The sequence below is a fragment of the Burkholderia sp. AU15512 genome (genome assembly GCF_002223325.1).
Lineage (GTDB): Bacteria > Pseudomonadota > Gammaproteobacteria > Burkholderiales > Burkholderiaceae > Burkholderia.
Window position 1 is genome coordinate 2747842 of the sequence record NZ_NKEX01000006.1, and the last position, 57037, is coordinate 2804878.

General features: G+C 67.5%; 49 protein-coding genes and 1 pseudogene (2 of these 50 running past the window's edge). 26 read left to right on the top strand and 24 right to left on the bottom strand.

What is annotated here, in order from left to right; genetic code table 11:
* The 3 genes from CFB43_RS31695 to CFB43_RS31705 all read left to right on the top strand — a co-directional run.
* A protein-coding gene (locus tag CFB43_RS31695) for an MFS transporter (RefSeq protein ID WP_089497993.1) crosses the window boundary here: on the top strand, window positions 1-541 show its 3' end. Its footprint begins 650 nt before the window's first position; only the last 541 of its 1191 coding nucleotides appear in the window; its start codon lies off the left edge, out of view; the stop codon is at window positions 539-541.
* A gap of 135 nt (window positions 542-676) precedes the next feature.
* The gene (locus CFB43_RS31700; protein WP_089497994.1) at window positions 677-1873 is read left to right on the top strand and encodes a porin; all 1197 of its coding nucleotides are present in this window, start codon (window positions 677-679) and stop codon (window positions 1871-1873) included.
* A 100-nt stretch (window positions 1874-1973) separates the two neighbouring features.
* Entirely contained in the window at window positions 1974-3011 is a 1038-nt protein-coding gene (locus tag CFB43_RS31705; protein ID WP_089497995.1) for an AraC family transcriptional regulator, read from the top strand.
* Here the strand turns inward: CFB43_RS31705 and CFB43_RS31710 are convergent.
* The 7 genes from CFB43_RS31710 to CFB43_RS31740 all read right to left on the bottom strand — a co-directional run bounded on the left by CFB43_RS31710 (window position 2987) and on the right by CFB43_RS31740 (window position 15381).
* Window positions 2987-8488, bottom strand: a complete 5502-nt coding sequence (locus tag CFB43_RS31710; RefSeq protein ID WP_089497996.1) for an AAA domain-containing protein — start codon at window positions 8486-8488, stop codon at window positions 2987-2989. The genes CFB43_RS31705 and CFB43_RS31710 overlap by 25 nt on opposite strands.
* Complete coding sequence (locus tag CFB43_RS31715) at window positions 8485-9681, bottom strand: hydrolase (RefSeq protein WP_089497997.1); 1197 nt, start codon at window positions 9679-9681, stop codon at window positions 8485-8487. The genes CFB43_RS31710 and CFB43_RS31715 overlap by 4 nt, the downstream gene beginning before the upstream one ends.
* Before the next feature lie 280 nt (window positions 9682-9961).
* The gene (locus CFB43_RS31720; protein ID WP_089497998.1) at window positions 9962-10321 is read right to left on the bottom strand and encodes a BON domain-containing protein; all 360 of its coding nucleotides are present in this window, start codon (window positions 10319-10321) and stop codon (window positions 9962-9964) included.
* Window positions 10322-10362: 41 nt separating this feature from the next.
* Window positions 10363-11421 carry a porin gene (locus CFB43_RS31725; RefSeq protein WP_089497999.1) on the bottom strand — a complete coding sequence of 353 codons (1059 nt, stop codon included), beginning with the start codon at window positions 11419-11421 and terminating at the stop codon, window positions 10363-10365.
* A 161-nt stretch (window positions 11422-11582) separates the two neighbouring features.
* Complete coding sequence (locus CFB43_RS31730) at window positions 11583-12929, bottom strand: PhoPQ-activated protein PqaA family protein (protein ID WP_089498000.1); 1347 nt, start codon at window positions 12927-12929, stop codon at window positions 11583-11585.
* Window positions 12926-14272 (bottom strand): MFS transporter, encoded by a 1347-nt coding sequence (locus tag CFB43_RS31735; protein ID WP_089498001.1) that lies wholly within the window; start codon window positions 14270-14272, stop codon window positions 12926-12928. Before CFB43_RS31735 ends, CFB43_RS31730 begins: the two co-directional genes overlap by 4 nt.
* On the bottom strand, window positions 14269-15381 hold the full coding sequence (locus CFB43_RS31740; RefSeq protein ID WP_089498002.1) for a CaiB/BaiF CoA transferase family protein: 1113 nt from the start codon (window positions 15379-15381) through the stop codon (window positions 14269-14271). Before CFB43_RS31740 ends, CFB43_RS31735 begins: the two co-directional genes overlap by 4 nt.
* 172 nt (window positions 15382-15553) lie before the next feature.
* Between CFB43_RS31740 and CFB43_RS31745 the strand changes: the two genes are divergently transcribed.
* Window positions 15554-16528, top strand: a complete 975-nt coding sequence (locus tag CFB43_RS31745) for a LysR substrate-binding domain-containing protein (RefSeq protein WP_089498003.1) — start codon at window positions 15554-15556, stop codon at window positions 16526-16528.
* A gap of 100 nt (window positions 16529-16628) precedes the next feature.
* On the opposite strand, the gene CFB43_RS31750 is transcribed toward CFB43_RS31745, so the two are convergent.
* From CFB43_RS31750 to CFB43_RS31775, 6 genes are all read right to left on the bottom strand, one after another.
* On the bottom strand, window positions 16629-17534 hold the full coding sequence (locus tag CFB43_RS31750; RefSeq protein ID WP_089498004.1) for a LysR family transcriptional regulator: 906 nt from the start codon (window positions 17532-17534) through the stop codon (window positions 16629-16631).
* Between the two features lie 76 nt (window positions 17535-17610).
* Window positions 17611-18855, bottom strand: coding sequence for an acyl-CoA dehydrogenase family protein (locus CFB43_RS31755; protein ID WP_089498005.1), 1245 nt, complete (start codon window positions 18853-18855; stop codon window positions 17611-17613).
* A gap of 33 nt (window positions 18856-18888) precedes the next feature.
* Window positions 18889-19647 (bottom strand): SDR family NAD(P)-dependent oxidoreductase, encoded by a 759-nt coding sequence (locus CFB43_RS31760; protein ID WP_089443622.1) that lies wholly within the window; start codon window positions 19645-19647, stop codon window positions 18889-18891.
* Between the two features lie 7 nt (window positions 19648-19654).
* Window positions 19655-20419, bottom strand: coding sequence for an SDR family oxidoreductase (locus CFB43_RS31765; RefSeq protein WP_089475586.1), 765 nt, complete (start codon window positions 20417-20419; stop codon window positions 19655-19657).
* Window positions 20420-20477: 58 nt separating this feature from the next.
* Window positions 20478-21509 (bottom strand): phosphotransferase, encoded by a 1032-nt coding sequence (locus CFB43_RS31770; RefSeq protein ID WP_089498006.1) that lies wholly within the window; start codon window positions 21507-21509, stop codon window positions 20478-20480.
* A 19-nt stretch (window positions 21510-21528) separates the two neighbouring features.
* The gene (locus tag CFB43_RS31775) at window positions 21529-22203 is read right to left on the bottom strand and encodes a histidine phosphatase family protein (RefSeq protein WP_089498007.1); all 675 of its coding nucleotides are present in this window, start codon (window positions 22201-22203) and stop codon (window positions 21529-21531) included.
* Window positions 22204-22411: 208 nt separating this feature from the next.
* Here CFB43_RS31775 and CFB43_RS31780 point away from each other — a divergent pair, with 208 nt between their 5' ends.
* Window positions 22412-22567, top strand: coding sequence for a DUF3309 family protein (locus CFB43_RS31780; protein WP_089428615.1), 156 nt, complete (start codon window positions 22412-22414; stop codon window positions 22565-22567).
* A gap of 174 nt (window positions 22568-22741) precedes the next feature.
* Here the strand turns inward: CFB43_RS31780 and CFB43_RS31785 are convergent, their stop codons facing one another.
* The gene (locus CFB43_RS31785) at window positions 22742-23755 is read right to left on the bottom strand and encodes an NAD(P)H-quinone oxidoreductase (protein ID WP_089498008.1); all 1014 of its coding nucleotides are present in this window, start codon (window positions 23753-23755) and stop codon (window positions 22742-22744) included.
* A gap of 173 nt (window positions 23756-23928) precedes the next feature.
* On the opposite strand from CFB43_RS31785, the gene CFB43_RS31790 reads away from it, so the two are divergent.
* On the top strand, window positions 23929-24822 hold the full coding sequence (locus CFB43_RS31790) for a LysR family transcriptional regulator (protein ID WP_226275493.1): 894 nt from the start codon (window positions 23929-23931) through the stop codon (window positions 24820-24822).
* Between the two features lie 43 nt (window positions 24823-24865).
* On the opposite strand, the gene CFB43_RS31795 is transcribed toward CFB43_RS31790, so the two are convergent.
* On the bottom strand, window positions 24866-27634 hold the full coding sequence (locus CFB43_RS31795; protein WP_089498010.1) for a LuxR C-terminal-related transcriptional regulator: 2769 nt from the start codon (window positions 27632-27634) through the stop codon (window positions 24866-24868).
* 330 nt (window positions 27635-27964) lie between these two features.
* Between CFB43_RS31795 and CFB43_RS31800 the strand changes: the two genes are divergently transcribed.
* Window positions 27965-28384 carry a nuclear transport factor 2 family protein gene (locus CFB43_RS31800; protein WP_089498011.1) on the top strand — a complete coding sequence of 140 codons (420 nt, stop codon included), beginning with the start codon at window positions 27965-27967 and terminating at the stop codon, window positions 28382-28384.
* 41 nt (window positions 28385-28425) lie between these two features.
* Here the strand turns inward: CFB43_RS31800 and CFB43_RS31805 are convergent, their stop codons facing one another.
* Complete coding sequence (locus CFB43_RS31805; RefSeq protein WP_089498012.1) at window positions 28426-30102, bottom strand: fatty acid--CoA ligase; 1677 nt, start codon at window positions 30100-30102, stop codon at window positions 28426-28428.
* 447 nt (window positions 30103-30549) lie between these two features.
* On the opposite strand from CFB43_RS31805, the gene hchA reads away from it, so the two are divergent.
* The 3 genes from hchA to CFB43_RS31820 all read left to right on the top strand — a co-directional run bounded on the left by hchA (window position 30550) and on the right by CFB43_RS31820 (window position 33512).
* Window positions 30550-31431, top strand: a complete 882-nt coding sequence (hchA, locus tag CFB43_RS31810; RefSeq protein WP_089498013.1) for a glyoxalase III HchA — start codon at window positions 30550-30552, stop codon at window positions 31429-31431.
* 256 nt (window positions 31432-31687) lie between these two features.
* A complete protein-coding gene (locus CFB43_RS31815) occupies window positions 31688-32425 on the top strand; it encodes a response regulator (RefSeq protein ID WP_089446841.1) in 738 nt (245 codons plus the stop codon).
* Window position 32426: 1 nt separating this feature from the next.
* The gene (locus tag CFB43_RS31820) at window positions 32427-33512 is read left to right on the top strand and encodes an ATP-binding protein (protein WP_089498014.1); all 1086 of its coding nucleotides are present in this window, start codon (window positions 32427-32429) and stop codon (window positions 33510-33512) included.
* A 39-nt stretch (window positions 33513-33551) separates the two neighbouring features.
* Here CFB43_RS31820 and CFB43_RS31825 read toward each other — a convergent pair whose 3' ends face one another.
* Window positions 33552-34238 (bottom strand): hypothetical protein, encoded by a 687-nt coding sequence (locus CFB43_RS31825; protein WP_089498015.1) that lies wholly within the window; start codon window positions 34236-34238, stop codon window positions 33552-33554.
* A gap of 202 nt (window positions 34239-34440) precedes the next feature.
* Between CFB43_RS31825 and CFB43_RS31830 the strand changes: the two are divergent.
* From CFB43_RS31830 to CFB43_RS31875, 9 genes and pseudogenes are all read left to right on the top strand, one after another.
* A pseudogene (locus tag CFB43_RS31830) lies at window positions 34441-34815 on the top strand (MFS transporter); the annotation flags it as partial.
* Window positions 34816-34979: 164 nt separating this feature from the next.
* The gene (locus CFB43_RS31835) at window positions 34980-36245 is read left to right on the top strand and encodes an ABC transporter substrate-binding protein (protein ID WP_264171021.1); all 1266 of its coding nucleotides are present in this window, start codon (window positions 34980-34982) and stop codon (window positions 36243-36245) included.
* Entirely contained in the window at window positions 36229-37197 is a 969-nt protein-coding gene (locus CFB43_RS31840) for a carbohydrate ABC transporter permease (protein WP_256990150.1), read from the top strand. Before CFB43_RS31835 ends, CFB43_RS31840 begins: the two co-directional genes overlap by 17 nt.
* The gene (locus CFB43_RS31845; protein ID WP_089428633.1) at window positions 37185-38024 is read left to right on the top strand and encodes a carbohydrate ABC transporter permease; all 840 of its coding nucleotides are present in this window, start codon (window positions 37185-37187) and stop codon (window positions 38022-38024) included. The genes CFB43_RS31840 and CFB43_RS31845 overlap by 13 nt, the downstream gene beginning before the upstream one ends.
* Before the next feature lie 10 nt (window positions 38025-38034).
* Window positions 38035-39069, top strand: coding sequence for an NAD(P)-dependent alcohol dehydrogenase (locus tag CFB43_RS31850; RefSeq protein ID WP_089498017.1), 1035 nt, complete (start codon window positions 38035-38037; stop codon window positions 39067-39069).
* A 291-nt stretch (window positions 39070-39360) separates the two neighbouring features.
* Window positions 39361-40554 (top strand): ABC transporter ATP-binding protein, encoded by a 1194-nt coding sequence (locus CFB43_RS31860; protein ID WP_089498019.1) that lies wholly within the window; start codon window positions 39361-39363, stop codon window positions 40552-40554.
* A 30-nt stretch (window positions 40555-40584) separates the two neighbouring features.
* A complete protein-coding gene (locus CFB43_RS31865) occupies window positions 40585-41520 on the top strand; it encodes an AraC family transcriptional regulator (protein ID WP_089498020.1) in 936 nt (311 codons plus the stop codon).
* On the top strand, window positions 41517-42983 hold the full coding sequence (xylB, locus tag CFB43_RS31870; RefSeq protein ID WP_089498021.1) for a xylulokinase: 1467 nt from the start codon (window positions 41517-41519) through the stop codon (window positions 42981-42983). The genes CFB43_RS31865 and xylB overlap by 4 nt, the downstream gene beginning before the upstream one ends.
* A 114-nt stretch (window positions 42984-43097) precedes the next feature.
* Window positions 43098-44123: a MerR family transcriptional regulator gene (locus tag CFB43_RS31875; protein ID WP_089498022.1), complete on the top strand. Its 1026-nt coding sequence runs from the start codon at window positions 43098-43100 to the stop codon at window positions 44121-44123.
* Between the two features lie 470 nt (window positions 44124-44593).
* Here the strand turns inward: CFB43_RS31875 and CFB43_RS31880 are convergent, their stop codons facing one another.
* Window positions 44594-45490 (bottom strand): DUF5677 domain-containing protein, encoded by an 897-nt coding sequence (locus CFB43_RS31880; protein ID WP_089498023.1) that lies wholly within the window; start codon window positions 45488-45490, stop codon window positions 44594-44596.
* Between the two features lie 128 nt (window positions 45491-45618).
* Between CFB43_RS31880 and CFB43_RS31885 the strand changes: the two genes are divergently transcribed.
* Both CFB43_RS31885 and CFB43_RS38105 read left to right on the top strand, forming a co-directional pair.
* Window positions 45619-45981, top strand: coding sequence for a hypothetical protein (locus CFB43_RS31885; RefSeq protein ID WP_089498024.1), 363 nt, complete (start codon window positions 45619-45621; stop codon window positions 45979-45981).
* A gap of 243 nt (window positions 45982-46224) precedes the next feature.
* The gene (locus CFB43_RS38105; RefSeq protein WP_144023140.1) at window positions 46225-46914 is read left to right on the top strand and encodes a hypothetical protein; all 690 of its coding nucleotides are present in this window, start codon (window positions 46225-46227) and stop codon (window positions 46912-46914) included.
* Between the two features lie 440 nt (window positions 46915-47354).
* Here the strand turns inward: CFB43_RS38105 and pdxR are convergent, their stop codons facing one another.
* Window positions 47355-48767, bottom strand: coding sequence for a MocR-like pyridoxine biosynthesis transcription factor PdxR (gene pdxR / locus CFB43_RS31890; RefSeq protein ID WP_089498025.1), 1413 nt, complete (start codon window positions 48765-48767; stop codon window positions 47355-47357).
* Between the two features lie 84 nt (window positions 48768-48851).
* Here pdxR and CFB43_RS31895 point away from each other — a divergent pair, with 84 nt between their 5' ends.
* Together CFB43_RS31895 and CFB43_RS31900 are read left to right on the top strand one after the other, a co-directional pair.
* Window positions 48852-49301, top strand: coding sequence for a GNAT family N-acetyltransferase (locus tag CFB43_RS31895; protein ID WP_089498026.1), 450 nt, complete (start codon window positions 48852-48854; stop codon window positions 49299-49301).
* The gene (locus CFB43_RS31900) at window positions 49301-49921 is read left to right on the top strand and encodes an FMN-dependent NADH-azoreductase (protein ID WP_089498027.1); all 621 of its coding nucleotides are present in this window, start codon (window positions 49301-49303) and stop codon (window positions 49919-49921) included. The genes CFB43_RS31895 and CFB43_RS31900 overlap by 1 nt, the downstream gene beginning before the upstream one ends.
* Before the next feature lie 85 nt (window positions 49922-50006).
* Here the strand turns inward: CFB43_RS31900 and CFB43_RS31905 are convergent, their stop codons facing one another.
* Together CFB43_RS31905 and CFB43_RS31910 are read right to left on the bottom strand one after the other, a co-directional pair.
* Window positions 50007-50822, bottom strand: coding sequence for an alpha/beta hydrolase (locus tag CFB43_RS31905; RefSeq protein ID WP_089498028.1), 816 nt, complete (start codon window positions 50820-50822; stop codon window positions 50007-50009).
* A gap of 13 nt (window positions 50823-50835) precedes the next feature.
* Window positions 50836-52131, bottom strand: a complete 1296-nt coding sequence (locus tag CFB43_RS31910) for an MASE1 domain-containing protein (protein WP_089498029.1) — start codon at window positions 52129-52131, stop codon at window positions 50836-50838.
* A gap of 308 nt (window positions 52132-52439) precedes the next feature.
* On the opposite strand from CFB43_RS31910, the gene CFB43_RS31915 reads away from it, so the two are divergent.
* Window positions 52440-53396: a hypothetical protein gene (locus CFB43_RS31915; protein WP_089498030.1), complete on the top strand. Its 957-nt coding sequence runs from the start codon at window positions 52440-52442 to the stop codon at window positions 53394-53396.
* A 12-nt stretch (window positions 53397-53408) separates the two neighbouring features.
* On the opposite strand, the gene CFB43_RS31920 is transcribed toward CFB43_RS31915, so the two are convergent.
* Entirely contained in the window at window positions 53409-53909 is a 501-nt protein-coding gene (locus CFB43_RS31920) for a lipocalin-like domain-containing protein (protein ID WP_089473844.1), read from the bottom strand.
* Between the two features lie 162 nt (window positions 53910-54071).
* Here CFB43_RS31920 and CFB43_RS31925 point away from each other — a divergent pair, with 162 nt between their 5' ends.
* The gene (locus CFB43_RS31925; RefSeq protein WP_089498031.1) at window positions 54072-54977 is read left to right on the top strand and encodes a LysR substrate-binding domain-containing protein; all 906 of its coding nucleotides are present in this window, start codon (window positions 54072-54074) and stop codon (window positions 54975-54977) included.
* 129 nt (window positions 54978-55106) lie between these two features.
* Window positions 55107-55544, top strand: coding sequence for a GNAT family N-acetyltransferase (locus CFB43_RS31930; protein ID WP_089498032.1), 438 nt, complete (start codon window positions 55107-55109; stop codon window positions 55542-55544).
* An 81-nt stretch (window positions 55545-55625) separates the two neighbouring features.
* Here CFB43_RS31930 and CFB43_RS31935 read toward each other — a convergent pair whose 3' ends face one another.
* The gene (locus CFB43_RS31935) at window positions 55626-56465 is read right to left on the bottom strand and encodes a peptidylprolyl isomerase (protein ID WP_089498033.1); all 840 of its coding nucleotides are present in this window, start codon (window positions 56463-56465) and stop codon (window positions 55626-55628) included.
* Between the two features lie 353 nt (window positions 56466-56818).
* Window positions 56819-57037, bottom strand: partial view of an SMP-30/gluconolactonase/LRE family protein gene (locus CFB43_RS31940; protein WP_089498034.1) — the end only. It continues 1716 nt past the right edge of the window; only the last 219 of its 1935 coding nucleotides appear in the window; its start codon lies beyond the right edge, outside the window — the gene reads right to left on this strand; the stop codon is at window positions 56819-56821.

Here is a 57037-nt window from a genome sequence, read left to right on the forward strand (position 1 = left end):
GACCGCGCTCGTGTACGGCGTGCAGGCATCGCAATGGGCGATCGCCGGCTTCGTCGGCGAGCGTGCCGGGCTGTCGCCAACGACGATCGGCGTGCTGCTGTCGGTGTCGTCGCTGCTCGGCTTCGTCGGCGCGGCGATTCCGTCGCATCCGGCCAGCCACAAGCACCGCCTCGCGCTGATCTGGGCCGCGCAGCTCGCGATGATCGCGTCGATCGAATGGTTCTTCAGCGCGCGCGGCGGCAGCGCGTACTTCCTGAGCCAGTTCGTGCTGAACAGCGCGTTCTTCGTGATCGTGCCGTTCCTCACCGGGATGCTGTCCGACGTCGACCCGGACGGCTCGCTGGTCGCACGCACGCTCGTCGTCACGTTCTTCGCGGCCGGCATCGGCACCGCGCTGTCGGGCGCGCTGCTCGGCCGCTTCGGCGGCGCGCGCGTCGCCCACGTGCTGTGCGTGGCGGTGCTGGCCGCCGCCCCGTTCGTGCGGCTCGCGCTGCGCCGCGCGGCGCCCGGCGCGGTGGCGCACGCGGCGCCGTCGCCCTGACCGCAGTGCGCCATGGCGTGGCCGCGACGCACCGCGCGAATGGCCGCCGCGGCCGCGGCCCGTGCAAATTTGGCTTTCACCATTCGTTTCCGGCGGGTCGAGCCGCCACCCCTTTTCGATGCGGAGTCCAGAACAATGAATCGTCACGATAGCGTTCGCGCCGCGTGCTGCGCGATGTGGATCCTGGCCGTTACCGGCGCGCATGCGCAAAGCAACGTGACGCTGTACGGCGTGATCGATGCGGGCATCCGCTACGAAACTCACGGCGTGTCCTACGGCGCCGACGGCGCGCCGGTGTCGACGGGCCGCAAGATCTCGATGGCGGACGGCGGCGGCCTGACGGAGAGCTACTGGGGCCTCAAGGGGCAGGAGGATCTCGGCGGCGGGCTGTCCGCGCAGTTCAACGTGGAAAGCCACTTCGGCCCGAACAGCGGCGCGATCGTGCCGGCCGGCGCGCCGAACTTCTTCGAAGTCGCGTACGTGGGGCTGACGTCGACGTCACTCGGCCAGCTCGCGCTCGGCCGCCAGTACAACGTGCCGTTCGAGATGGTGTCGCTGACCTACGGCTCGAACCTGTGGGCCGGCCCGCAGGATCCGTACTTCAACCTGTTCAAGCCCGAGCAGACGATGCTCGCGGGCTCGCGCACCAGCAACATGATCCAGTACGGCGCGCAGCTCGGCAGCCTGTACCTGCTCGCGCAGTACGCGCCGGGCGGCCATGCGGGCGGCGGCGTGCTGGGCGGCCAGGCCGGTGCGGCGATCGCGTATGCGCCGGACAAGGGGCCGTTCACGGTCGGCGCGTCGTTCATGCGCAGCTGGGACGACGTCACGCACGCGAAATTCGACATCTACGGCGGCGGCGGCTCGGTGACGCTCGGCAACGCGACCGTCAACGCCGGCTATATCGAGAACGCGCGCGACAACGACTTCACGTCGTTCGGGAACGGCCCGTTCAGCCCGACCGATCTCGCCGCGCTCGGCATCATCTCGCCGGCGCAGGTGGTCGATCCGTCGACGCCCGGCGGGTTCCGGCGCCGCAAGATGGCGCTCGCGGGGCTGACCTACCGGTTCACGCCAGCGTTCACGGCCGCCGTCAACGCGTGGTGGACCACGCAGTCGGGCTACACGCCGGACTTCGACGGCCGCGCGCGCCAGTTCCAGGTGATCGCCGGCTACAGCCTGTCGAAGCGCAGCATGCTCTATGCGGAAGTCGACTACGCGATCTATCGCGGCGGCCTGGTCGGCGCGCAGCTGGTCGGCATCAACGGACAGTCGCCGAGCACGAGCACCACGCAGCTCGGCGCGACGGTCGGCCTGCGCCACTACTTCTGACGCGGGGCCGCGCGGAATGTGGGCCATCGCGGCCGGGGCGGCACCGGGTTTCCGGCCGGGCGGGACGAGTACAATCCATGGAAAAAAATACGGAGCATCCATGGACGAACCCGACCGTTATACGACGGCGAATCTGCCGGTCCATCTGTTGCGGTGCCTCGCGGAGACAAGCAAGGAACTGGGCATCGACCCCACGCGGCTGTGCCTCGGGCTCGGCTTCGACGTCGCGGACCTGTCGAATCCGTCATGCAGGATTTCCTTGCGCCAGGCGAGCACGATGATCCGCCGCGCGCTCGAGATGGCGCCGGGGCGGGCGCTCGGCCTCGAACTCGGCACGAGCGAGACGATCGCGTCGATCGGCCTGGTCGGCTACGCGATGCTGACGAGCCCGACGCTGAAGGACGCGATCGCGGTCGGGATGGAACTGCAGCGCCACACGGGGCCGCTGTTGCGCTTCGACGTGACGTCGGATGCACGCACGCTGTCGATCCGCGCAACCAACGTCTTCCTCGAACCCGATATCGAGGCGTTCCTCGTCGAGGAGGCGTTCGGCAGCTTCATGAAGATCGGGCGCTCGCTCGTCGGCCCCGCGTTCCAGCCGAAGGGCGTCGACCTCAGCTACCCGCCGCCGGCCTATGCGGAACAATACGCGCGTGTGTTCCCGTGCCCGGTACGGTTCGAGCAGGAGCAGAACCTGTTCTCATGCGACGCCGCACTCGGCAACCGCCCGATCGCGACCCACGATCCGCTCGCGCATCGTCAGGCACTCGAATTCCTGCAGGACGCGCTGCCGCCCGAACCCGAAGGCACCGAATTTCTCGAATCGATCGAACGGATCATGCGGCGCGACCTGCGGCACGCGCCGTCGCTTGCCGAGATCGCCGCGCAGCTGTGCATGAGCGAGCGCACCCTCCGGCGGCGGCTCGCGGACCAGGGCGTGTCGTATCAGACGGTGATCGACACGATCCGCCGCAAGCGCGCGTTCACGCTGCTGAGCAACCCGCGGCTGTCGATCGAGGACGTCGCGCACGAAGTCGGGTTCAGCGACGCGCACAACTTCCGGCGCGCGTTCAAGCGGTGGACGGGGCATGGGCCGAGAGAGGGCATCGGCCGTCACGCGGCCGGATCTTCGACATAGCCCTTGCGCAGCTTCTCCGCCACCAGCTTGTCCATCTCGCGTCGCGCCCGTTCGACAGTTGCGAATTGCTTCAGGTTGGCTTGCCCGTTCGTCCCGATACGGCCGTAGGTCACGTTCAGCTCGGTGCCTCGCACGCTGGCGCGCCAGAACTTGCTGGAGGTGCCTTGCTCGAACCGCAGCGATCGCACCCATTCCGTCGTCACGCCGGCCTCCGCCACGGTCGCCTGCTCCGCAGCCGTCGAGCCATGTGCCGACGTCTGAACGGATGACATCGGCAATTCGATTTCCTGGTCGAGCGCACGATCTTCGCCATCCGCGAGCATCGCCTCGATGCGTGCCAGCACCGCGGCCGAGTCATCCAGCCAGTCTTTCCCGGGGATGTCGAGCACGCGCCAGCCGAAGCCGCGCAGAATGCCGGGCCGGAATACGTAGCGTTCCGCCGTATCGGCCACGGCATTGGCCGGGTTGTCGAGCAGGATGGCCAGCGCATAGTCCTGCTTCGACGCACCGACGATCGCCAGGTCGCAGCGGAATTGCGAACGGCCGACATCGACGTCGACCCGATGGCCGCGCGCGCGCAACGCTTCGGCCAGTGCGTCACGAATGGCGTCGGACGACGTCCGTCGCGCGAAGGCATCGCGCGCACCTTGATTCAGCGCACCGAGCACGGCCTGCGCACGGTCGAACTGGCCTGTGGCGCTGGCCTGCGCAAATTGCAGAAACGCGCGCAGGGCGGCCGCGCCGTCGTTGTGCACGTTGGTAATCGCGTCGGCCTGGATGGTCGAGACGACGGCCATCCGGTGCCTTGCGCGGCTGAAGATGACATTGAGCCGCTTCTCGCCGCCGCGCTGGTTGATCGGCCCGAAATTCATCAGCATCTTGCCGTCGGGACCCGGCGCGTAGCAGATACTGAGGATGATCACATCGCGCTCGTCGCCCTGGACGTTTTCCAGGTTCTTGACGAACAGGCCGTTGAACTGGTCGTCGTCCTCGCGCACGTATTCGCGCTCCAGTCGCGCGGCGAAATCGGCGTCCTCGGCCGCCAGCGCCTCCAGCGCGGTTTCGATCGCGCGCTGCTGTGCCTCGGAAAACGCGACGATCCCGAGGCTCAGGCCCGTCTCCCGGCGCAGCATCTCCCGCACGACCGACGCAATGTAACGTGCTTCGGGTGCGTTGCTGCGCTCGACGTACACGCCGTCGTCGAGCCGGTGGAAACTGATCGGCCGCGCGAGCAGCGCATCGGTACCCGCTATGCCGGCGTCGTCCTGGCTCGATCGCACCGGCTTCACGTCATCGTCGGCTCGCTCGAGCATTCGATCGGGGATCGTCACGAGACGACCGTCGTAGAACGCCGCATTGGAAAAACTGATCAACGCTTCGTGCCGGCTGCGGTAGTGCCACGCCAGAAGCGTCGCGGGCAGATTGCGCGCCGCCTGATTCAACAGGCTGTCGGAGTCGAGATTGATGGCGATGCGCTCGCCTTCCTCCTCGATCACGATCTCGTCCTCGCCCTCCGTGCCCGCAGCCGTGAAAAAGCTCGTGGGCGGCAACTGCATCTCGTCGCCGACCACCACGACCTGCCGGGCACGGCTGAGCGCGGGCACGGATTCCTCGGTGGGAATCTGGCTGGCCTCGTCGAAGATCACCACGTCGAACAGATCGGGCGACAGCGGCAACGTATCCGATACGGATAGCGGACTCATCAGCCAGACCGGTTTCAGATCATTGACGACCATGCCCGTTTCGTCGTCGGCGAGATCGCGGATCGAGCGGTGTCGCATGCTCTTGCCGAATTCGTGTTCGAGCTCGCGCCGGCCGGTCGCGTAGCGCTTCTTGAAGGTCTTGCCGTCGGCATCGAGTTGCGTGGCCGACAGCGAAGACTGGCGCACGTGCTCGGCAAACTGCCGATGCAACGTCGCGCTCACCACCTGGGCGTTCACGGCCAGCAGTTCGTGCTGGATCCGGGCGGCAGCGCGCGCAGCCTGGGCCAGCGCCGCGCCGCCGAATCGCGCGAGCACCGGATTCTCGCGCTCCAGCCTGCGCAACGCCTCGTCGGCAATCAGTGCCTCCATCTCCCCGGGCGCGAGATCGATGGACTGAAGCGTCGCCGCATACGCGGGAGCGGCCGCATGCACGGCGCGCAGCAGCGGCAGCAAGTCAGGCAGGTCGTCCAGCCCCTCCCGAAGGTCGCGTAGCGCTTCGGCAATGTCGGCCAACGACACGTCGTCGTCCATGACCAGGTTTTCGCGGACGCGGCGCGCCAGCTTGTCGAGCGCCTCGCGTGCACCGGCATCGAGACGCGCCGCGGCAAGCGGATCGACGGCCTGACGCAGATGCGCGATCCGGTCGCGCAGATCGCCGTCCGAATCCAGGCGGGTTTCCAGTTCGGCCAGCGCGTGCAGGAACGCACCCATCTCGCTCACGCCGTAGCGCTTGCGGCATTCGACATCGGCTACGTCGAGCGCGGCCGCCGCCGCCTGCTCGGCGGCAAGCTGCTCCAGTACCTTGACGTAACCGGGATGCACCGCATGCTGCCCGAAATCGTAGCGACGCCGGAGCTCGCCGCGCAACCGCCACCATGCCGGCTGCAGCCAACGCATCGCCGACGTCTCGAACCGGCGCGCGAGCGCCAGCGCGGACGCGGTATCGCCCGGCGACAGCTTGTCTCGCCAGTGCACCGTGGCGGCGCGCGCGGCAGTCAGCGCTGCCGCGTGCGCGGACAGCGCGTCGCGAACTTCCCGCAATGCCGCCTGCGCGGACGAGGCCGGCTCGAGCACGTCGAGATGCGCGGCGAGACCCGTATCGATCAGCCACTGGCTGTCGGCGGCGATCGCGCATGCACGCGGCAGTGCCGTGTCATGCCCGATCGACGCCACCGCGTGGTCGAGCACCGGATCGAGCAGGTCGAACAGCGCCTCGGCGTCCCGGCACAGCTGCTCGGCCCGTCCGAATGCGCGTTCGTCGGCCAGCAGCGCCGCCGACAGCCGCGCGAAGGGTTGCGAAGCCAGACTGTTCGCGCCGAACCGCTCGCGCATCGCACGATGTACACGCTGGGTGAGCTCTCCGTGCTGATCCCAGACCGCAAGCGCCGGCAGGCGCTCCCGCAACGCGAACCCCACGTCCGGCGCAACCGGCAGCGCAACCGGCAGCGCAGCCAGCCGGCGCAGCAAGGTACGTACGCTGGCGCCCAACGCGTCGGGCGTCTCCGCCATCACGGCTTCAAACGCATCGATGCGTTGCTGCTGCACGTCGAGCGCATCGATCAGTGTCGCGCGCCGTGCGTGCAGCGCTTCGCTGTCGTGCGATTGGGCGATCCAGCGCTCGTAGCAGGTCTTCAGATCGGCGATGAACGCCTTCTTGTCGGTCTGCGAGTCATGGATCAGGCAACACAGCGCGTCCAGCCCGCTCTGCTTGAGCCGGTGGAACACCACGTCCAGCGCCGCGCGCTTTTCACATACGAACAGCACACGCTTGCCGCGCCCCGCGTAATCCGCGATGAGGTTGGTGATGGTCTGCGACTTGCCGGTGCCGGGCGGGCCTTGAATGATGAAGCTGCGCTGGCCGCGGGCCAGGCTCACCGACGCATTCTGGGTTGCATCGGACGCCACCACGTTCCACTGCTCGCCTGCCGGCAGCGGGGTGGCAGCGGACGTTTCCACCTCGCGCGGCTCGATCGAGAACACGCGGTCGAACGCCGGATTCGCGCTGGTCTCCTCGAGCAGTTGCGCGTAGTCGCGTACCAGCGACATCTTCCTGTAGTTGAAGTTGGCCAGCGTTACCTGCGTCAGGTCGAGATCCCACGCGTAGCGATGCCCCTCCGACTCCTGCAGCACGTAACCCTGCCGCTCGTCGACGGCCTCGCCCGCCGCGTCGGCCATCTGCGGTCGACGCAGGCTGGCGCCCGGCGCGGCGCCGGCCTCGAAACGCTGCGGCAGTTCGCTCGGCCGCACCCATTCCTCGAACAGCGCACGGCCGAGCGGGCGGTAGTCGTCCTGCGCGTAGCTGAACGACGGCAGCCGGCTGCTGCGCGCATCGCCGGCCCGCGCGGCGGGCTTGCGTCGCCGGTATTGCTGCATGCGCTGCAGCGCCTTCTGGCGCACCATGCGAATCGACGCCCTGTCGACGAGCCGAAGCTCGACCGACGGCTCGGAACGCCGGATCTGCGCCAGGATGTCCGCATGAATCTCGGCCAGCGTGATCTTGCCCAGATCGACCGTTTCGGGCAGCCGGATGTCGTAGAGCTGGCTCAGGTGGTGCCGCAACACCGGATTGAATTCGGCGTCACCGCCGGTGCACTGGATCACGTACTGATCGCGCACGCCCTTGCGCTTGACCAGTTCGACCGGCAACCAGAGCAGCGGCGACACGATGCGCTCGTCGGGAGTCTCCTTCAGGTTGTGCCAGCGCAGGAACGCGACCACGAGACGCAGGTTGCTGAAGCCGAACTCGGCACGTTCGCGGCGCGTATCGGCGATCAGCCGGTCGAGCGACGCCGGCAGGTAGGGCTGATCGTCGAACCGCAGCCATTGCTGCAACGGCACGGCCTTGCCGGCCACGAGGTCGGCCGCGAACGGCCCACCCCACGTGCAGATGTGCTCCGGACGCACGCTTTCGATCTGCAGCATCAGCGGCACGCTGGCAACGGTCAGGTTGACGGTCGCCGCGGTCGGACGGAAATGCAGCAGCCGGTTGCGACGCGACAGATCGAACAGCCGGTCACGCAGGTGCGTCAGCACGGCGCCACGGCGCGATGCCGCGCCCGTCGCCCCCGCCAGCGCACGCTCGACGTCCAGGCCGAGCGGCTGCTCGCGCCAGGTGCGCAGCCGCATCGCCAGGGCCGCCACGTCAGTCGCACGGTCATGGCGGTTCACCTCCGTCATCTCGACGATCACCGCCGCAACGATCGGATGCAGCCGCTCGTGCAGCACGAACAGATTGCGCCGATGCGCAACGAACGCTTGCAGGTCGCTCCCGGTTTCGAAGTTCAGCCCGCATGCGAGGCTTGCCAGTACCATCCCCAGCGCGAACACGTCGGTGATCTCGTCGTGATGACCGATCGATCGTTCCCAGCTCGCGTAGCCGGGCAAAAAGACCGGACGCTCGATCGGCGCCGCCGCATCGAGCTGCAGCGCGAGATCGGTCTGGCTGTGCTGGCCGTCGGGCGTGGAGTCCAGCCGCAGCGCGCCGACGATGTTCAGGCCCGATGCCGGATGCGGCTGCACGCGATGCACGGCGCCGACATCCATCTGCGGCATGTCGCCTTCGGGGCGTCGCAGCGCCAGCCGACCCGCTTCGTCGATCACGATGCTGTCGGCATCGAGCGCCGCCACCTTATCCCGCGCATGCAGTTCGGCAACCTGCCCGAACAGCGGCAGCACCAGGACGAGCACATCATCGGTCGGCAAGGCCGCGCCGGCCTGCGCGGCAATCAGCGTGCGCAGCGTGCGCGGCGCACCGTCGGCGATCCTGTCGGTCATGCGTCCTTCTCCTCGGCCAGTTGCCGCTTGTAGCGTTCGAGTTCGCGCTTGCCGAGGCCCGCGTCGCGCCGAAGGTTGAGTTGCAATGCATCCAGGCTGCCGAGCGCCCGGGCAACCTGCCCGGCACGCAGCAACGCAACGTCCCGCTGATCGGGATCCGCCAGCGCAAGATCCATCATCAGCGCATTCAGGTAGCCGCGCACGCTGTCGTCGGCGCCCACCGCCTCGAACGCGTCCGGGCCGGCAACGGGTTCGTCGTCACGCCAATCCGAAAACAGCATGCGAACCTGGGCCAGCACGGCATCGCTCGCCAGCGACGCGCCGTCGAGATAGTGCGCAACGAACCCGCGCGTCAGTGCCTGCAGACGCGCCTGGCCTGGCAAATCGAGCCGCTCCAGCGAAAGCGGACCGTGCAGACGCGCGTCGATCCAGTCGTCGAGGCTGGCCTCGCCGTCCCACCACAAGGCAAGCGCACGTGCACGGATGAAGGTCTCGGGATGGCTCAACGCGGCACTGGCGCCGGATTCGTTCGATTCGACTTCGGCGGCCTGGCGCAAATATGCGGCGGCATCGACCGTACTGATGCCCGTCTGCACCTTCACGAGTGTCGAAACGGCCGGTGCGACCGCGCCGGCCGCCATTGCGCCCCCGCGATCGGCGAAGAGTTCGGTGTGCAACGCGTAACGCCGGAACGTCTCGCGGTGACTGTCGGCTCCGCCGGGTGCGGCCACCGCGTCGTTGAGGATCCGGTCTGCCGTCAGGAACCTCCCACCGTCGAGCGACCACAGCAGATAGTGCGCGAGCTCGTGCCCGAGGATCGCCAGCAGCTCGAGAGACGACAGGCGCTCGAGCACGGCCCCCTGCAACAGGATGTGAATCTCGCCCGGTACGAAAACGAGCGACGCATTCATCTGGGTACCCGGCGATTGGTAGAGCGTGGCCGGCACACCGACGATCCCCAGTCGCTCCATCGCCAGCGCCAGCGCGGCATGGACATCGCCGTGGGCGTCCGCATCGATCCGGTAGGTTTCACGCAGCAACGACGCTCGCAGCGATTCGAGCTGTTCTGCATGGGTCGTGCGCTCGCCGGTCCAGCGCCAGACGTCCGGCTCGTGCCGGTACAAATAGTCCGCCACGGCTTCGTGGTAGGCGAGAGGCGCCAGTGCGCCTCGATTCGGGGCGTGAGAGTCCATGCGAGGCACTCCGTTCGGGAAGTGCTGATTCTACCGATGGAATGCGTCGCCGCAACTGTCGATGAAGAGCCGTCGCACCCGCACGCGCGAAACCGGACGCGCGTCGAATCGATTCGATGACGATCGCCACGCGCAATGCGAGGCTGAACGTGGCGAAGGTGTTGGCGCGGACACTCGGCGGTACGCCATCCCGGTAGCGGCACACGCACGCCTCGGCCGGCGTACCTGCCGGATGCGGGGGCCACGTCCGATCGTTCTGCATCGGAGCGGCCCGCACCGATCACGGCATCTGCTCACCCAGGCGAAGCTGGTTCGTCACCTGCGTCACCCCGTCGACTTGCCGGGCCGCCTCCACGGCCATCGCGGCCTGCTGGCCGTCGCTCACGCCACCGCGCAGCGTCACGACGCCGCTCCGGACACGCACCACGATGCGCGTCGCATTCAGCCCGCGCGTGCGAGCGAGTGCGGCGCTGACACGACGCGCCAGGCGCCGGTCGCCGGCTCGGCTCGCCTTGTCCGCCGATACCCCGCTGGCAACGGTTGTCGATGCCGGATCCGATGCCGCTCGCGCGGCACCGGCGACGGCCACGATGCCGAGTGCCACGACGATCGCGCCCCATCCACGTTGCAATGCTTTCATTGAGTCTCCCTTCACATACGAAAAATGACGGCGACCGACGCTCAGAACTTCGTCATCAGGCCAATCGATGCCCCCGTCATCCCGCTGCCGCCCGACCGCAAGCCGATGGCCGCGATATTGGTCGGATCGGTGCGGTACGCACCGGAGAAGCCGTTTCGATCGAACTCCGCATAGATCTCGGTGCGCTTCGACAGGAAGTATTCGACGACCGCATACGTCGTAAGCTTGTGCCCGTCCGCATCGCGCCGATTGCCGAGATTGCTGCCGATGTCGTCGTACATGCCGGCCGTGAACTGCAGGAACGGCGTGGCCTGATACACGACACCCAGCGCGGGAATCTTGTCGCGGCGATGCGGCCGGTTCGCGTTCGCGCTCGACACGTCGAGCGCCGAGTAGCTCGCATAGAGCCGGCCGGCACCGATCTGCCAGGTCCCGCCCGCCATCCAGGTCTGCGCGTACTGCGTCGCGTCGGCGCTGTAGGTCTTCGCGTAGGACGCGCCGCCGAGCACCGTCTGGTACTGGTACATCGCCGCAGCGGAAAAATTGGTTCCCGCACGCGTATTGCCGGCGACGCCGCCGGGCGAATAGCTCGCCGCGACGCGCAGGCCGCCCAGTTCGCCGATGTACTTGACCGTGTTGTTGAAGCGGGAATCGAGCGTGAACGGATTGCCGCTCCACAGCACGCCGGGCTCGATGGCAAGCGACTGGCCGCGCCCGCCCGCCGGATCCACGACGATCCCGAAGTCGGTCGCCGCGTTGAACTGGCGCCCGAACGTCAGGCGCCCGAAGCCGCCCGTCACGCCCACGTACGCCGCCTGCGAAAACAGCGTGCCGGACGTCTTCAGTGCGCCGGTGCCGCTGCTGAACGAGCCATCGAGCACGAACAGCGCCTTGAACCCGCCGCCCAGGTCCTCCCTTCCCCGGATGCCGAAATCGTTGCCCGCGATCAGGTTGTTGTTGTACCCCACGGCGCTCCCGCCTTGCATGCCGTTGGTCCATCGAATCCCGCCGCCGATCTGCCCGTAGAGGGTCACGCTCGACTGCGCCATGCCGATGCCCGGCAATGCGCCGAGCAATGCCACCCATGCGAATGTCCTCATCCGTCTCCTCCTGCCAGTGCCTGGCTTTATGCGTTCGTCACCGCCTCACTTCATCATTCGCATACCGAAATGATTCACCGACAGCCACCGCGGGTTGCTACCGGTTACTGCCGGGATCGGCGTTCCGCGCGTTCGCGTTCGCCGATCCCCGTCTTCCTGGATTACTCGGCGAGCTGCCCGACGTTCTGCACGAGCGAGCTGACGTATCCCGGCCCGCCCGCGCCGTCGTGCTCGACCTCGACATACCACGCGAGGTTGTAGCCCGCCCGCAGGTTCAGCGCGGCGTGCCACTCGCCGTCGTGCGCCGCCATCGGCGTCGATTGCCACGTGGCGCTGCGCCAGTCCTGCGAGACGGGGTGAAACGCGTGGAACAGCCTGACACCCGACACCTGCTCCGGCTCGACGCGCGCGGCCACGTCCAGCCTGTCACCGGCAATCTCATGCCGGACCACCGGCGTGCCGGGAACGCGACGGCCGGCGAAGGTGCGGGCGAGCCACATCCGCCACGCCGCCAGATGCTTCGTGGAGACCCACGAATGACGCACGTTGTCGATGGCGAGATAGGCCTTGTCGCCCGCCATGTCGGTCATCATGCTGTTGGGCGCGCCGAGCGCGAAGAACTCGTCGTTCGTGCCGAGCGCGACGAGGTACGCAGCCTTGATCCGGTCACGCCACAGATACGGATCGAAATGCATCAGCATCTGAAAGCCGACCGGATTGTTGAGTGCACGCAGCATCGTCTCCGCCCCCTGGAAGCCAGGCCCGGCACGTGACTCCGACGGCCCGGCGACGTGCGGCCCGAACTCGGCGAACTTGGTCGCAAGGTGATACAGGTTGTTTCCGCCGTGGTAGCCGCACACCATCACGCCCGCCACCCGGTCCGGGTCCGCGCCCGACGCAATGGCCACGCCGACCCCGCGTTTCGAATGGCCGAGCAGGACGGCCCGCTTCGTCCCGATACCCGCGAGCGAATGCAGCAGCGTGATGGCGCGCAGATACGCCTTGGCGATCGGGTAGTACCCGTTCCAGGTCAGGTCACCGGTCTCCAGCATCTTCTTCAGCGCATAGCCGGTGAAATCCGATTCATCGAGTCCGAACGGGCAATCGGCCGGGTTCGCGAAGATCATGACCGGCATCCCGAAGTCGAGCGCGGTGCCTTCCGCGTATTCGCCCTCGGTATCGAGCGTCGAGCCGGGAATGACGCGCCGCGCCCATTCCCCGGGCTCGAAGGCCTGGCGTTCCGTGCCGATGATGCCGGCCGCGCCGTCGCCGTCGTAACCGTCGGGCACGTAGATGCGGGCGGGATGCCGCCAGACGAGCCCATGCCATTGCTGGCTGGTGAAGGTCAGCTCGATGACGCGAACCCGGCGCCCGGCACGATGCCGGCTCTCGCGCACGTCATCCGAGACGATCTCGGGCTGCAGCGTCGACTCGTCGAGCAATTCGGCTTGGTCGAAGAAGGGGGCCGGCCCCAGCACCGGCTTCGGGTCCGTGAAGGTCTGATTCATGAGCGTAGTTCCTGATTGATGAGTGCCGCTTCGACGGCCTTGGGACGGATGACGCAGGCGAACAGCAGCACCACGGCAACGAGCGCGAGCGCGACGAGATAGAGCGCCGGGTCGAGGCTGCCTGCCCGCACGCGAATCGCGCCGAACAACGCGGAACTCGCGCCGGATGCCGCGCCCATGCTCGAGATCAGCGCGACGCCGGCGGCCGCGGCGTCGCGCGGCAACAGGCGCGTCGCGATCGCCCAGAGCACCGGGTAGGCGGACGCGATGCCGCAGGTCGCGACGATGGCGCCGGCCATGACGCCGGGCAGCGCACCGTGCGAGACGGCCATCGTGCACAGTCCGGCAATGCCCGCGCCGACCGCGACGATGAAATGCACGTGACGCTCGCGGCGCCGGTCCGAACGACGGCCGTACCAGACCATCGCGATCGTGCCGGTCAGGTTCGGGATCACGACAACCAGGCCGACGTGCTGCAGGTTCGTGACGCCGGTCGCCTCGATGATGGACGGCAGCCAGAAAATCAGCAGGTTGGTCGCGCACCCGAGCGAGAACGTCGTGAAGCCCAGCAGATAGACGCACGGCTCCCGCAGCGCGGCGCGCAACGGATGACGGGCGGCATGCCGGCCCTCGGGCGCGCCGAGCGCCTGCTGCACGATGCGGCGCTCGGCAGGCGACAGCCAGCGGGCCTGTTCGGGGCCTTCGGGCAGCACCCGGTACGCGATCACGCCGAGCACGACGCTCGGCACGCCCTCCAGCAGCATCAGCCATTGCCAGCCGCCGAGGCCCGCCACGCCACCCATCGAGTTCAATACCCAGCCCGATACCGGCCCGGTCACGAGCCCGGCCGCGGCGGCGGCCGTCATGAACAGCGCAATGACCTTCGCGCGGCGCTCGGCTGGAAACCAGAACGTGAGATACACCACGACGCCGGGGAAGAATCCCGCCTCGAACGCGCCGAGCAGGAAGCGCAGCGTGTAGAACTGGGCAGGCGTCCTGACGAACATCGTCGCGGCCGCGACCACGCCCCACAGCACCATGATCCGCAGCAGGGTGCGACGCACGCCGACCCGCCGCAGCATCAGGTTGCTCGGCAGCTCGAACATCAGGATGCCGACGAAGAACGCCGAAGCCGCGACGCCGTATACCGCGTCGGTGAATCCGAGCGCCCCCTGCATCTGCAGCTTCGCGAGGCCGATATTGTTGCGATTGACGAACGCGGCCAGGTAACACAGGAACAACAGCGGCACGAGACGCCTCGTGATGCGCGCGTACACCCGGTCCGCCTCACTGCGCGCGGCCATGCCGCCGCCGTCCGTCGAGCATTCCGTTCCGGTGCTCATGCCGATGCCCCTCCGTCAGGACGCGACGCGTGCACGCGGTAGCCCAGGCCCGGCGACAGCACGCTGCAGTCGCCGTCGGACAACATGACGGATTCGAGCGCGTCGTGGTTCATCGCGTCGTCGACGAACTCGACGATCGTGCGCACCTTCGCGCAGGCAACGCCGACGCCGGCGCACGCTTCCTCGAGATCGGCCGCGCGCCATTCCCGGATCGCGGTGGCCAGTGCGGTGCGCAACGCCGCCGGGTCGCTGGCGCGCAGGAACGCGGCCGGCCCGCCGGCATCGAGCGGCGGATCGAAATAGCGGGGATCGCGTGCGATGTCGGCGCGCCCGAGTATGCCGAGCGCGGCAGCCAGTTGCCGGGGCGTGTTGGCGCCGAGCGCGACCCAGCCGTCCCGGGTGGCGAACAGATCCGCCGCCGGACTGCCCGAGTAGCCCTGGTTGCCGACCCGTGGCGGCGCCACGCGGCCCGTGAGCGCCTGGCAGGCGAACGGATACATCAACTGCAACGCGGCGCCGGTCATCGACACGTCGAGATAGCGCCCGAGACCGGTTGTATCCCGCTCGCGCAGTGCGGCCAGGATCGCCATCGCGGCAACGAGCCCCGTGCCGGCATCGACCACCGGAAAGCCCGTCTTGACCGGCGGCTCGCCTTCGCGGCCGGCCATCAACGTCATGCCCGTCGCCGCCTGGACGACGTGGTCGTAGGCGGGCCGGTTCCGCCACGCGCCGGCGTTGCCCCAGCCGCTGATCGCGCAATACACGAGCCCGGGATTCAGCGCGCGCAGCGGGCCATCGCCCAGACCGAAGCGATCGAGCACGCCCGGTCGCAGGCTGTCGACCAGCACGTCGGCTTCGCGTGCGAGTTCGAGCGCCTGGTCGCGGTCGCCTGCGTCGCTCAGGTCCAGTTCGATGGAGCGCTTGCCGGCGTTCAGCGCAACGAAGCCCATCCGGCCATTGCCGCGGCGCATCACGTCGCCGCCGTTGCGGTTCTCGACCTTGACGACCTCGGCGCCGAGTTGTGCCAGATGGAACGTCGCCAGCGGGCCCGCGATGACGTGCGTGAAATCCAGCACGCGAATCCCGGTGAGCGGTTTGAATGCCGTCATGTCCGCGCTCCCGTCGCCCCTTTCGCCCCTTTCGCTGCCGCCCGACGGCTCGGCGACCCGGCCGGCTGCCGTTGCCGGTCCCCTGCTTGCCCCAACCCCTTGCGCATGTCTCTCTCCATTAGGTCGAGTCGCTATTGTGGGCAGGTTGCGCTTTCATGAAAATTGAAGATTCATGAACCAGCCTTCCGAAAACATGAATCCCGACCTGATTTCCGGACGACGCAATGCAGGCAATTTCCTGCGGCTGCGGCACTTGCGCATGCTTGAGCTGGTCGCGGACGGCGGCTCGCTCGCCGCGGCGGCCCGCACGCTGCACCTGTCCCAGCCGGCGATCACGAAAATGCTGCAGGAGATGGAAGCGGTGTTCGGCACGATGCTCGTGACGCGCGGCGCGCGCGGCGGACGGCTGACCGCCGACGGCGAAGCCGTCCTGCAGCGCCTGCGGATCGCACTCGCGCAATTCGACGTCGCGCTGGCCGGCGACGGCAACGACGAAGGCCGGCCGCTGCTGCGCATCGGCATGCTGCCCGTGGTCAGCGTCGCGCTGTTGCCGCAGATCATGCGGCACCTGACACGGGACGTTCCGGCGCCCCGGCTCACGGTCATGGAATCGAACGTCTCGGGGCTGCTGGACGCGCTGTCCGCCGGGCGGATCGACTGCATCATCAGTCGCCCCGACGCGGAAGCGTTATCGAAGCTCGACGGACTCGATGTGACGATCCTGCCCGTGTACGAAGAACCGCTGGCGATCGCGTGCCCGCTCGCGCATCCGTTCGCCGATGCGCGACGCATCTCGACGGAGCAGTTGCAGCGCGAAGCCTGGATCATCCCGCATGCCGGCACCGACACGCGCCGCGCCTTCGACGCGCTGTTCGTCGATCACGGCCTGATGCCGCCGCGCCCACTCGTCGAATCGATGTCGTTTCACACGAACCTGCAGATGGCCGACGCGCTCGGCGCATTGACCGTCGCGCCCCAATCTGCCGTGCTGCACTACGCGCGCATGGGCGTGATCCGCAAGGTCGTCGGTTTTCCCGTCATGCCGGTGGGGGAGATCGCGCTGATCCATCTCGCGACGATGGCCGGCCTGCCCGCGCTGCAGCGATTTCGCGACGCGGTCGAAGCGGCCGCGCAAGCGCGTCGTTGATGCGCGGTTATCGCGGGGCGGCTTGCATCCGCGTCGTCGAGAAGGCCACTCGATGTGCAGTCGGCTCACGCCGAAGTTGCCAAGGGCTACCGCACACGCATCACTGCGCGTCGCCGATCCCGCCCATCAGCATCACCAGTTGCTCACGCAGCCACCGGCTGCCCTGGTCCTGATCGGCGCTGCGATGCCAGTAGCAGAAGTATTCGAGGCCCGGCATCTCGAACGGCAGTTCGAGAATCCGCGCCGGATAGCGCTGCAGCAGGCGCAGCGGCGCCGTCAGCGCGAGATCGCCGCGCATCGCGATCAGCGGCGCGACCATGTAGTGCTGCACGCGCATCTGGATCGTGCGGCGCAGCCCGAGCCGCGTCAGCTCCGCGTCGACGTGCCCGCTGCCCTTGCGGCGGCTCGACACGTGGATGTGCCCCATCGCAAGGTAGTCGTCCATGGTGAGCGTGTCGCCCTTGAATGGATGATCGTCGCGGATCATGCACGCATAGCGGTCGCGCACGAGCAGCGCCTGGTGCAGGTGCGGATCGCCGATCAGCGGCGCGTCGATCGCGAGGTCGACGGAGCCGTTCGCGAGCGCGGTCGCGACTTCGCGGCGGTCCATCGTATAGCTGCGCACGTGCATGCCGGGCGCATGCGTCTGCAGCAGTTCGCCGAGCGCGGGCAGCAGCAGCGCCTCGGTCAGGTCGCTCATGCTCATCCGGAACACGCGCGTCGACGACGCCGGATCGAACACGTCGCCTTCGTGCGCGCTCGAATCGAGCAGCTGCATCGCCTCGCGCACGCGGCCGACGATGTTCTCGGCCAGCGGCGTGGGCATCATCCCGGCCGGCGTGCTGACGAACAGCGGATCGTTCAGGGTCTTGCGCAGCCGCGCCAGCGCGTTGCTGACGGCCGGCTGCGTGATGTTCAGCACCTCGGCCGCGCGCGTCAGGTTGCGCTTGGTGTAGATCGCGTCGAATACGACGAACAGGTTCAGGTCAATCTTCGAAAGGCGCATCGCCGGATCTCCTTGCCGGCATCTTACGGCGTGCGCCTCTCGTTCGTCCACGGCCCTGCGCATCGTGGCGCGATGCTCAGCCGCGCAGCGGCGGCGTCAGGTACGCGGCCGTCGAACCCGGCTCGCCGTCCTTGATTTCCATCCGCGCGATCGCCTGCAGGTGCACCTCGTCCGGGCCGTCGGCGAAGCGCAGCGCGCGGCCCCAGGTCCAGTGGTCGGCGAGCGGCGTATCGGGGCTCAACCCCGCCGCGCCGAACACCTGCATCGCGCGGTCGCACACGTCCGTATAGACGGTCGGCACCAGCGCCTTGATCATCGAGATTTCCTTGCGGGCGGCCTTCGCACCGACCTTGTCGATCATCCACGCGGCCTTCAGCACGAGCAAACGCGCCTGCTCGATCTCGATGCGCGAGCGTGCGATCCATTCGCCGACCGTGCCGTGCTTGTTCAACGGCTTGCCGAACGCGACGCGCGATTGCGCGCGGTCGACCATCAGCTCCAGCGCAAGCTCGGCCGCGCCGATCGAGCGCATGCAGTGGTGGATGCGGCCCGGCCCGAGGCGGGCCTGCGCGAGCGCGAAGCCGCTGCCTTCCTCGCCGAGCAGGTTGCGCGCCGGCACGCGCACGTTGTCGAACGTGATCTCGCAGTGCCCTTCCGGCGCGTAGTGATTGACCACCGTGATGTTGCGCACGATCGTCACGCCCGGCGTGTCGCGCGGCACGAGGATCATGCTCTGCTGCTGGTGCGACGCGGCCTCGGGATCGGTCTTGCCCATCACGATGAGGATCTTGCAGTTCGGATGCGCGGCGTTCGTGATGAACCACTTGCGGCCGTTGATCACGTACTCGTCGCCCACGCGCTCGATGCGCGTCGTGATGTTCGTCGCATCCGACGACGCCACGTCGGGCTCCGTCATCGCGAACGCCGAGCGGATCTCGCCGCGCAAGAGCGGCTTCAGCCACTGCTCGCGCTGCTCGGGCGTCGCGAACATGTGCAGCAGTTCCATGTTGCCGGTGTCCGGCGCGCTGCAGTTGAACACTTCCGACGCCCAGGCCACCCGCCCCATGATCTCGGCGAGCGGCGCGTATTCGAGGTTCGTCAGGCCCATGCCGGGCTCGTCGTCCTTCAGGTGCGGCAGGAACAGGTTCCACAGCCCTTCCGCCTTCGCGCGCGCCTTCAGTTCCTCCATGAACGACACGGGATACTGGCCCGCATGCACTTCCTCGTTCCACTGGCGAATGCGCGGCACGATGTGCGCGTCCATGAACGCGCGCACGCGGCTGCGCAGTTCTTCCACTTTCGGGGTGTAGCCAAAATCCATGATCGACTCCTCGATTCCGTTCGTCCGGTTCGGTCAGAAGGCCGAGACACCGCCGTCGACGGCGACGGCCTGCCCGGTCAGATAAGTGTTTTCCTTCGCGCACAGCGTCAGCATCGTCGCGACGATTTCCTCGGGCCGGCCGAGCCGCTTCATCGGCGAGCCCTGCGCGAGGAAGTCCTGGCGGTCGCCGAGATCGCTGTCGGTGACCATCGGCGTCGTGCTGTAGAACGGGCACACCGCATTCACGCGAATGCCGTGGCGCGCGTATTCGATCGCCGCCGTCTTCGTGAGCCCGACCACCGCATGCTTGGACGCCGCATAGGCCGCCAGCTTCGGCGCGCCGCCGAGCCCGGCCATCGACGCGACGTTCAGGATCACGCCGGCGCGCTGCGCGAGCATCTGGCGGATCTGGTGTTTCATCCCGAAGAACACGCCCTTCGCGTTCACCGCGAAGCTCAGGTCGAGATCGGCTTCGTCGGTGTCGATCAGCGCCTTCATCGGTGGTGCGATGCCCGCGTTGTTGATGCCGACGTCGAGCCGGCCGAAACGCTCGGCCGCCGCCTGCACCAACGATGCGACCTCCGCCTCGACGCGCACGTCGCAGCGTTGCGCGATCACGTCGGCGCCGGCCGCGCGCAGCGGCGCGGCCACGCGTTCGAGCGCGTCGGCGTTCAGGTCGCCGAGCGCGACGCGCGCGCCCATCGCGGCCAGTTCGCTCGCGAGCAACGCGCCGAAGCCGCTCGCGGCGCCGGTGATCATCACGGCTTGCCCGGCATAGCTGTCGATCTTCATCGCGCGCTCAGATCGTCAGGCCGCCGTCGACGACGATGCATTCGCCGTTCGTGTAGCTCGCCGCGTCCGACACGAGATACAGCACCGTGCCGGCCATTTCGCGCGGCTCCGCATGGCGGCGCAGCGGGATCTTCCCCATCCACGTCTCGTAGATGTCCTTGTCGGCGAACAGCGCGCCCGCGAACTTCGTCTTCGTGAGACCCGGCAGCAACGCGTTCACGCGGATGCCGAGCGGCCCGCATTCCTTCGCGAACGCCTTCGTCATGTTGACGACCGCGGCCTTCGTGATCGAGTAGATGCCCTGCCGGTCGCCCGGCTGCAGCGCGTTCACCGACGCCGTGTTGACGATCGCGCCGCCGCCGTGCGTCTTCATCAGCTTGCCGGCCTCGACCGACATGAAGAAGTAGCCGCGGATGTTCACGTCGACCGTCTTCTCGTACGCGGCGAGGTCGGTATCGAGGATGTGCCCGAAATACGGGTTCGCGGCCGCGTTGTTCACGAGGATGTCGAGACGGCCGTGCTTGCCGCGGATGTGCTCGAACGTCGCGGCGATATCCTCGAGCCGCCCGACGTGGCAGGCCAGCGCCTCGGCGCGGCCGCCTGCCGCGACGATCTCGTCGGCCACGGTCTGGCAGTCGGCGAGCTTGCGGCTCGACACGATCACGTGCGCGCCCTGCTCCGCGAGCAGTTTCGCGATTTCCTCGCCGATGCCGCGGCTCGCGCCCGTCACCAGGGCGATCTTGCCCGTCAGGTCGAACAGATTCGTTGCCATGTTGCTGTGCTCCTCCATTGATGTGGTGTCCTGCCGCTGCCCGGTGAAACCGGCCGCTTCAGCGATGCGCGTCGATCACGCCGACGGCCAGCTCGGCGAGCCGCCCGGTCATCGCGCCGACGCGCAGCGCCTGCTCGCTCGACGCATTGCCCTGCAGCGCGCGCGCCTTCACGCCCTGCGCGATCGACGCGAGCCGGAAGAAACTGAACGCGAGGTAGAAGTGCCAGTCGCGGATCGGCTCGATGCCGCGCAGTTCGCAATAGCGCGCGACGATCGCCGCTTCGTCCGGCACGCCGAGTTCGGCGCGATCCTGGCCCGCGAGCCCGCGCACCTGCCCGCCGGACGGCAGCCGCAGGCACATGCAGAGATACGCGAGATCGGCGAGCGGGTTGCCGAGCGTCGACAGTTCCCAGTCGAGCACGGCCTGCACGCGGTAGCTGTCGCGCGCGAACATCAGGTTGTCGATCCGGAAGTCACCATGCACCAGCGTCGGCCGGCCCGTGTCCTCCGGGCACGCCTTCGGCAGCCAGTCGATCAGCGTTTCCATCGCGTCGAGGCGCTCGGTTTCCGCCGCGCGGTACTGCTTCGTCCACACGCCGATCTGGCGCTCGAAGTAGTTGCCGGGGCGGCCGTAGTCGGCAAGGCCCACTGCCTCGACATCGACGTCGTGCAACGCGGCCATCGTCTGCAGCAACGCGTCGTAGCAGGCCGCGCGATCGGCCTTTGGCAGTTCCGGCAGCGCGGGGTCCCAGAAGATCCGGCCGTCCTCGTAGCTCATCACGTAGAACAGGCTGCCGATCACGTCGCGGTCTTCGCAGAGGTGAACCGGACGCGCGACCGGCACCGCGGTGCCCGACAACGCGGTGAGCACGCGGAATTCGCGGTCGACTGCATGGGCGGACTTCAGCAGTTCGCCCGGCGGCTGGCGGCGCAGCACGTAGCGGCCGCTCTTCGCGTGCAGCAGGAAAGTCGGATTCGACTGGCCGCCGGCAAACTTCTCCATGTCGACCGGGCCTTCGAAGCCCGGCACGTGCGCTTCCAGATAGCGCGTGAGGCGGGCTACGTCGAGTTGCTGGGTAGGGTTCGTCATCGTCGCGATCGTTCGTGGGTCAGCCGTAGGTTCGCAGCGCGTGTCGTTCGGGATCCTCCAGATGCGGGATGCCGTTGAACGACGCGAGGTGGAACGCATCGGCATTGAAGAAAAACTGCGAAAGACTGCTGTTGCGGATCTGCAGGTTCAGCGCGATCGCGCTCGACGGCGGCGCGGCCAGCACCTGCTGCACGGTGACCGCGATCGGGCCGCCGGAGCTCACCGCCAGCACGCGCTGGCCGCCGGCGTGGCGGATCGCCGCGCGGGCCTCGGCCACGCGCTGCTGGAAGTGCGCCCAGGTCTCGGGGGCCGAATCGCCGAGCTTGTCTTCCGACCAGAGCTGCAGCACCTGCCGGAGCGCGCGGAAATGCTCTTTCATCGAGCCGGCCGCGAGGCGGGCGATGTCGGGGTAGTCGTGCGCGGCGGCCGCGAACAGCCCGTGGAAGTCGTATTCGTTCAGGCCCGGGTGGCGGTCGACCGGCGCGCCTTCGCGGCCCATCCCGCGCAGGATCGCGTCGACCGTCTGCGCGTGGCGGTTCAGCGTGCCGCAGATCACGCGGTCGAATGTGAGCGCTTGCTGCGCGAAGTATTCGCCGAGCCAGACGCCCTGCTGCGCGCCCGCCGCGGACAACCGGTCGTAGTCGTCCGTGCCGAAGGACGCCTGCCCGTGCCGTACCAGAAAAAGTTCAGCCATCGCATGCCCGCCAGATCAGAAGGATTCAGCATAGGGGGCGGGGACGCATTTTTAAACTTTATTTTCTGAATCCGGGGGTATTCATTTCGTGAATCCTCCCCACTGCGGGCCTTGCCGCTGCTCGGCACGGGCCGTCGCGGCACGCGCATTGCTCGCCTCGCACTCGGCGGGAGAACCGCAAAGTCCAATCCGTTCCAGGAGGAGTGCGATGCTCGGTACGATCCTTATCATCATTCTGATTCTCCTACTCATCGGTGCATTTCCTGCATGGCCCCACAGCCGAAGTTGGGGCTATTGGCCCTCGAGCACCGTCGGGCTGGTCGTCGTCATCGTCGTGATACTGGTGCTGATGGGCCAGATCTGACGCAGCGGCGCGCCAGCCGGGCGTGCAGAGGCCCGTTTGAAACAATCGCTGCCGGCCATCCCGGAACGTGCGCATCCACGCGCCGGGAGGGCCGGCAGTCGATTCACGGGCATGACGCGCACCGCATGCGATGCGTGTCAGCCCCGACGTCTGCCGGGCTGAAGCGCGGCCCGGTCATGCGGAATGCTTGCCGTCTGCGGCGAAAGCCGGCGTGCGCAGCACGATCTTGCCGATGTGGCGGCCGGAATCCATCAGCGCGTGCGCCGCGCTCGCGTCGCGCAGATCGAAGGTCTGGTAGACCTGCGGCTTCACCGTGCCCTGCCGGATCAGCGGCCACACGGCTTCCTCCAGCTCGCGGATGAGCTGCGCCTTCTCCGCATAGGTACGCGAGCGCAGCGTCGAGCCGATGTGCGTGAGACGCTTGGTGAGCATCGGGAACAGGTCGAGCTCCTTCGCGGGCCCATTGATCACGCCGATCTGGACGATGCGGCCGTTCATCGCGGCCGCCGCGAAATTGCGCGCGACGTAGTCGCCGGCGATGATGTCGACGATCACGTCGACGCCCTTGCCGTCGGTGAAGCGCTTGACCGCATCGACGAAATCCTCGTTGCGGTATTCGATCGCGAGATCCGCGCCGAGCCGCAGGCTCGCGTCACGCTGCGCGTCCGAGCCCACCGTGGTGATGAGGGTCGACGCGCCGAACGCCTTCGCCAGCATCGTCGCGGTCGTGCCGATGCCCGACGCGCCGCCGTGAATCAGCACGCTGTCGCCGGCCGCGAACCCGCCGCGCTGGAACAGGTTCAGCCAGACCGTCATGAAGGTTTCGGGCAGCGCCGCGGCTTCCGTCATGTCGAGGCCGTCGGGAATCGCGAGCGTATTGCTCTCGTTCGCCACCGCGTATTCCGCGTAGCCGCCGCCCGGAAGCAGCGCGCAGACTTCGTCGCCGATCGCGAAGCGCGTGACGTCGCGGCCCACCGCGACGACTTCGCCGGCCACCTCGAGACCGGGAATGTCGGACGCGCCGGGCGGCGGGTCGTACAGCCCCTTGCGCTGGAATACGTCGGGGCCGTTCACGCCGGCCGCATGAATGCGGATCAGCACTTCGTCGTGGCCCGGCGACGGCACGGGACGCATGGTCGGCACGAGCACGTCGGGGCCGCCGGGACGCACGATTTCGATCGCCGTCATGCGGGCGGGCAGGGTTTTCACGTCATCACTCACGATATGATCCTCAACGTTCGTCGATGCGCGGCCGATTCGCGGAACCTCCCCGAATCGCGGCATCGCAATGGGTGTGAAGACAGTCTAGGGACGGTGCCGCGCGCGGGCACGCAGTGAATTGCCGAACGAGGAATGCAAAAATGCATCAGTCAGCACAAGCGATGAACTGGGACGACGCACGCGTGTTCCTCGCGATTCATCGCGAACGCACGTTGCGCCGCGCGGCGCAAACGCTCGGGGTCGACCAGGCGACGGTCGGGCGCCGGCTCGCGCAACTCGAGCACATGCTCGGCGCCACGCTGTTCCTGCGCTCGTCGAAGGGCTACCTGACCACGCCGGTCGGCGAGCTGGCGCTGCGCGCCGCCGAGGCGATGGAACAGCATGCGCACGAGCTCGTCCGGCTGACGCAGGGCGTCGACCGGCGGCTCGCCGGCGAGGTCAAGATCACGACGACCGATGCGCTCGCGCTCGAATTCGTGATGCCGTCGATCGCGCGGCTGCATGCGAAGCATCCCGACGTATGCGTGTCGCTGAACACGGCGACTCAAGTCCTGAACCTGGCGAAACGGGAGGCCGACATCGCGGTGCGCACCGTGCGGCCCGACAACCCCGATCTCGTCGCGCGCCGCCTCGCCTGCTGGGACATGGGCCTGTTCGCTTCGCACGACTATCTGCAACGGCACGGCGAGCCCGCGCGCGGCAGCGCGTTCGCGGGGCATGACCTGGTCGTCTACCAGCCGTATGTCGACGCGAGCCGCAAGCCGGCGATCGCCGGCGAGCCGATCGCTGCCGGGCGTATCGTCGGGCGGATGAATTCGAGCCTGATGATGCGCGCTGCGCTACGTTCGGGACTCGGCATCGGCGAAGTGCCGGTGCACATGGGCGAACGCGACGGCCTCGCCCGCATCTGGCCCGAGCAGACGCGGGAAGCGCCGTACGAAGTCTGGCTCGTCACGCATCGCGACCTGCGCCACACCGCGCGTATCCGAGCGACGATCGACGAGATCGTGGCCGCGTTCGACGCGCATCGATGAGCCCGTCGCACCGGGGCAACGCCGGCACGCCGCCCACCACCGCCTATTCGTCGCCGACGCGCGTGCGGGACGACGCATCGAGTGCCAGCCCGCTGCGCACGGCCTGAATGCGCGACGTGACGTTGAGCTTCTCGAAGATGTTCTTCAGGTGCCACTTGATCGTCTCCGGCGCAACGCGCAGCGCGCGGGCGATCTCCTTGTTCGACAGGCCACGCGCGACGTAATCGAGGATCTCGACTTCACGCGCGCTCAGGTTGCCGGCCGTGCCGGGCCGCGCGGCCGGCGCGTCATTCGACGCCCGGTCCGCCTCGAACGCGCGCGCGAGTTCGCGCAGATACCACGTGCCGACCGCCGGAAACCGGTCGGCCCGTTTCAGCACGCGCGCCGTCAGGCGTTCGGCCACGGCGCCTTCGTCGACGAACGTGCGCACGAGCCCGTTGCCTTGCCCGTATTCGAGCGCCGGGGCCAGCACGGCCAGTGCGTCGTCTTCCTGCCCGGCCTGTTCGAGCGCGACCGCACGCAGCACGGCGGCCTGCGCGGCGAACCAGTCGAAGCCGCGCGCGGCCAGCACGTCGTGCACCGTTGCCATGACCCGGGCGGCTTCTTCCGCGCGGGCATCGGCAAGCAGCAGCCGCGCCCGCGCGGACTGCGCCATCTGCCACGTCTCGACGAAGCTCGACGCGACTTCCGGCGGTTCAGCCGACACCAGCGCCGCCAGCGCCCGCCCGACACGATGGGCCTGCGTCAGCTTCCCCGCGCTCACATGCAGCCGCACGCCGGTCGCCATGCAGGCGACGCGCAGCCGCAGCCATTGCCGGCTGCAGGCGATGTGGTCGGCCTCGTCGAGCATCTCGTGCGCGCGGGCCTCGTTGCCCGACCGGAACTGCAGCACCGCGGCCGTCTGCATGAACCGCAGCAGCGGCCCGAGCGAACACGCCTGCATCGCGATGTCGAAACGGTCGCGCTGCGCTTCGCGCACCTTCGGCCAGTCGTTCCATTCGTAATAGATCGCGGACAGGTAGCCGGCCGACAGCGCGGTCGCCGCCGACAGCCGCCCCGCCGAGCGCTCCGCGCCGCGCAGCGCCGTCTCGAACGTCTTCGACGCATCGTGCAGGCGGCCCGCGACGAATTCGGCGAGGCCGGACATGTTCTGCCGGTACACATGCGCAAACAGCGGCTCGTGGCCCGACGCCGCGCTTTCCGCGCGTGCGCGCAGGTCGAGCGCGTCGTCGAGGCGGCCCGCGTAGCCGAGCCCGAAGATCAGCGTCGTCTGCCCGATCTGCTCGACCCACGAGCCAGCCGGCGGGCCGGCCGCCAGCACGCGCTCGCCGAGCGCGAGCGACTCGATGCTCCGGTCCGACAGCCCCGCGATGAGCGAGCGAACGCCAAGCAGCTCGGTCGCGGTAATCGCGTCCGTGCCGAGCCGCCGTGCGTCGATATCGGCTTCGATCGCCTCCAGCGCGCGGCGCGCGTCGACCATCTGCATCGACAGCGCCAGCGCCCACACGTGGGCGATCCGCAACCGCAGGCGGCCCGCCAGCGCCGGCTCCGGCAGGCGCGATACCCAGTCGAGCACGGTGCGGACGTCGCTCGCGGCGATCAGCTTCATCGCGCACGCCTCGACCCAACCGGCGGCCGCGTCGAAATCGCCGGCGGCGAGCGCATGCCTGACCGCATCCGGCCATTGCCGTTCGGCCGCGTACCACGCACTCGCGCGGCGATGCAGCGCGGCGACCTCGTCCGGCCGGCGCAACGCCAGCTCCTCGCGCAGGTATTGCAGGAACAGCGCGTGATAGCGGTAGCTCCGGCGGCCGCCGTCGACCGAGCGGATGAACAGGTTGTGCGCGCTCAGCCACTCCAGGCACGCGACGGCATCGTCGCGGCCCGTCAGCGCATCGCACAGCGCGGGCGTCATGCGGTCCAGCACGGCCGTGCAGAGCAGGAAGTGACGGATCGCATCCGGCACCTGCGTCATCACGTTCTCGTTCAGGTACGCGGCAATGCCGGCGCGCGCATGGCTGACCTGCTCGGCGACGCGCGCCGCATCGGTGTCGTCGCGCAACGCGAGCGCCGCGAGTTGCAGGCCCGACACCCAGCCTTCGGTGGCCGCGCGCAGCCGCCCGACGTTTTCCGCATTGAGCGGTTTGCCGGCGACGCGCTCGAAGAACGCGCGCGTCTCCGCTTCGTCGAAGCGCAGATCCTCTTCGTCGACCCGGACGAGCTCGTCGCGCGATTCGAAATAGCTGAGCGGCAACGCGGGCGCCGAGCGGCACGACAGCACCACGTGCAGGTTCGATGGCGCATAGCGCAGCAGCTCGAACATCGCGTCGTGGATGACGGGCGACGCGAGGCGGTCGTAGTCGTCGAGCATCAGGACCAGCTCGATGCCCGCCCCCTCCAGCTCGTTGAGCAGTTCGTCGAACACGATCTTCAGCGGAATCAGCGCGCGGTCGCGCAGCAGCCGCTGCGCGCGGCCGCCGACACCGCCCGTCGCGTCGACGATCGCCGCCACCACGTACGACGAGAAGATCGACGCGTTGTCGTCGTCCTGGTCGAGGCTCACCCAGGCGACCTTCACGTTCGTCGCCACGAGTGCATGGCGCCACTCCGCCAGCACGGTCGTCTTGCCGTACCCGGCCGGCGCGCACACGAGCGTCAGCCGGCGATCGAGGCCGCGCGCAAGCCGGCCGAACCGCGCGATGCGCGACACGATTCCACGGGCCGATGCCGGTGCGAGCTTGGTGCGCACCAGCACTTCGATCCCGTCGGCGTCCGCAGGCCCTGCTGCTTGTCTGCTGTCGCTGGACGTCATGCTGTTCCTGTTCTCCTTGCGCTGCGCGCGTGCGTCCGCCTGGAAGGCCGGACCGCCGTGCGGCCCGGTGCGCGGCGCGGCGCCGCCCCGCGCCGGAACAGCATAGCGACACGGCGACGGCCGTCAAAAGTAGGTGATATCCGTACCGCGGCGTGCGCCGGTCGAACGGAAGGACTCGCATTGTTCTCGATCGGGACGGTGCTGTTCAGCCCCCCATTCGGGGGGCTACCGCGCCGGGAAAGTCACTCCATCCTGACCGGAAGGTGTCCTGCACAGCCGGCTCGCGCCGCGCGTCGGGACCGTCGCCCAGCCGTTCCACGAGGAGTCCGCATGAACCGTCGCGACGTCGTCGCCGCCTTTTTCGACCGGTATCGCCAGCATGACATCGAAGGCATGCTCGCGCTCTTTTCCCCCGCCGCCGTGCTCGACTACGTGCCGGCCGGCGCGGCTGCGCCGGCGGCCACGCACGGCAGGATGACCTGGGGCACGCTGCTCGATGCGTTCCCGGACCTGTCGAACGGGATCGACACCATTCATGCGGATGATGCGGGCCGCCACGCCACCGCCGAGGTCACGATCCGCGGCACGCAGGCGCGGGACTTCCTCGGTATCCGGAATCGCGGCCGGTCGTTCACGCTGCGGCACGCGTTCGTGTTCGAGTTCGATGCCGACGGCCGCATCACGCGGCTGGCCGCCTACTGGGACAACGTCCGGCTCTTCGAGGATCTCGGCAAGACGACGCTCGGATGAGCCGGCACGGCCGGCGGGCCGGCGCTTGGCGGGCCGCGCCGTCACGCGGGCTGGTAGCGCTCCCGCAGCGCCCGCTTGTTGATCTTCCCGACGCTCGTCTTCTCGATCGCGTCGACGATCAGCAGCCGCTCCGGCACCGCGTACCGCGAAATCAGCCCGCGATCGGCGACCTGCTTCACGTGCGCCTGCAACTCGGCCGGACTGACGCGCCCCACCTGGTCGTCGGCCAGCACGACGAGCGCGAGCGGCCGCTCGCCCCAGCGCGCGTCCTTCACGCCGATCACGGCCGATTCGCGCACGGCGGGATGGCGCGACAGGATGTCCTCGAGCTCCAGCGACGACACCCATTCGCCGCCCGTCTTGATCACGTCCTTGATCCGGTCGGTGATCTGCAGCCGGCCGGCCGGATCGATCACGCCGATGTCGTTCGTATGGAGATAGCCGCCGGCCCACAACGACGCCGTTGCCGGCGCGTCGCCGAGATAGCCGGCCGTCGCCCACGGCATGCGCACGACCACCTCGCCGGCCGCGCGGCCGTCATGCGGCACGTCGCGAAACTGCGCGTCGACGATGCGCAGGTCGACGAGCGGCAGCGGCAGCCCCGCCCTGGTCCGGCGCGCGAGCGTATCGTCGGCCGTACCGTCGGCCCCGGGCGGCGCATCGACCTGGGCGATCGTCATCAGCGGGCAGGTTTCCGACATCCCGTAACCGGTGTACACGTCGATGCCGCGCGCGAGCGCCGCCCGCGCGAGCCCTTCCGGCAGCGGCGAGCCGCCGACCACCACCTTCCACGACGAGAGATCGACCGATACCGATGCGGGGCAGTCGAGGATCATGCCGAGCACGGTCGGCACGCAGTGCGAGAACGTCACCGACTCGCGCGCGATCAGCGCCAGCAGGCCGTCGGGCGAGTAGCGCCCCGGATAGACCTGCTTGAGCCCGAGCGTGGTCGCGATGTAGGGCAACCCCCACGCGTGCACGTGGAACATCGGCGTGATCGGCATGTAGACATCGTCGCGATGCAGGCGCCCGTGCTCGCGTGCGCTCGACAGCGCGGCCATCCCCGCCAGCGTGTGCAGCACGAGCTGGCGGTGGCTGAACGCGACGCCTTTCGGCAGCCCGGTCGTGCCGGTCGTATAGAACGTCGTCGCGCGGGTGTTCTCGTCGAAATCACCGAACACGAAATCGGGCGAGCTGGCCGCGACCAGCCGTTCGTATTCGTCGGCGAAACCGTCGGCCAGCCCGGTCTCGGCGCCGTCCGCGATCAGCACGAAGCGCTCCGCCGCCACGAGCCGGTCGCGGATGCCGTCCAGCAGCGGCAGGAAATCGCGATGCACCAGCACGACACGCGCGCCGCAATGGTTCAGCGTATACAGCAGCTGGTCGGGCGACAGCCTGACGTTCGCGGTCATCAGCACCGCGCCCATCATCGGGATCGCGTAATAACACTCCAGGTAGCGGTGGCTGTCCCAGTCCATCACGGCGACCGTATCGCCCGCGCCGACGCCGAGCGACGTCAGCCCGCTCGCGAGTTGCCCGATGCGATGCCGGAACGTCCAGTAATCGTGCCGGACCTGGTCGCCGTACACGATCTCCTGCTCGGGCCGCGTCGCGAGCGGCGTGTGAAGCAGCTGCTTGATCAGCAGCGGATACGCATGCGCGGACGAGGCCGGGGCATCGTGCAAATGCGGCTGTGACGGATTCATGAAGGGCTCCATAAGCGACCGGTCAGGCACGATGCCGGCCGGGCAAAGCTGCGCGCCCGCGGGCGGCACGGCCTGTGCATCCGCCGGGGCCGGTCTTCGCGAGTGGGGCCACGATACCCGACGCGCCGGCTTCGGCGCCCCCCCCTGTCAGGGGGAGTCGGCGATGGCGCGCCGGCCCGGCGGACATCCGCGCGTCACGTGCCGGGCGTATCCACGACGAGGGGCGCACGGTGCACGGTGCGGTGTCACGACCCACCTGATCGGGGGGGCGTGGCGCGCCGGGTGCCGAGGTACGATTCATGACGGCGCGCAACCCGTTGTTCGGGACGCGCATCCCCTCGCCCCGGGCATGAACGGAGGCCCACGCCGCCGATTCGAAACCGTGCATGCGCGATGCACGCGTTGTGTGCCGTTTTGCATGCCGAATCCTCACTCCATCCCCCCGAGAAAGGAGCAGCCATGACTTCCGAACAGCCGCAGATGGACAGAACGCCCACGCCCGATCCCGCCGAAAACAACGCGTACTTTCCGTCCCCGTATTCGCTGTCGCAGTACACGTCGTCGAAGACCGACTTCACCGGCGCGGATTACCCGAATCCGTACACGGGGGGCAAGTGGAAGGTGCTGATGATCGCGACCGACGAGCGCTACATCCTGATGACGAACGGCAAGATGTTCTCGACCGGCAATCATCCGGTCGAAATGCTGCTGCCGATGCATCACATGGACCAGGCCGGTTTCGAAATCGACATCGCGACGCTGTCGGGTAACCCCGCGAAACTCGAACTCTGGGCGATGCCGGGCGACGACGAGGCGGTGCAGGGCACGTACCGGAAGTACCTGCCGAAGCTCAAGACGCCGCTGAAGCTGTCCGACGTGCTCGACGCCAACCTCGGGCCGGAATCGCCGTACATCGCCGTGTTCATCCCGGGTGGTCATGGCGTGCTCGCCGCCATTCCGTACAGCAAGGACGTGAAGCGCGCGCTGAACTGGGCGCTCGACTACGACCGGCACATCATCACGCTGTGCCACGGGCCCGCAAGCCTGTTGTCGGCTGCCGTGGACGAAGATCCGCAGAACTACCCGTTCAAGGGCTACGAGATGTGCGTGTTCCCGGATGCGCTCGACACCGGCCCGAATCTCGAGATCGGCTACATGCCGGGCCCGCTGCCGTGGCTCGTCGCGCAAAGCCTGGACAAGCTCGGCGCGAAGGTGCTCAACAAGGACATGACCGGCCGCTGCCATCAGGACCGCAAGCTGATCACGGGCGACAGCCCGCTCGCGTCGAACGGGATCGGCAAGCTCGCGGCCGCCGCGCTGCTGAAGGAAGTCGGCCACTGACACAGCCCGCCCCGCGGCCGGTCGGCACCGCGGGCGCGCCGCACGTCGCGCCCCTTCACGTTGCAGACGGGCGTCCCGCCCGCGGTGCCGGCCGACCGCGGGCGCGGCCCGGCCCCGTCGAACCGGGCCATCGTCGTCACATCGTTCGCCAACACGCCGTCCCGCGCCGCCGCGCACCCCCGCCCCACCTCTGCTCGACGGCGTTTCCCATGCGGTAGTATGGCGACTCGATGGAACCCCCGATGGACTCACACGAATGGCCCTGCCTGATCTCCCGCCCCCTTCCAGCGCCGGCCAGGACGCCCAGGCGCTCGTCCTCATCGCCGAAGACGAACCCGAGATCGCCGAGATCCTGACCGCCTATCTCGCGCGCGGCGGCCTGCGCACCGTGCACGCGGCCGACGGACGCCGCGCACTGGAACTGCACCTGCAGCTCAAGCCCGACCTCGTGCTGCTCGACGTGCAGATGCCGCACGTCGACGGCTGGAAGGTGCTCGCCGAAATCCGTCATCGCGGCGACACGCCCGTGATCATGCTGACCGCGCTCGACCAGGACATCGACAAGCTCACCGGCCTGCGCATCGGCGCCGACGACTACGTGGTGAAGCCGTTCAATCCCGCCGAAGTTGTCGCGCGTGCGCAGGCGGTGCTGCGCCGTTCGATGGCCGGCTCCCGCCAGGAAGAGCAGCGCGTGCTGCGGGTCGCGCCGTTCGAGATCGATCTCGAACGCCACGAAGCCACGCTCGAAGTGGGCAGCGAACGGCACACGCTCGTGCTGACGCTCACCGAGTTCAAGCTGCTCGCGCAGCTCGCGCGCGCGCCGCGGCGTGTGTTCAGCCGCGCCGAGCTGATGGCCACGTGCCTGCCGGAAGGCGACGCGCTGGAACGCACGGTGGACAGCCACGTCAGCAAGCTGCGCAAGAAGCTGGACGACCTCGGCGTGCAGGGCGTGCCGGTCAGCGTGCGCGGCGTCGGCTACAAGCTCTGGAGTTGACGTGAAGCTCGACGGCCTGAGCCGGCAGATCGCGCTGACGATGGCCGGGATGGTGTTCGGCGTGACGCTGCTGATGGTGCTCACCGCCACCCTCTTCTACTACGTCGCGTTCAACTACTGGCCCGCGCATTTCAACACGAAGAACCTGCTGCCGAGCGCGCCGGAATGGCTGTGGCTGATCGCGACCACGTCGGTCGGCCTCGCACTGTCGGTCGCGGTCGCCGTCAATCTCGCGCGCCGCATCCTCGTGCCGCTCAATTCGGTTACTGACAGTATCCGCCGCGTCGCGCGCGGAGATCTCGACGCGCGAGCGGTCGCAGGCGACCGCTCGCTGCATGAAGCCGCACTGCTCGCCGATCACTTCAACGCGCTCGCCGACGAACTGCAACGCGTGACCAACGAACAGGCGATCTGGAATGCCGCGATCGCGCACGAGCTGCGCACGCCCGTCACGGTGCTGCGCGGGCGCCTGCAGGGGCTCGCCGAGGGCGTGTTCAAGCCCGACGAAGCGCAGTTCCGCAGCCTGCTCACGCAGGTCGAAGGGCTGTCGCGGCTGATCGAGGATCTGCGCGTGGTGAGCCTCGCGGATGGTGGCCACTTGAGCATCGAGATCCGCGACGCCGACCTTGCCGCCGACGTGCGCGCCGTGGTCGACGTGTTCGCCCATGCGCTGCAGGCCGCCGGCCAGCATCCGGTGCTCGATCTCGACCCGCGGCGCATGCGCTGCGACCCGGTGCGGATTCGTCAGGCGCTGCTCGCGCTGCTGGAAAACGCGCGCCGCCACGCGGTGCCCGGCACGATCCGGATCCAGACGCGCATTGAAGCAGGCATGTGCCGGCTGCGCGTCGAGGACGACGGCCCCGGCATCCCGGCCGATTTCGCGCCGCACGTGTTCAAGGCGTTTCGGCGCGTCGACGAGTCGCAGCCCGGTGGCAGCGGCCTCGGGCTCGCCGTCGTCGCGGCGATCGCCCATGCGCATCACGGCGAAGCCGTCTGCGTGCCGACCGGCGCGGGCGGCACGCGGTTCGAAGTGCAGTGGCCCGACAACCTCGTGCCGGCGCCGGACCACGCGCGCTTTCCGGCTTGAGACGCCGCCTTTACTGCACCTTTATGTCCGCTTCAACCGTCACGCGCCCGGTTCGCGCCCGACCTGTTCGAGTGGCGGGCTGAACCCGAGCACCGTGTACTCCCGCACGGACACGGTTCCGTTCCCCGCCGCGCCCTGCACGATGACCGCGCGCACCGCACCGGCCCGGTCGAATTTCAGGCGGGTGCCGAGGGTCGCGTTGCGCAGCGCCTCCAGTTCCTCGATCCGCGCGATCGCCAGCTTGCGCACCGCGCCGGACACGTACACCGGCAGGAACACCAGCGCGATGAAGATCGACACCGCGTCCTTCCAGGCGGTGTCCAGCACCGGCTGACCCGACAGCACGAGCGACAGCGAGGTCGCCGCGACGAAGATCGCGAGCACGGTCGCGCCCACGCCGAGCGACGAGAACCGTTCGGCCGCCTTCTTCATGCGCGCCTTCACGAGCGCGCGCGTGGTCGCGGCGGGCACCAGCCATTCGCGCCGCGCGCCGTGGTATCCGGCGAAGCCGAGGAACAGCGTCGCGACGGCGCTGATGCCGATGGCGGTGTACAGCGCGTCGAACAGCACGCAGACGAATTCGAGCACGAACACGATCACCGGCGGCCACAGCAGCAGACGGAACGAATAGCCGTCGCGGCCATGCCCGCGGATCCACCATTTCACCGGCGGCAGCTCCCAGAAGCGGCTCTCGCGGCGGAGTGAAAGTTCTTCGTCGTCGGTCAATTCTTCACCTGTGGTGCTCCGTTGCGTCGGGTACGGCTGCTGCGGCTGATGCGGCTGATGCCGCTGAAACGGGAATGAATACCTGGGGTTATCGATTGATCCCAAAGATTCATTAGACAGTGTCTCCGCCGCCGCGCGATGCTGGCCCGACCAGTGAACGCGGCGTCATTGTCACACCGCGCACGAGAATGGAGTGAGACACATGCCTAACGACCCCCGTCAACGGCGCCACACGCTGTGGCTGCTGTGCGCGCTTTCGTTCATCCTCTACGTCGACCGCGTCAACCTCGCGACCGCGGCCGGCGCGATCAAGGCCGAACTCGGCCTGTCGAATACCGAACTCGGCGTCGCATTCTCCGCGTTCGCGTATTCGTATGCAATCTGCCAGATCGGCGGCGGCTGGATCGCCGACCGGTTCGGCGCCCGCATCACGCTGATCGGCTGCGGGCTGATCTGGGTCGTCTCCACCTTCACCACCGGGCTCGTGCACAGCCTCGGGCTACTGTTCGCCGCGCGGCTGCTGCTCGGCATCGGCGAAGGCGCGACGCTGCCTGCGCCGCGCCGCCAGCCGGCCCACCCCCCACCACCACATTTTGTGCATCGCACGACCAACCTTGAGCAAAAAGTATCGGTTGGCGTTTTCTTTTGATGTGGTGCCCGCATCGCCCCCGTCACACCATTGTTCCTGCCGTCATCGACGGCATTCGAACAAGCAGAATCAAGGAGACACGGGTGAACAAGATGCGAATCGTCGCAGCCGGCTTGCTGCTCGGCGCCTGTCTGCCGGGCGTCGCGGCCGCGCAGGTCTGCAAGGTGCCGACCCTTCGGGTGCTCGCGCAGAAGAGCCTCGGCCTGTCGGTGATGGAGAAATCGCTGGCCGACTACGAGAAGAAGAGCGGCACCAAGGTCGAGATCAGCTATTTCGGCGAAAACGACCGCCGCGCGAAATCGCGGCTCGACGCGTCGACCGGCGCGGGCTCGTATCAGATCTACTACGTCGACGAGGCGAACGTCGCCGAATTCGCATCGGCCAACTGGATCGTGCCGCTCCTCAAGTACTACCCGAAGGAATACGACTACGACGACTTCCTGCCCGGCCGCCGCGCGGTCGCGAGCTACAACGGCGTCGCGTACTTCGCGCCGCTGATCGGCGGCGGCGACTTCCTGTTCTACCGCCGCGACCTGCTCGACGCCGCGCACATCCCGGTGCCGAAGACGCTCGACCAGCTCGTCGCCGCGATCAAGAAGCTCAACGCGCCGCCGAAGCTGTACGGCTGGGTCGCGCGCGGCCAGCGCGGCTCGGGGATGAACGTGTGGCGCTGGTCGCCGTTCATGCTCGGGATGGGCGGCGCCTGGACCGACAAGGGCGGCCAGCCCGCGTTCAATTCGCCGGCCGCCGTGAAGGCCACGCAGCTCTACGGCGACCTGTTCAAGTACGCGCCGCCGGGCGCGGCAACCTACGACTGGAGCAACGCGCTCGAAGCGTTCCGCTCGGGCAAGGTCGCGTTCATGATCGAATCGACGCCGTTCGCGGACTGGATGGAGGATGCGAGCAAGTCGAGCGTGGCCGGCAAGGTCGGCTACACGCGCCCGCCCGCCCCTCTGCCGTCGGCCGCCTACGGCCACGGCTTCGCGATCTCGGCGGTCGGCGCGAAGGACGACTGCACGCGGATGGCCGCCGGCCGCTTCATCGCGTGGGCGACCAGCAAGGACCAGGAGCAGGCGCGGCTGCGCAACGGCGTGTTCAGCGACTACAACCGGTCGAGCACGATCGCGAGCCCGTACTTCAAGCAGCACGTCGCGCCGCAAATCCAGGCCGGGCTAAACGACACCAACCCGGTCACGCAGGTGACGATCTGGCGCACGCCGCAGTGGCCGGATATCGGCGACAACCTCGGCATCGCGCTCGAGCAGGTGTTCACCGGCACGCAGACGGACGTGCGCGGCACGCTCGACGACGCAGACCAGTACGCGAAGGACGCGCTCGAACATGGCGCTCGCAAATGACGGCGCCGGCGGACGCGCGCTCGGCGTCCGTCCGGCCCCTGCCCCGCCTTCCGCACCGTCCGCCCGGCGCGGCCGCGCGCGCCGCGACCGCACGAGCCTGCCGTGGGTGTTCCTCGCGCCGACGCTCGCGCTGCTCGCCGTCCTGAGCCTCGTCCCGACCGTCGCCGCGATCAACCTCGCGCTGCGCAACCGCGTGCTGCGCTATCCCGACAGCGAATACGTCGGCCTGCGCAACTTCATCCGGCTCGCGTCCGACCGGCGCTTCCTGAACGCGATCGAGGTGTCGGTGCTGTGGGAAGTCGTCACGGTGGCCGGCGCGGTGCTGGTCGGGATCGCGCTGGCCGTGTTCCTGTTCGAGCGCGTGCACGGCCGCTGGCGCCGCCTCGCGTCGCTGGTGCTGATCATGCCGGTGCTGCTGCCGCGCGTATCGGCCGCGTTCATCTGGAAGTTCATGTACGCGCCGCTCACCGGCATCCTGAGCTGGCTGCTCGGCATGCTCGGGATCGAGAACACCGCGTTCCTCGCCGATCCGCATCTCGCGCTGTACGCGGTCGCGCTGGTCGACGTGTGGCAATGGGGGCTGTTCTTCGCGGTCGTGATCCTGAAGCTGCTGGAGACGCTGCCGCCCGAGCCGCTCGAAGCCGCGCGGCTCGACAACGCGACGACGTGGCAGGTGCATGCGTACATCACGTTGCCGATGCTGAAGGCGCCGCTCGTGAGCCTCGTGTTCATCAAGATGGTCGAATCGCTGCGCTCGTTCGACCTGATCTACGTGATGACCAAGGGCGGCCCCGGCATCGCGACCGAAACGCTCGACCTGTACGCGTACCAGCAGGGCATCGGCCTCGCCGGCAAGGTGTCCTATGCGTCGGGCATGGCCGTACTGATGATGGTCGCGACCACGCTCGTCTTCACGCTCATCTGGAAGAGGGTCAACAAATGGGACGACTGATGGCCCGCCGCGGCACCGCCGCGACCGTTTCGACCGCAACGACTGTCGCGATCGCCGGCGCGATCCTGCTCGTCGCCGCGTTCCCGCTGTTCTGGGCCGTGCTCAATTCGCTCAAGCACCTGCTCGACATCGTCACGCCCGTGCCGCGCTTCATCTTCACGCCGACGCTCGCGAACTACGAGCAGGTGCTGTCGAGCCCCGAGGTGCTGATCGGCCTCGGCAACAGCATCGCGATCGTCGGCGCGGCCGTGCTGATCGGCGCGGTGCTCGGCGTGCCGGCCGCGTATGCGATCGCGCGCTACCCGATACGCGGCAAGCGCGACATCCAGTTCTTCCTGCTGTCGCTGCGCTTCCTGCCGCCCGTCGCGGTCGCGCTGCCGCTGATCGCGATCTGGGTCGATCTCGGGCTGTACGACACGAAGCTGTCGATGATCGTCACGTACCTGCTCGTCACGCTGTCGACCATCACGTGGCTGTCGATCCCCGTGTTCCGCCGGCTGCCGCGCGAGATCGAGGAAGCCGCCGCGCTCGACGGCTACGGCCCGTACGCGGTGTTCTGGCATATCGCGCTGCCGGTATGTGCGAGCACGCTGCTCGGCGGCATCGTGTTCAGCTTCGTGCTGGTGTGGAACGAACTGATGATCGCGCTCGCGCTGACGTCGTCGCGCAGCGCGACGCTGCCGGTGGTCGCGTCCGCGTTCACGTCGCTCGGCCAGGAAGTGCCGTGGGGCGTGATCAATGCGTCGACGGTGCTGCTCGCGCTGCCGCCGCTCGTGTTCGTCGGCATGCTGAGCCGCCTGCTCAATTCGATGGTCAAGGGAAAATAAGGAGGATGTGTTGAAAGCACTCGTACTCGAACGCACGCGCGAACTCGCGCTGCGCGACATCGACCTGCCGCAGGCGGTCGGCCCTGGCGACGTCCGGATCAAGGTGCATACGGTCGGCGTGTGCGGCAGCGACGTGCATTACTACGTGCACGGCGGGATCGGCCCGTTTCGCGTCGACGCGCCGATGGTGCTCGGCCACGAGGCGTCCGGCACCGTCGTCGAGACCGGCGCCGGCGTCACGCACCTGCGCGTCGGCGACCGCGTGTGCATGGAGCCCGGCGTGCCGCGCCTCGATTCGCCCGCGACGCTGCGCGGGCTCTACAACCTCGACCCCGACGTGCGCTTCTGGGCGACGCCGCCCATCCACGGCTGCCTGACGCCGTACGTCGTGCATCCGGCCGCGTTCACGTACCGGCTGCCCGACACCGTGTCGTTCGCCGAAGGCGCGATCGTCGAGCCGCTGTCGATCGGCCTGCAGGCCGCGAAGAAGGCGGCGATGAAGCCGGGCGACCTCGCGGTCGTGATCGGCGCCGGCACGATCGGCGCGATGACGGCGCTCGCCGCGCTCGCCGGCGGCGCCGCGCGCGTGATCCTCGCCGACGTCGTGCCCGACAAGCTCGCGCTGTTCGCCGACAACCGTGCCGTCACGACCGTCGACGTGCGCACACAGTCGCTCGCCGACGTGGTAGCCGAAGCAACGGACGGCTGGGGCGCGGACGTCGTGTTCGAGGCCAGCGGCAGCGCGAACGCGTATGCGAACCTCGTCGACCTGATGTGCCCGGGCGGCTGCGCGGTGCTGATCGGGATGCCGGTCGCCCCGGTGCCGCTCGACGTGGTCGCGCTGCAGGCGAAGGAAGGCCGCATCGAATCGGTGTTCCGCTACGCGAACATCTTTCCGCGCGCGCTCGCGCTGATCGCGTCCGGTGCGATCGACGTGAAGCCGTTCATCTCGCGCACGTTCCCGTTTTCCGAAGGCGTGCGCGCGTTCGAGGAAGCGGCGAGCGGCCACCCGCGCGACGTCAAGATTCAGATCGAAATGGATTAGGGCGTGTTCACGCTAATAACGGGCTTGCGAACGTGCCTTTCCGCCCGCAGTGCAAGGAGTAAGGAGCGCCGTTTGGCCGTGCCAAACAAGCGACGCACGACGCCGCAATGTGGGCGGAAAGGCACGTTCCCCTGTTTGAAAAATGCATTCGTGGGGCTGGCCACCAGAAGGGCCGAGCGCCGCGTCATGCTCCTCGCGAATACGTCGAGTATTCGCTTCGTCGCAATCCTCGCGCTCGGCCCTTCTGGTGGCCAGCGCAAGCCCGTTATTAGCGTGGACACGCCCTAAACCATGGCCCAGATCACCTGCAAGGCTTTGTCGAAGCACTACGACGGCGGCCCCGCCGTGCTGCATCCGCTCGACCTCGAGATCGCCGACGGCGAATTCATCGTGCTGCTCGGCCCGTCCGGCTGCGGCAAGTCGACGATGCTGCGGATGATCGCGGGCCTCGAGGCGATCACCGGCGGCGAGCTTTTGATCGGCGACGCGGTCGTCAACGACCTGCCGTCGCGCGAGCGCAATGTCGCGATGGTGTTCCAGAACTACGCGCTGTACCCGCACATGACGGTGTACGACAACATCGCGTTCGGCCTGCGCCGGCTGAAGGTGCCGGCCGACGAGATCGACCGCCGCGTGCGCGACGTCGCCCGCATTCTGAGCCTCGACGCACTGCTCGACCGCCGCCCGCGCGCGATGTCGGGCGGCCAGCAGCAGCGCGCGGCGATCGCACGCGCGATGATCAAGACGCCCGCCGTGTTCCTGTTCGACGAGCCGTTGTCGAACCTCGACGCGAAGCTGCGCACGCAGTTGCGCGGCGACATCAAGCGGCTGCATCGGCGGCTGAAGACGACCACGCTGTACGTCACGCACGACCAACTGGAGGCGATGACGCTCGCCGATCGCGTCGTGCTGATGCGCGGCGGCCACATCGAGCAGATCGGCACGCCGGCCGAGCTGTACGGGCAGCCGCACACGGTGTTCGCCGCCGGCTTCGTCGGCACGCCGGCGATGAACTTCGCGGCGGGCACGATCGAGCGCCTCGGCGCGAACGTGCTGCTCGACTGCAACGGCGCGCGCTGGCCGCTCGCGTCGCCACGCTTCGCCCCGCTGCACGACGGTCAGCAGGTGAAGGCCGCGATCCGGCCGAACCACCTGCGGCTCGTCACCGAACCGGATCCGACCCCGGGCACGCTCGCGCTGACCGGCACGGTCGAGCTCGTCGAGCTGCTCGGCGCCGAGGCACTCGTCACGCTGGACTGGCACGGCCAGCCGTGCGCGGCCCTCGTGCCGGCCCCGATGGCCCCGGCGCCGGGGGCCGTGGTAGCGTTCCGCTTCGACGAAGAAGCCCTGCATCTGTTCGACGCCGGCACCGAGCGCAACGTCACGCTGCCGGACGCGAACCCGACCGCGCACGCGGCGCCGCCGGCGGCCGCGACGCGCACCACGCCGCCCGCCGCGACGGGCTGGTCGATGTCCCGCTCGTAGCACGCCGGCACGCCCCCGACGGAGCACACGATGAACCCGGATCTCGAGATCGTTCCCACCCACCGCGACGAATCGTTCCGCGCGTGGATCCACGACTATCCGCACTCGGTCGCGAAGTGGCACTTTCATCCCGAGTACGAGATTCATCTGATCCAGTCGTCGCACGGCAAGATGTTCGTCGGCGATCACATCGGCGATTTCGGCCCGGGCAACCTGATCGTCACCGGGCCGAACCTGCCGCACAACTGGGTCAGCGAACTCCCCGACGGCGAACGCGTGCCGTCGCGCGACGTCGTGCTGCAGTTCTCGCGCGATGCGATCGAGAAGATGGTCGGCGCGTTCAGCGAGCTGCAGCCGGTGATCGACCTGATCGACGATGCGGCGCGCGGCGTGCAGTTTCCCGACCGCGTCGGCCGCGACGTCGCGCCGCTGATGCTCGAACTCGCGAACGCGCACGGCTGCCGGCGCGTCGAGATCCTGATGTCGCTGTTCGACCGGCTGTCGTCGTGCCGCGAGCGGCGCGTGCTCGCCGGCCCCGGCTACCGCAGCGACGCGCAGCACTACATGTCGTCGACCATCAACCAGGTGCTGTCGTACCTGCAGCAGAACCTGCCCGGCATGCTGCGCGAGACCGACGTCGCCGCGTTCGCCGGGATGAGCGTCAGCACCTTCACGCGGTTTTTCCGCCGCCATACCGGCTCGTCGTTCGTGCGCTACCTGAACCGGCTGCGCATCAACGAGGCCTGCGAGCTGCTGATGTTTTCCGACCTGACGGTGACCGACATCTGCTACCGGGTTGGCTTCAACAACCTGTCGAATTTCAACCGCCAGTTTCTCGCGATGAAGCAGGTGCCGCCGTCGAGGTTCCGCGCGCTGCACCGGCTCAACGAACCGCACGGCCGCGACGACGCGCCGCCCCCGCGACGCACGCCGCCGCGCGCCCCAGACAGGATGCTTCACACGTGACTTTTCTCGGCATCGATCTCGGCACGTCCGAGGTCAAGGTACTCCTCACCGATTCCCGTTCGGCCCCGCTCGCGACCGGCTCGGCCGCGCTGTCGATCAGCCGCCCGCATCCGCACTGGTCGGAACAGCGCCCGCAGGCGTGGTGGCACGCGATGCTCGACGCGATCGCGGCGGTGCGCGCAGCACACCCGGCCGGCTTCGCCGCGCTGCGCGGCATCGCGTTCTCGGGACAGATGCACGGTGCGACGCTGATCGATCGCGCGGACCAGGTGCTGCGCCCCGCGATCCTGTGGAACGACACGCGCGCCGGCACCGAATGCGTCGAACTCGAGGCGCTGGTGCCGGAATCGCGCGCGATCACCGGCAACATGGCGATGCCCGGCTTCACCGCACCGAAGCTGCTGTGGCTCGCGAAATACGAGCCCGCCGTGTTCCGCGCGGTGCACAAGGTGCTGCTGCCGAAGGACTACCTGATCTGGCGCCTGTCCGGCGAATTCGTGTCCGAGATGTCCGACGCGTCGGGCACGCTGTGGCTCGACTGCGCGCGCCGCGACTGGTCCGACCGGATGCTCGCCGCGACCGAGCTGACGCGCGCGCAGATGCCGCGCCTCGTCGAGGGCAATGCACCGGCCGCACAGCTGCGCGACGCGCTTCGGCGCGAATGGGGCATCGCGGGGCCCGTGACGATCGCCGGCGGCGCCGGCGACAACGCGGCCTCCGCGATCGGCATGGGCGTCACGGGCGCCGGCAGCGGCTTCCTGTCGCTCGGCACGTCGGGCGTGCTATTCGCCGGTAATGACCGTTTCGCGCCGAACCCGGACGCGGCCGTGCACGCGTTCTGCCACTGCGTCGAAGGGCGCTGGCACCAGATGAGCGTGATCCTGTCGGCCGCCGCGAGCCTCGACTGGCTCGCGCGCGCGCACGGCACGACCGCCGGCGTGCTGGCCGCGCGCGCCGAACGCGCGGAGCCGGCCCGTGCGCCGCTGTTCCTGCCGTATCTCGGTGGCGAACGCACGCCGCACAACGACGCGCATGCGCGTGGCGTGTTCTTCGGGCTGTCCAACGAACACACCGCGGACGATCTCGCGTACGCGGTGATGGAAGGCGTCGCGTTCGCGATGGCCGACGGCTACGACGCGCTGCGTGCGGCCGGCACGACGCTCGACGCGGTGTCGTTCATCGGCGGCGGTTCGAAGAGCGCGTTCTGGGCGCGGCTGTGCGCGAATGCGACCGGGCTCGCGATGCAGCGCCATGCGGACGGCGCGGTTGGTGCGGCACTCGGCGCGGCGCGGCTGGCACGCCTGGCCGCGACGGACGACACGCTCGCGGAAGTCTGCGTCGCACCGCCCGTCACGGAGACGGTCGCGCCCGATGCCGCCATGGTCGATCTGCTGGCGGGGCGGTTGGCGCGGTATCGGCGGCTGTATCACGCGCTGCGCGACGAATTCGCGGCGGCCGACTGACTGACGCGCGGCGCGGCCGGCGTCTTCGTCGATTCACACGCGAACGCGCTTGACCCGGCCCTTGGGATCGCCTTTATGCTCGTCATCACGAATCGACGACCCGAAAGGTGACCCATGAGCGATGTCACGCGCGGCCTGAGCGCATCGGAAGCCGCGATGCGGCTTGGCGTATCGGCCAAGGCGCTGCGGCTGTACGAGCGGCAAGGACTGGTCACGCCCGGGCGAACGGTGGCCGGATACCGCGCCTACGGCCCGCACGATCTGGCGCGTGCGGCCGAAGTCGCGGCGCTTCGCGCGCTCGGCTTGAGCCTGGCCCAGGTCGCGAACGTGCTGGGCGGCGACGCCCGCAGCCTGAGCGACGCCCTGGCGACGCATGAGGCGGCGCTCGGGCGCGGCATTCAGGATCTGGTCGGCAAGGTCGACAAGGTTCGCGCGATCCGCGCCGATCTTGCCCGCGGCCGCATGCCCGACGACGGCGAACTGACGCGCCTGCTCGCGCCGGCCGCCGCGGGCGTTGCGTTCAACCTCCCTTGGCCGTGGGACGGCGAATGGTTCGAATTTCGCGATATCCGTCCGCTGAACTACATCATCGGTTCGCTGGGCAGCGGCAAGACCCGTCTCGCGCATCGGCTGGCCGACGCATTGCCCGGCGCCGCGTTCATCGGGCTGGACCGGCTGGAAGACGGCGGCGCGGCGGCGTTCGGCGCGTTGCGGGCCGATCCGGCGCTGAAGGCGCGGGTCGAACGCACGTCGGCATGGCTTGCGGACGAAGGCGCCACGCAATCTCCGGCGCTGACCTTGCTGCTCGCCGGCCTCGAGGCGGACGGCGTGGGTGCTTTGGTCGTGGACATGATCGAACAGGATCTCGACCAGCCGACGCAGGCGGCGCTGATTGCGTACCTTCGCCAGCGCGCCAGAGCCGACGGCATGCGCCCGCTGTTCATGCTGACCCGCTCGTCGGCGATCCTGGATCTGTCGGCCGTCGGCCCGGACGAAGCGATCATTCTGTGTCCCGCGAACCATAGCCCGCCGGCCCGCGTCGCGCCGTACCCCGGCGCGCCGGGCTACGAAGCGGTGGCCACCTGTCTTGCGTCGCCGGCCACCCGCGCGCGGATCGCACGGCGGCCGGAGGCGGGGTAGCGGCATCGCTGCGGTTCGGCATCACGGTCGACGATGGCCGGTGTGTGCGACATCGGGCTGCTGGTGCGGTAGGGCGCCAGAGTAGTGCCATTTCGTTGCGCCCGATTGACTGCAGCCGACCCACTTCGGACGTTTCACTCTTCTTCCGTGATCGGCCGTCACCGTGCGAACAGCGGCCGTTAAACCCGCAGCGTTAAGCCTTCCCTCCTATTCTGCGGAGATCGAGGAGTGAACGACTGCTGGCGCGCGACGACGCATGCGGTATGCGCGGCCAAGGCGCTGGCGGCTGAGACGAAGGGGGCGCGGTGTCGCCCTGAAACCCGTGTCGGGTTTAACTCCCAGTCCAGGGAGTACAACTTCACCCCTGCTCGTCCCCCTACTTTGAGACGCAAGCAATTTCTTGCATTGCGGAATCTTACATTTCGTGCCGGCGAGGATGGCGCCGAAAAAGCTGCATCAGAAAAGCCCGACTAAGATTCCTTGGTTTTCTTGGCATCGTACTCACCGTCATACAGGCTATCAAATGTGCGGAAGAGACGGGTATTTACCCGCTCGATCCAGTCCATCGTCCCTTTGAAATTATCATCATACGCGTCGATACGCTGGAGCCACAGCCGGAAAGGCTTGATAGTAAAATTCACAATCGGCGTCACGTACCTTACGTCAGCGGGATGGTAGTCGGTGAAGGCGGAGAATGTCCCGTCATCATTGCGGACCAAGTCCCAATCCATAGACTCGTTCCAAGAGCCGTGGATTGATTCAGACATCATTCCATAGGTGGCCGGATAGAGATCGTCGTGTTCGATCTCGGCGAAAATTTCCCGGAAGTTTTTTCCCTGCAGCCGCCATTTATTTTTCTTCTGTTCCGCGAAATCGTCCTTAGTCAGGCCTTCAAAATCCATCTTGTCTTTGACGGCAGCGAGCAAACGCTTCCCCGCTTTCGTGTCGAAGAAGGCTGATCCGCTCTCTAATTCCCTGATAATCCTGAGCCGATCCTTGTAAGAACACTTACGGTAATCCTTGATCACGGCGGCGTCGTTCAGCATCAGATAGCTGGCGATCGTTGTAGCTTCGATGAGAGGGCGCTCGAAGATCGCGATAACCTCGGCGTTATCTTGCTCGTGATACTTCACGCATTCTTTGAGGAGCTTGCAGATGCGGACGAGGAGTCCGAGGATAGGTGCGTCATCGATCGAATATCCTGTCGGATTGCGCTCGACGTTACTCATCCTTGTGAGCGCATCATAAATCTCTGCGACATCTTTGAAGAATTGGACCGAGAACGTGTGTAGCCCTTCAAGAGAGCTGAAATGCTTCTCGATGTAGGGTGGCTGATATTTTTCCGTAATCTGGGTAAATTCAATCATGCCTCAGCCTATCATGTGATAGCTATATCTTGGACAAGTTCATAGCGCGTCGTGACGAGAGAGGCAAAGTGTCGTCATGCTAGGATTTGTCGGCCGAGCGTGCCCCAGAGCACCAACAGGAGACCTCCATGAATACACTCAGCGACGTTCATCTCACAGCAAAACAATTGATCGCGGACGAGATCCGCTCGCTGTTCCCTGAGGGCGCTGAATTCCACTCGCTTAACCCGCGCAACTTTTTTGTCCTCTGGCCGTTGCTCGGGCAACCTGAGGATCGCACAAAGTGGTCGCGGAGCGTTTCGATTTATTTTTCTGATCAATTTCTCGAAGCCATCGTGACATTGTCCGAGGAGGCTCGTCGCCCACACATCGAGGAACTTAGCAGGATCATCACAGAGAGGATGGTGGGGTTCGACGAGGGCCGAGCGATTCCATATGGGCAAGTCAAGGACGCCCTTATCGTGGATGTTGCGCAAGACCTCGCGATCTGATTGCCGACCTCGGGACATCCCACCCCTTTGATCCCAGGGCCTCCGTTCCGAGATGCGGGCGGTTGTTGACGAGCCGCCGCCACCTCGCAAGCGGATCTCCTCGTTCATGACCCTTGGATGGGCTTCAACGGCTGGATGGAGTGCCTAACCTACGCTCCGAACGACGCCGAAATGATTGCTGCGCTGGCTGTTGAAGGTGTGATACGGTGATTCGGCTCCGAAAACCATCCTGCAGGTCTCTCCATGCCATCTCAGACTCCTAGGTTTCTCGTTGAAAACGTCGGTCCGAATATCGCCACAGCCAAACTTGCAATGGCTGAAGCGGTCAAGTACTGCGCCTCGAACAATATTGCGAACATTTCCCTAGTGGTTCCTGCGAAGGGACATTTTCTCGGCGGGACGATCGCGGAAATGCTGGGCGATAAGACTGCAAAAGCATTACACGCAGGGCGGTCTGTGAAGGTAGGTGGCTCAAATGTCAGCGTAACGCTTGAGTTTCCAGCACGCATCGCTGCCGTTCAAGCCAATACGCTTCTCCTTGGCGCTCATCTATCGACGTCTGATATGGGCAAACTAGATGACTGTGCGTCGCCAGCCGCGATCGTTTATCTTCCTTGGAGCGAGACCGATGGTAAAGAGTGGCTGTCGCTTTGGCAGCCATCAATCTGGGGAAACGCCTCGTGGCAAGTCGCCGCGCCCTCGATGGATCCGGCGGTAATAGCAGCGTTGGAAAGCCTTCAAACCCGCGTCAATGTGGCAACTGGCCTGGCTCATCCGTCAGACAAGAAAGATGCGCTAGAGACCTTTAGGGTGTTACGACAAGCGGGACATCCGGTTAATGCAAACGAGGTGCGGAATTGGGCATTGCGTAACAGTTGGGATCAGCGCGGCGCAGGCGACCTTGAGGCTGTGGCAAAGAAATACGAAAGTTAATTAAGTGGGCCGCGCCGGATCTTGCTGCCGGGCTGCTGCGGGAAGCGACCAGATCGTTGTTCAACCACTTTTGGTCAATAATCCGAGCCCTGCATGATGACCGATTCGGCCGATGAACTGCGATCGACTCTGCTAGGTTCAGTGGCCGCTTTTGAAGTGCTACCGACGCCAGAATGTCCAACTGCGTCTACCCGTGAACGTCGCTTCCTGGCCGGGAGCCGCCGTCGGAGATACGAGCCAGGCTCGTTACTTCGACCCGGCCGAAAGTCGGAAAAGCATGGTGCTGGCCACCCTTGAGGCATGAATCCGGTCGGCGACGTCACAAGGTGTTATCGACCACGCGTAGAACAGTCGCGGTAACTCTGTCACACAATCGCAAAACCGTGGCGCCAGTCGCACGTACTCCGGCACCCACAGGTGCGTCATCCACCACACGAAGTTCACGCATGAACGAGCCGATACAGGCGCCGCACCAGCGTCAACGCCTGCTGCGCCGACGTCAGGTTCGTGAAACCGAGCAGCATGCCGGGCGGCATCCGGCCGCCCGGGCTCCAGTCGTTCAGCGGCTGGACGGAAAAGCCCTGCAGGTCGGCCATGCGTGCGACGGCGCGATCGTCGACCGCCGTGCGCCAGTAGGCCACCACATGCAGGCCACCCGCGCGGGGCGGAATGTACAGCGCATCGCCGAAAACCTTGACCAGCGCATCGATCAGCCACGCACGGCGGGTGGCATAAAGCGCACGCATTTTCTTCAGATGGCGCGCGAAATGCCCTTGTTCCATGAAGTCCGCGACGACGGATTGCATCAGCATCTGACCGCTGTCGCCGAGCCAGCCGGCGCTGTCGCGAAAGGCGGCGACCTGCTCCTCGGGAACGACGAGATACCCCAGCCGCAAGCCCGGATAAAGCACCTTGCTGAACGATCCGGTGTAAAGCACGCGCTGGTGGCGATCCAGGCTCTTGAGCGCGGGCAGCGGGCGGCCGTGGTACCGGAACTCGCTGTCGTAATCGTCCTCGACGATCCAGGCCCGCTGCTGCCGGGCCCAGTCGAGCAAGGCAAGACGCCTCGGCAGCGACAGCGCGACACCGAGCGGGCTTTGATGGGTCGGCGTCACCACGGCAAAACGCGCATCGGCCGCCCGGCGCAGCCCCGCTTCCACGCACAGGCCGTCGTCGTCGACCGGCACGGACACGAGCCGCATCCCCGCGTGCTCGAGCAGGCGGCGTGCATGGATATACCCGGGGTCCTCGAACCAGCCAACGTCGCCGGGACGCAGCAAGGTCCGGCAGATCAGGTCCAGCGCACCGCGATACCCCGCGGTGATGAAAATCTGCCCGGCCGAGCAGTCGATGCCGCGCGACACACCGAGGTACGCGGACAGCGCGCGCCTAAGCCCGTCGTGACCTTGCGGCGGTGCATAGTCCAGCGACGGGGTCGCCATCGCCCGCACATGACGCCCGGTGAGCCGTATCCACGGCATGCGCGGAAACGCATCGAGCGCGGGAATGCCCATCTGGAACGGCTTCGGCCCGCGCGCCGCCGGATCGCCGCGCGGCGGTTCGTCCGGCCGGGGCGCCGCGGCGCGCGGCTGCCGCCCATCCGGCAACTGGGGCGACACGACGGTGCCGGCCGGCCCATGCGCGACCAGGTACCCTTCGCCGATGAGGATCTGATAAGCCGCTTCGACGGTGCCGCGTGCCAGATTGAGTTCGCTGGCCAGGCTCCGTACCGACGGCACGCGCTTGCCCGGCGCCAGCTTGCCCGTCTCGATCGCCTCGCGGAAGCGCCGGACCAGTTGCCGATAGACCGGCATGTCGAGATGACGGTCCGGCATCAGATCGTCGAATTTCATGTCCCAGTCAAATAGTCACTTTTTGGACCTTCAGGATACGCCATCCGATTCGTACAGTAGCGACGTTACCGTGGAGCAATCGTGATGCCAGAGATCCATTTGAAACGCGCCGTGACGGACGCGGATTACCGGTCGACGTTCGACGTGATGCGTGAACTACGCCCGCACCTGACCGATGCCGATGCGTTCGTGCGACAGATGCGCCGCCAGGCCGAACAAGGCTATGTGCTGCTGACCGCACGGCACGGCAGCCCGGACGGCGCGGTCGTCGCGCTGGCGGGATACCGTCACCTCGAAAACACGCTGTACGGGCGCTTCGTCTATGTCGACGACCTGGTCGCAACCGAACACGCGCGCAGTCAACGGCTGGGCGAGCGGCTGCTCGACGCGGTGCGCGACGACGCGCGGCAACACGGCTGCCGGCACCTGGTACTCGATACCGGGCTCTCCAACGCGCTCGCGCAGCGTTTCTATTTCCGCCAGGGGCTGCTGTCCCGCGGCGTGCATTTCAGTCAGTCACTACGGGCGCTCTGATGAACAACCTTCTTTTTGTCGATGCCAGTCCGCATGGCAGTCATTCGCTGGGCGCACGCCTTGCGCACGAAGCCGTCGCGCAATGGCGGGCGGCCCGCCCCGATGCGCGGGTCGTGTCGCGCAGCCTCGGTCAACCCGGATTGCCTTCGCTATCGGCCGACTATGCGCATGCCGTGGTCGCGAGGCAGCCGGATGCCGATCCCGTGCTGGCGTACTCCGAACAACTGATCGCGGAAGTGGAACACAGCGACGGCGTGTTGATCAGCACACCGATGCACAACTTCACGATACCTGCCGCGCTGAAGTTGTGGATCGATTTCGTGCTGCGTATCGGCCGCACGTTCACGGCCACGCCGGAAGGCAAGTTCGGCCTGCTCGCCGATCGACCCGTGCTCGTGCTGGTACGCTCGGGCGGCATCTGCACCGGCGCGGCGGCGCGGCAGCCCGATTTCCTGACCCCGTACCTGAAGCAGGTGCTGTCCGTCATCGGCCTGTCGACGGTCGATTTCATCTACCTCGAAGGCATTGCGCCGAGCGACGCAGCCATCGATGCGGTACGCGCCCAGTTGGCCGCATCGACTCTGCTGGCGCGACGCGCGACGGAAACGGAAACGGCATGAATTCGCCACGCCCCGGTACGCATGCAAGACCCGATGCGTACCGGGGGCAGCGGATCTCGCGCATCCCGGGCCGGGCAGGTCGCCGTCAGGATTCCAGCCGTCCCATCCGGCGCGCCATCGCCGGGCTCACCGCATGCACCGGATCGAACCCGAAGAAGTCGAGCACGTGGCGCGCGACGTCGTCGCGATCGTTGTCCGCGCAGATCATGTGATAGCTGTTCTCGAGCACGATCCCCCGCGCGTCGGGCATCTTTTCCAGCAGGAAATCGGCCGAGCGCAGGCTCGTCAGTTCGTCCTCGCGCGCATGCAGCACGAGCGTCGGGCACGGCGTGCCGGCCGCGGCCTCGAGCGCCCAGTCGCGCATCCGGTCGACCTGCCGCACGCATGCGAGCGGCACCCATGCGTAGTGGAAACTGTCCTCGCGCTCGAACTTCTTCTTCACGATCGCGCGGATCGTCGCGTTCTTGATGCCGAACGGCTCGCCTTCTTCCACACGCATCCGCTCCGCTACCCCCGGCACGCGGTACAGCACGTGCCGCAGCGCGCGGTACCACGGCGTCGACCATCCGTCGATGAACACCGGCGTGGCCAGCAACGCGAGCCGGCCGCGCGCATGCTGCACGCGGTGGCACAGCAGCAGCGCGACCAGCGCGCCCATGCACATGCCCGCGACATGCAGCGTGTCGTACTCGTTTTCCAGCGCGCGATACTGCTCGGTCACCGCATCGAGCCACACCTCCGCGCGCACGCCGACCAGATCCTCGGGGCGCGTGCCGTGCCCCGGCAGCGTGATCATGTGCGTGTCGGCGCCCGCGCGCCGCATCGCCTTGTGCAACGAACCGAGATCGTATTGCGTGCCGCCGAGCCCGTGGATCAGCAGGACGCCCGTGCGGCCCGTCATGACGTGCGTTCGCTCATTCGTCCGCCGCCGGCCACACGCGCTCGAGTTGCCAGACACCCGCCACCACCGTCACGTCGACATTCGAATCGAGCAGCGGCGCGCCGTGATCGGTGATCGTCTGCGTGCCGCCGTCGCGCTGCACGATGCGCAGCGACAGCGACGCGCGATCCTCGCCCGCGATCTCCGCATCCCAGTAGTCGCGCAGCGCATCGCGGTCGCCCGGCTGCACGCGTTCGAGCACGAGCGGCACGCTCGCGATCTGCGATGCATCCACGCCGACGCCGAACACGCGCTCGACGTCGCCGCTCCACTCGATCCGCCCCGATTCCGGGTCGAGCACGTACGCGATCTGGCCGGCGCTCGCGAGCGCGAGCTCCATGTTGTTCTGCAGGACGGCCGCATGCTCATGTACGCGTTCGCGCGTCGTCTTCAGCGTGCTCGCCGTCAGCACCAGCAGCGACGCGACCGCCAGATAAAGCTGCGCTTCGAGCAATGCACTGCCGTAATGCTCGTGAAACGACGCGAACGGGCCGTCGCCCTGCGCGGTCTGCTCGATCACGATCAGCGCGAGCACCAGCACCGACGACGAGCCCGCCCGGCCGCCGAGCAGCAGCGTCACCGCGACGGTGAGGAACAACGGGATATACGTCAGCGCGAAGCCCGCGCCGGTGCCGAATTTCTGCGACGTGTCGCCGTCGAAGATCACGAGTGCGACGCCGACGACCAGCACGAACGAGACCATGCCGAGCACGAGGTCGAAGCGCTCGTGATCGCCCGAGCGATGCGCGCGAAAGCGCGACCATGACGCGAGCACCGGCGTGACCAGCAGCACGCCGACGAAATCGGACGCGGCCCACACCGACCACACGTCGAAGAACGGCGCGCCCTTGACCGCCGTGTACCAGGCCGCGCCGCCGATCGCGCCGACCACGCCCGCGATCAGGCCGGCGAGGATTACCGAGCGCAGGAAATACAGCCCTTCGAGCGAGAAGCGCACGCGCTGGACGAGCCACACCGCGAGCGCGGCCGCACCGACCTCGTCGACCGTGAACAGCACCGCGTTGACCAGGCTGGCCTGTTCGATGGCGCTCAGCGCGAGTTGCCCGACCAGGAATGCGCCGGCCAGCGTCAGCCATTCGCGCATCGGCCGCAGCATGAACGCGCCGACCGTCACGCCGGCCGGCAGCCAGATGTAGCCCGTCAGCCGGACGGGGCCGTTGAACTGGTGCGAGATGTAGCCGGTCGCGAGATACAGCGCCGCCCAGAGCAGCGCGGCGACGAGGCCCGGCCGCGATCGTTTGGTGTCCATCGAGAATCCCTGTGTGCTGCGCCTGCGGTCGGCAAGCGCGCGATGTGCGAATGATATGCGGGCGGGGCGGGCCGGGGAATACCGGGGCCGGAACCACGTGCGGGGCGCCGGCGCGCCCGCGCGCTGGCGGTTGTGACCGGGCCAGGATCAGAAAAGTTCGGTGTGTGCCGGGTTCGGCTGCGACACGTCAGAACGTCGTCTTGGCCGGACGGCCAAAATCGTCCGCAGCCGATGGATCGCATCTAGCATGAAAGATATTCGAAAGCATCTGCTTCCAGTATCGTCCACGTCATCCGCCCACTTTCCGCATGACCCTACGCCATGAAAACCGTACCGGCCCGGCCGATCCCGGCCCCCTCTGCGCCATGAGCCGCTTTCGCGCCACCTACGACGGGCCCGCGCTCGAATCGTCGGAAAGGGACGTGCGCGAACTCGCGCCCGCGCTGCTCGCCATCGGGGATCTGCTCGGCGCATCGACCCGCGCGCTGTGCGGCAATCAGGTGCGGCCGCAGGTGAACGTGCGCGGCAGCTTCAAGACCGGCAGTTTCGGCATCGACTTCACGCTCGCGACGTCATTGCTCGGCCGCATGCGCGACCTGTTGAGCGGCAACGAAGGCACGGCGCTCGCCAATGCGGTCACGATCCTGACCGCGCTCGGCATCGCCGCACCGAAGGCGGGAAAAGGGCTCTTTGCCGTCCTCAAATGGCTGCGCGGGCGCGAGATCCTGCAGGTGCAGATGCAAGACCACACCGCCATCCTGCATGTCGAAGGCGACACCCTCGAAATCGACCTGCCCGTCCTCACGCTGCTGCGCGACGTCGGCGTTCGCCGCGCCACCGAGCACGTGCTTGCCCCGCTCGCGCGCGAAGGCATCGTGGTGTTTGCGGTCGGCACCGATACGGAAATCGTCGAAACGGTCGACCGGAGCGAGATCGCATGGTTTCACGCGCCCGAACCGGCCGACTCGCTCATCCTCGACGAGCATTGCAAGATGGCGTTCTCGATCGTGTCGCTCGCATTCAAGGACGACAACAAGTGGCGGCTATACGACGGCACGTCGACGATTCACGCAGCGATCACGGACACCGGCTTCCTGTCGCGCATGAACAACAGCCAGATCAGTTTCAGCAAGGGAGACGTGCTCGTGTGCAATGTCCGCATGCAGCAATGGCAAACCTCGGACGGCGCAAAAACCGAATACGAGGTCACGAATGTCCTCGAACATCGCCCGGCCGGCCTGCAGATTCAGCTGCCGGGGCTTTGACGCCCGCCCGCCTCAGTCCACTCGCCGCCACACCGAGATCGGTATGTCGCCGTTGGCGCGCGGCGGCACGCGGTAGCTCAGCTCGCCGTCCTTCAATTGATAGCTTCGCGTCTGTGTTTGCCCGATCCAGTTCGGGTACGACGAATTGACGATGTGAAACGCGAGCTTGTGTTTCGCGGGATCGACGGTCAGCGTGCCGTAGTGAGTGCTCGACCCGAGCACGGCGTCACGGAATTCGTCCGGCGTGCCGGTCGCCTTGTCGTTCGACGCGAAGCGCGGGCGCTCCGACTTGAAGATCTGCAGCGAATAGTTTCCGTGCACGTCGATCAGCAGCAACCCCTTCGGATCGGCGCCATAGTCGCGGCCAACCGTGCCGTCGGGATGTTGTACGTCCGCCGCGACCAGCGTCCATGTCCCCGCGAGCGACGGCGCGGCCGATGCGTCGCCGGGAATCATCGATGCGGCCAGCAGCATGCCGGGAAAGCCTTGGCGGAATATCGAGCGGATGTTCATTCACGGTCCTCGTGAGAAAGAAGGGAAGCAACCTCACGGGCATCCGCAGCGGCGTATCGCGCGCATCCCCGTGAACCGGAACGACCGGTTCACTTGATGGTAGCGACGGGAATGTGCAATAAATACGGTAATTCGACATCAACTTATAAGAAAAACGGAATCATGACGCTCCCGAATCTCGACATGGATGCGCTGCGCACGCTGATCGCCGCGGATCGGCTCGGCAGCCTCAACCGCGCCGCCGACCGGATCGGCCGCTCGCAGTCGGCGGTCAGCCAGCAGATGCGCAAGCTCGAAACGCAGATCGGCCAGCCGCTGTTTCGCCGCCAGGGGCGCGGCCTCGTGCCGACCGAGGCGGGCGAACTGATGCTGTCCTATGCGCGCCGCATTCTCGAGCTGAACGACGAGGCGGTGGGCGCGATCCGCGGCGCGGCGATCGAGGGGGCCGTGCGATTCGGGCTACCGGGCGACTTCGCCGAATCGTGGCTGCCCGTCGCGCTCGGCCAGTTCAAGCGCACGCACCCGGGCGTGCGCGTCGACATCGTCGTCGACGGCAACGGCGCGCTGCTCGACCGGCTCGACGGCGGCGAACTCGACGTCGTACTCGCGATGGGCCGCGGGCATCGTACCGACGCCGAACACCTGGTCACGCTGTCGATGGCGTGGATCGGGCCGCAGGGCGTCGATGTGCGTCCACGCGCCGGCATGCCGCTGGATCTTGCGCTGTACAAGCCGCCATGCCTGTTCCGCAAGGCTGGTACCGATGCGCTCGACAAGGCCGGGATCCCGTGGCGGCTCGCTTACACGACCGGCAGCCTGCAAAGCCTGTGGGCCGGCATCGCGGGCGGGCTGGGGATTACGGCGAGAACGATGGTGGGTGTGCCGCAGACGTTGCGGCAGCTTGGCGAGCGCGACGGCCTGCCGCCGCTGCCTTCAGTGGACGTGTGCCTCCATGCGGGTGGAGGCGATGCGCCTTCCGCGCTCGCGAGCCTGAAACGCGTCGTGGTCGACACGCTGATCGCCAATCTCGCGGATGCGCGGAAGGTGTCCGGCCGGCGCGCCGCATGATCGGCCACGGAGGTGTGCCGAATTCGGCGCTGCGCCCTTTGACCCGCTGCCCGCCATCAGGAATGATGCGCTGCGGGGATCGACCTTGCCGTCGACGATCCCGCCTTCCCGAACGAACGAGTCCGCCCGATGACACACGCAATCCGCCTGCGCCCGGCGTCTGCCGCCGACCTGCCGTTCCTGCTGACGCTTCGCAAGCTCACGATGACGGAGCATCTGCAACGCGCCGGCATGCCGACCGACGACGACGCGCACGACCGGCGCATCCGCGCGCACTTCGACGATGCGATGATCGTCTGCAACGACGATGAAGCCATCGGCTTGCTGAAGGTGACACGCGCCCCCGACGCGTGGCACGTGCACCAGATCCAGATCCTCCCCGCGCACCAGGGCCGGGGCGTCGGTGAAGTCGTGCTGAACGCATTGCTGAACGACGCGGCACGCGCGCACGTGCCGGTGTCGCTCAGCGTGCTGCACGGCAACCCGGCGCGGCGGCTCTACGAACGGCTCGGCTTCCGCAGCGAGTCGGAATCCGACACGAGCGCGAGCATGATCTGGCGCGCGTGACGTCCGGCGTTTCGACGCCGCCGCGTGACTGCATTACTGCATTACTGCATTACTGCATTACTGCATTACTGCATTACTGCATTACTGCGTGATCTTCGCGTCCTTCAGCAGGTTGCCGATCATCTGCGCACTCGCCTTCTCCACCGCAGCCGCCTGCAATTGCTGCTGAAGCCCCGGCTTCGCGGCGGCGAAGCCCGGCACCTGCGTCGGCCGCTTCGCATCCAGCTTCACGATCGCCCGCACGCCGTCGACCGGAATCGAATCGTTCGTCACGGCGCCGACCTTCAGTTTCTCGAGCGCCTGCGCGACCGGCAGCGGCAGGCCGGACGTCTTGCCTTCCGTCGCCGGCGTGTGGAAGCTCACCCACGGCAGTTCGCCGCCGGCATCGCGGCTCGGCGCCATGCTGTACTGACGCGCCAGCCCTTCGAACGACTTGCCCGCCTTCAGCTCGCTGAGCACCGTCGCGGCCGTCACCGGATCCTGGACGATGATCAGGCGCGGCTTGTACTCGTTCTTGCCGAGCGTGGCCACGAGTTCGTCGTAGCGCGCCTTGACCTGTTCTTCGGTCACCGGCTCGGGCTTCACGTTGTCGCGCAGGTAAAGCTGCACTTCGGCGTTCGTTTTCGCCTGCTGCACCGCCGCCTTGACCTCGGGCTTGTCGGCATAGTTCGCCTTCTCGGCAGCCTGCTGAACCAGCACGCGCGTGATCAGCTGATTCTTGATCGCCTGGCGGATCTGCGGCGAGTCCGGTTGCCCGGACGCGCGCAGCAGCGTATCGACGTCGGCCTGGGTGATCGGCGTACCGTTGACCGTCGCGACGGTCGCGACGGCCGGCGCCGTCTCTGCGTGGGCAGTCCCGCTCAGCGCGCCGGCCAGCACGGCGATCAGCAACAGGCGGTTCGGGGTGGTTTTCGTCTTCATCTTTTCGTCACTTCGGCTCAAAAAACGCGGCAGGGGTTGCCACGCAAATTCACCGGCGCGGCAATGCGCCGGTGCAACCCGTCAGTCGATTCGGTTCATCGTCGTGCGCACACGCAGTGCCGCCGACGCCGCTGTCATTGTGCCCTTATCGGGTTTTCCGTGTCGGGAGGTTCAGGACAGCCGCCCGGCGGGCGGTGAGGCGCGCGTTGCGCACGCCGGCCATTACGAACGCGGGATGTGGAAATTCTGTGGAAGCGGCATGGAAATCCCGCGAAACCGCGATGAATCACTTCATGGTGTCGCGAGCCCGGCCGCCGACCGAAGCCGAGGCGGGCAAACGTGAATCGTCAAGGTCAGGGCGTCCACCGGTACACGGTGATGCTGTTGCCCTTTACGTTGTTCTTCATCACCACGTACTCGCCGTTCGATCGGCGGTATGCGCGGATGCTGTACATCGCATCGATCGCGCTGCTGGTATCGACGGTCGCCGGGCTCGTGTTAACCAGCGTGGTATCGAGCTTGCCGGTGGTGAGGTTGAACGCGTCGACGTTCGGCCACAGCGGCCCGCTGCT

Excerpts from the sequence above, each read along its gene's own strand:
- CFB43_RS31805 (WP_089498012.1), bottom strand. The coding sequence starts at position 30,102 with ATGGAGCCCTTCATGAATCCGTCACAGCCGCATTTGCACGATGCCCCG.
- CFB43_RS31730 (WP_089498000.1), bottom strand. The coding sequence starts at position 12,929 with ATGAATCAGACCTTCACGGACCCGAAGCCGGTGCTGGGGCCGGCCCCC.
- CFB43_RS31710 (WP_089497996.1), bottom strand. The coding sequence starts at position 8,488 with ATGACCGACAGGATCGCCGACGGTGCGCCGCGCACGCTGCGCACGCTG.
- CFB43_RS31755 (WP_089498005.1), bottom strand. The coding sequence starts at position 18,855 with ATGGATTTTGGCTACACCCCGAAAGTGGAAGAACTGCGCAGCCGCGTG.
- CFB43_RS31760 (WP_089443622.1), bottom strand. The coding sequence starts at position 19,647 with ATGAAGATCGACAGCTATGCCGGGCAAGCCGTGATGATCACCGGCGCC.
- CFB43_RS31795 (WP_089498010.1), bottom strand. The coding sequence starts at position 27,634 with ATGACGTCCAGCGACAGCAGACAAGCAGCAGGGCCTGCGGACGCCGAC.
- CFB43_RS31720 (WP_089497998.1), bottom strand. The coding sequence starts at position 10,321 with ATGAAAGCATTGCAACGTGGATGGGGCGCGATCGTCGTGGCACTCGGC.
- CFB43_RS31905 (WP_089498028.1), bottom strand. The coding sequence starts at position 50,822 with ATGACGGGCCGCACGGGCGTCCTGCTGATCCACGGGCTCGGCGGCACG.
- CFB43_RS31875 (WP_089498022.1), top strand. The coding sequence starts at position 43,098 with ATGAGCGATGTCACGCGCGGCCTGAGCGCATCGGAAGCCGCGATGCGG.
- CFB43_RS38105 (WP_144023140.1), top strand. The coding sequence starts at position 46,225 with ATGCCATCTCAGACTCCTAGGTTTCTCGTTGAAAACGTCGGTCCGAAT.
- CFB43_RS31930 (WP_089498032.1), top strand. The coding sequence starts at position 55,107 with ATGACACACGCAATCCGCCTGCGCCCGGCGTCTGCCGCCGACCTGCCG.
- CFB43_RS31785 (WP_089498008.1), bottom strand. The coding sequence starts at position 23,755 with ATGACGGCGATCGAAATCGTGCGTCCCGGCGGCCCCGACGTGCTCGTG.
- CFB43_RS31880 (WP_089498023.1), bottom strand. The coding sequence starts at position 45,490 with ATGATTGAATTTACCCAGATTACGGAAAAATATCAGCCACCCTACATC.
- CFB43_RS31885 (WP_089498024.1), top strand. The coding sequence starts at position 45,619 with ATGAATACACTCAGCGACGTTCATCTCACAGCAAAACAATTGATCGCG.
- CFB43_RS31920 (WP_089473844.1), bottom strand. The coding sequence starts at position 53,909 with ATGAACATCCGCTCGATATTCCGCCAAGGCTTTCCCGGCATGCTGCTG.
- CFB43_RS31715 (WP_089497997.1), bottom strand. The coding sequence starts at position 9,681 with ATGGACTCTCACGCCCCGAATCGAGGCGCACTGGCGCCTCTCGCCTAC.
- CFB43_RS31915 (WP_089498030.1), top strand. The coding sequence starts at position 52,440 with ATGACCCTACGCCATGAAAACCGTACCGGCCCGGCCGATCCCGGCCCC.
- CFB43_RS31775 (WP_089498007.1), bottom strand. The coding sequence starts at position 22,203 with ATGGCTGAACTTTTTCTGGTACGGCACGGGCAGGCGTCCTTCGGCACG.
- CFB43_RS31910 (WP_089498029.1), bottom strand. The coding sequence starts at position 52,131 with ATGGACACCAAACGATCGCGGCCGGGCCTCGTCGCCGCGCTGCTCTGG.
- CFB43_RS31735 (WP_089498001.1), bottom strand. The coding sequence starts at position 14,272 with ATGAGCACCGGAACGGAATGCTCGACGGACGGCGGCGGCATGGCCGCG.
- CFB43_RS31835 (WP_264171021.1), top strand. The coding sequence starts at position 34,980 with ATGCGAATCGTCGCAGCCGGCTTGCTGCTCGGCGCCTGTCTGCCGGGC.
- CFB43_RS31815 (WP_089446841.1), top strand. The coding sequence starts at position 31,688 with ATGGCCCTGCCTGATCTCCCGCCCCCTTCCAGCGCCGGCCAGGACGCC.
- CFB43_RS31925 (WP_089498031.1), top strand. The coding sequence starts at position 54,072 with ATGACGCTCCCGAATCTCGACATGGATGCGCTGCGCACGCTGATCGCC.
- CFB43_RS31740 (WP_089498002.1), bottom strand. The coding sequence starts at position 15,381 with ATGACGGCATTCAAACCGCTCACCGGGATTCGCGTGCTGGATTTCACG.
- CFB43_RS31725 (WP_089497999.1), bottom strand. The coding sequence starts at position 11,421 with ATGAGGACATTCGCATGGGTGGCATTGCTCGGCGCATTGCCGGGCATC.
- CFB43_RS31840 (WP_256990150.1), top strand. The coding sequence starts at position 36,229 with ATGGCGCTCGCAAATGACGGCGCCGGCGGACGCGCGCTCGGCGTCCGT.
- CFB43_RS31745 (WP_089498003.1), top strand. The coding sequence starts at position 15,554 with ATGAACCAGCCTTCCGAAAACATGAATCCCGACCTGATTTCCGGACGA.
- CFB43_RS31895 (WP_089498026.1), top strand. The coding sequence starts at position 48,852 with ATGCCAGAGATCCATTTGAAACGCGCCGTGACGGACGCGGATTACCGG.
- CFB43_RS31800 (WP_089498011.1), top strand. The coding sequence starts at position 27,965 with ATGAACCGTCGCGACGTCGTCGCCGCCTTTTTCGACCGGTATCGCCAG.
- CFB43_RS31860 (WP_089498019.1), top strand. The coding sequence starts at position 39,361 with ATGGCCCAGATCACCTGCAAGGCTTTGTCGAAGCACTACGACGGCGGC.
- CFB43_RS31900 (WP_089498027.1), top strand. The coding sequence starts at position 49,301 with ATGAACAACCTTCTTTTTGTCGATGCCAGTCCGCATGGCAGTCATTCG.
- CFB43_RS31790 (WP_226275493.1), top strand. The coding sequence starts at position 23,929 with ATGCATCAGTCAGCACAAGCGATGAACTGGGACGACGCACGCGTGTTC.
- CFB43_RS31865 (WP_089498020.1), top strand. The coding sequence starts at position 40,585 with ATGAACCCGGATCTCGAGATCGTTCCCACCCACCGCGACGAATCGTTC.
- CFB43_RS31845 (WP_089428633.1), top strand. The coding sequence starts at position 37,185 with ATGGGACGACTGATGGCCCGCCGCGGCACCGCCGCGACCGTTTCGACC.
- CFB43_RS31780 (WP_089428615.1), top strand. The coding sequence starts at position 22,412 with ATGCTCGGTACGATCCTTATCATCATTCTGATTCTCCTACTCATCGGT.
- CFB43_RS31700 (WP_089497994.1), top strand. The coding sequence starts at position 677 with ATGAATCGTCACGATAGCGTTCGCGCCGCGTGCTGCGCGATGTGGATC.
- hchA (WP_089498013.1), top strand. The coding sequence starts at position 30,550 with ATGACTTCCGAACAGCCGCAGATGGACAGAACGCCCACGCCCGATCCC.
- CFB43_RS31765 (WP_089475586.1), bottom strand. The coding sequence starts at position 20,419 with ATGGCAACGAATCTGTTCGACCTGACGGGCAAGATCGCCCTGGTGACG.
- CFB43_RS31750 (WP_089498004.1), bottom strand. The coding sequence starts at position 17,534 with ATGCGCCTTTCGAAGATTGACCTGAACCTGTTCGTCGTATTCGACGCG.
- CFB43_RS31935 (WP_089498033.1), bottom strand. The coding sequence starts at position 56,465 with ATGAAGACGAAAACCACCCCGAACCGCCTGTTGCTGATCGCCGTGCTG.
- CFB43_RS31705 (WP_089497995.1), top strand. The coding sequence starts at position 1,974 with ATGGACGAACCCGACCGTTATACGACGGCGAATCTGCCGGTCCATCTG.
- CFB43_RS31770 (WP_089498006.1), bottom strand. The coding sequence starts at position 21,509 with ATGACGAACCCTACCCAGCAACTCGACGTAGCCCGCCTCACGCGCTAT.
- pdxR (WP_089498025.1), bottom strand. The coding sequence starts at position 48,767 with ATGAAATTCGACGATCTGATGCCGGACCGTCATCTCGACATGCCGGTC.